The sequence below is a fragment of the Kribbella sp. NPDC003505 genome, from assembly GCF_040610875.1.
Lineage (GTDB): Bacteria > Actinomycetota > Actinomycetes > Propionibacteriales > Kribbellaceae > Kribbella.
In genome coordinates, this window is the sequence record NZ_JBEXNA010000003.1 from 57067 (window position 1) to 113872 (window position 56806).

The 56806-nt window shown below is 70.5% G+C and carries 51 protein-coding genes (2 of these 51 running past the window's edge); 24 read left to right on the forward strand and 27 right to left on the reverse strand.

Annotation, left to right across the window (positions count from 1 at the left end):
* Positions 1-434 carry the 3' portion of an alpha/beta hydrolase gene (locus ABZX12_RS09330; protein WP_355691424.1) on the forward strand. 325 nt of this gene lie to the left of the window's left edge, so only the last 434 of its 759 coding nucleotides appear in the window; the start codon falls outside the window, past its left edge; the stop codon is at positions 432-434.
* A gap of 65 nt (positions 435-499) precedes the next feature.
* Positions 500-1171 (forward strand): N-acetylmannosamine-6-phosphate 2-epimerase, encoded by a 672-nt coding sequence (locus tag ABZX12_RS09335; RefSeq protein ID WP_355691426.1) that lies wholly within the window; start codon positions 500-502, stop codon positions 1169-1171.
* Positions 1172-1233: 62 nt separating this feature from the next.
* Here the strand turns inward: ABZX12_RS09335 and ABZX12_RS09340 are convergent, their stop codons facing one another.
* The 5 genes from ABZX12_RS09340 to ABZX12_RS09360 form a co-directional block, all read right to left on the reverse strand.
* Entirely contained in the window at positions 1234-2499 is a 1266-nt protein-coding gene (locus ABZX12_RS09340) for an ABC transporter ATP-binding protein (protein ID WP_355691428.1), read from the reverse strand.
* 82 nt (positions 2500-2581) lie between these two features.
* Positions 2582-3766 (reverse strand): amidohydrolase family protein, encoded by a 1185-nt coding sequence (locus ABZX12_RS09345; protein ID WP_355691430.1) that lies wholly within the window; start codon positions 3764-3766, stop codon positions 2582-2584.
* A 117-nt stretch (positions 3767-3883) separates the two neighbouring features.
* Positions 3884-6616 carry an AAA family ATPase gene (locus ABZX12_RS09350; RefSeq protein ID WP_355692832.1) on the reverse strand — a complete coding sequence of 911 codons (2733 nt, stop codon included), beginning with the start codon at positions 6614-6616 and terminating at the stop codon, positions 3884-3886.
* Positions 6617-6659: 43 nt separating this feature from the next.
* The gene (locus ABZX12_RS09355; protein WP_355691431.1) at positions 6660-7403 is read right to left on the reverse strand and encodes a universal stress protein; all 744 of its coding nucleotides are present in this window, start codon (positions 7401-7403) and stop codon (positions 6660-6662) included.
* 115 nt (positions 7404-7518) lie between these two features.
* Complete coding sequence (locus ABZX12_RS09360; RefSeq protein WP_355691432.1) at positions 7519-8160, reverse strand: HAD hydrolase-like protein; 642 nt, start codon at positions 8158-8160, stop codon at positions 7519-7521.
* A 42-nt stretch (positions 8161-8202) separates the two neighbouring features.
* Here ABZX12_RS09360 and ABZX12_RS09365 point away from each other — a divergent pair, with 42 nt between their 5' ends.
* Positions 8203-9234, forward strand: coding sequence for a DUF4037 domain-containing protein (locus ABZX12_RS09365; protein WP_355691433.1), 1032 nt, complete (start codon positions 8203-8205; stop codon positions 9232-9234).
* Positions 9235-9237: 3 nt separating this feature from the next.
* Positions 9238-10272, forward strand: coding sequence for an enolase C-terminal domain-like protein (locus ABZX12_RS09370; RefSeq protein ID WP_355691434.1), 1035 nt, complete (start codon positions 9238-9240; stop codon positions 10270-10272).
* 11 nt (positions 10273-10283) lie between these two features.
* On the opposite strand, the gene ABZX12_RS09375 is transcribed toward ABZX12_RS09370, so the two are convergent.
* From ABZX12_RS09375 to ABZX12_RS09390, 4 genes are all read right to left on the reverse strand, one after another.
* Complete coding sequence (locus ABZX12_RS09375) at positions 10284-11924, reverse strand: MOSC and FAD-binding oxidoreductase domain-containing protein (protein WP_355691436.1); 1641 nt, start codon at positions 11922-11924, stop codon at positions 10284-10286.
* Positions 11925-12002: 78 nt separating this feature from the next.
* Positions 12003-12902, reverse strand: a complete 900-nt coding sequence (locus ABZX12_RS09380; RefSeq protein WP_355691438.1) for a hypothetical protein — start codon at positions 12900-12902, stop codon at positions 12003-12005.
* Between the two features lie 9 nt (positions 12903-12911).
* A complete protein-coding gene (locus tag ABZX12_RS09385; protein ID WP_355691440.1) occupies positions 12912-13799 on the reverse strand; it encodes a hypothetical protein in 888 nt (295 codons plus the stop codon).
* A gap of 81 nt (positions 13800-13880) precedes the next feature.
* The gene (locus ABZX12_RS09390) at positions 13881-15419 is read right to left on the reverse strand and encodes a sulfatase (protein WP_355691442.1); all 1539 of its coding nucleotides are present in this window, start codon (positions 15417-15419) and stop codon (positions 13881-13883) included.
* Between the two features lie 85 nt (positions 15420-15504).
* On the opposite strand from ABZX12_RS09390, the gene ABZX12_RS09395 reads away from it, so the two are divergent.
* The 5 genes from ABZX12_RS09395 to ABZX12_RS09415 all read left to right on the forward strand — a co-directional run bounded on the left by ABZX12_RS09395 (position 15505) and on the right by ABZX12_RS09415 (position 21145).
* Positions 15505-16509 carry an acetylxylan esterase gene (locus ABZX12_RS09395; RefSeq protein ID WP_355691444.1) on the forward strand — a complete coding sequence of 335 codons (1005 nt, stop codon included), beginning with the start codon at positions 15505-15507 and terminating at the stop codon, positions 16507-16509.
* 95 nt (positions 16510-16604) lie between these two features.
* Entirely contained in the window at positions 16605-17030 is a 426-nt protein-coding gene (locus ABZX12_RS09400; RefSeq protein ID WP_355691446.1) for a glyoxalase superfamily protein, read from the forward strand.
* A complete protein-coding gene (locus tag ABZX12_RS09405; protein ID WP_355691448.1) occupies positions 17027-18013 on the forward strand; it encodes an RNA polymerase subunit sigma-70 in 987 nt (328 codons plus the stop codon). Before ABZX12_RS09400 ends, ABZX12_RS09405 begins: the two co-directional genes overlap by 4 nt.
* Before the next feature lie 10 nt (positions 18014-18023).
* Positions 18024-18779, forward strand: coding sequence for a beta-phosphoglucomutase family hydrolase (locus ABZX12_RS09410; RefSeq protein ID WP_355691450.1), 756 nt, complete (start codon positions 18024-18026; stop codon positions 18777-18779).
* The gene (locus tag ABZX12_RS09415) at positions 18776-21145 is read left to right on the forward strand and encodes a glycoside hydrolase family 65 protein (protein ID WP_355691451.1); all 2370 of its coding nucleotides are present in this window, start codon (positions 18776-18778) and stop codon (positions 21143-21145) included. Before ABZX12_RS09410 ends, ABZX12_RS09415 begins: the two co-directional genes overlap by 4 nt.
* Positions 21146-21164: 19 nt before the next feature.
* On the opposite strand, the gene ABZX12_RS09420 is transcribed toward ABZX12_RS09415, so the two are convergent.
* Both ABZX12_RS09420 and ABZX12_RS09425 read right to left on the reverse strand, forming a co-directional pair.
* On the reverse strand, positions 21165-21434 hold the full coding sequence (locus ABZX12_RS09420) for a hypothetical protein (RefSeq protein WP_355691452.1): 270 nt from the start codon (positions 21432-21434) through the stop codon (positions 21165-21167).
* 117 nt (positions 21435-21551) lie between these two features.
* Complete coding sequence (locus ABZX12_RS09425) at positions 21552-22364, reverse strand: hypothetical protein (RefSeq protein ID WP_355691454.1); 813 nt, start codon at positions 22362-22364, stop codon at positions 21552-21554.
* Positions 22365-22512: 148 nt separating this feature from the next.
* Between ABZX12_RS09425 and ABZX12_RS09430 the strand changes: the two genes are divergently transcribed.
* Together ABZX12_RS09430 and ABZX12_RS09435 are read left to right on the forward strand one after the other, a co-directional pair.
* Positions 22513-23616 (forward strand): crosslink repair DNA glycosylase YcaQ family protein, encoded by a 1104-nt coding sequence (locus ABZX12_RS09430; protein WP_355691456.1) that lies wholly within the window; start codon positions 22513-22515, stop codon positions 23614-23616.
* 31 nt (positions 23617-23647) lie between these two features.
* Positions 23648-25030, forward strand: coding sequence for a ricin-type beta-trefoil lectin domain protein (locus ABZX12_RS09435; RefSeq protein ID WP_355691458.1), 1383 nt, complete (start codon positions 23648-23650; stop codon positions 25028-25030).
* Here the strand turns inward: ABZX12_RS09435 and ABZX12_RS09440 are convergent, their stop codons facing one another.
* Positions 25031-25900 carry a DMT family transporter gene (locus tag ABZX12_RS09440; RefSeq protein ID WP_355691460.1) on the reverse strand — a complete coding sequence of 290 codons (870 nt, stop codon included), beginning with the start codon at positions 25898-25900 and terminating at the stop codon, positions 25031-25033.
* An 81-nt stretch (positions 25901-25981) separates the two neighbouring features.
* Between ABZX12_RS09440 and ABZX12_RS09445 the strand changes: the two genes are divergently transcribed.
* The gene (locus ABZX12_RS09445) at positions 25982-26863 is read left to right on the forward strand and encodes a LysR family transcriptional regulator (RefSeq protein WP_355691462.1); all 882 of its coding nucleotides are present in this window, start codon (positions 25982-25984) and stop codon (positions 26861-26863) included.
* Positions 26864-26873: 10 nt separating this feature from the next.
* Here ABZX12_RS09445 and ABZX12_RS09450 read toward each other — a convergent pair whose 3' ends face one another.
* The 4 genes from ABZX12_RS09450 to ABZX12_RS09465 are packed head-to-tail and all read right to left on the reverse strand — an operon-like array spanning position 26874 to position 29919.
* Positions 26874-27065, reverse strand: a complete 192-nt coding sequence (locus ABZX12_RS09450; RefSeq protein WP_355691464.1) for a DUF1918 domain-containing protein — start codon at positions 27063-27065, stop codon at positions 26874-26876.
* Between the two features lie 38 nt (positions 27066-27103).
* Positions 27104-27748, reverse strand: coding sequence for a LysE family translocator (locus ABZX12_RS09455; protein WP_355691465.1), 645 nt, complete (start codon positions 27746-27748; stop codon positions 27104-27106).
* Between the two features lie 55 nt (positions 27749-27803).
* Positions 27804-29216 carry a HAMP domain-containing sensor histidine kinase gene (locus tag ABZX12_RS09460; RefSeq protein ID WP_355691467.1) on the reverse strand — a complete coding sequence of 471 codons (1413 nt, stop codon included), beginning with the start codon at positions 29214-29216 and terminating at the stop codon, positions 27804-27806.
* Between the two features lie 25 nt (positions 29217-29241).
* Positions 29242-29919: a response regulator transcription factor gene (locus ABZX12_RS09465; RefSeq protein WP_355691469.1), complete on the reverse strand. Its 678-nt coding sequence runs from the start codon at positions 29917-29919 to the stop codon at positions 29242-29244.
* 133 nt (positions 29920-30052) lie between these two features.
* On the opposite strand from ABZX12_RS09465, the gene yicI reads away from it, so the two are divergent.
* Positions 30053-32296 carry an alpha-xylosidase gene (yicI, locus tag ABZX12_RS09470; RefSeq protein ID WP_355691471.1) on the forward strand — a complete coding sequence of 748 codons (2244 nt, stop codon included), beginning with the start codon at positions 30053-30055 and terminating at the stop codon, positions 32294-32296.
* On the opposite strand, the gene ABZX12_RS09475 is transcribed toward yicI, so the two are convergent.
* Positions 32245-35118 (reverse strand): glycoside hydrolase family 3 C-terminal domain-containing protein, encoded by a 2874-nt coding sequence (locus ABZX12_RS09475; RefSeq protein ID WP_355691472.1) that lies wholly within the window; start codon positions 35116-35118, stop codon positions 32245-32247. The two genes, yicI and ABZX12_RS09475, sit on opposite strands and share 52 nt — an antisense overlap.
* A gap of 161 nt (positions 35119-35279) precedes the next feature.
* Complete coding sequence (locus tag ABZX12_RS09480; RefSeq protein ID WP_355691474.1) at positions 35280-36470, reverse strand: ROK family transcriptional regulator; 1191 nt, start codon at positions 36468-36470, stop codon at positions 35280-35282.
* 109 nt (positions 36471-36579) lie between these two features.
* On the opposite strand from ABZX12_RS09480, the gene ABZX12_RS09485 reads away from it, so the two are divergent.
* From ABZX12_RS09485 to ABZX12_RS09500, 4 genes are read left to right on the forward strand one after another with little or no spacing between them, the layout of a single operon-like run.
* Positions 36580-38241: an extracellular solute-binding protein gene (locus tag ABZX12_RS09485; protein ID WP_355691476.1), complete on the forward strand. Its 1662-nt coding sequence runs from the start codon at positions 36580-36582 to the stop codon at positions 38239-38241.
* Positions 38225-39196 (forward strand): ABC transporter permease subunit, encoded by a 972-nt coding sequence (locus ABZX12_RS09490; RefSeq protein WP_355691478.1) that lies wholly within the window; start codon positions 38225-38227, stop codon positions 39194-39196. Before ABZX12_RS09485 ends, ABZX12_RS09490 begins: the two co-directional genes overlap by 17 nt.
* A complete protein-coding gene (locus tag ABZX12_RS09495; RefSeq protein WP_355691479.1) occupies positions 39193-40095 on the forward strand; it encodes a carbohydrate ABC transporter permease in 903 nt (300 codons plus the stop codon). The genes ABZX12_RS09490 and ABZX12_RS09495 overlap by 4 nt, the downstream gene beginning before the upstream one ends.
* Positions 40096-40099: 4 nt before the next feature.
* Entirely contained in the window at positions 40100-42034 is a 1935-nt protein-coding gene (locus ABZX12_RS09500; protein ID WP_355691481.1) for a beta-galactosidase, read from the forward strand.
* On the opposite strand, the gene ABZX12_RS09505 is transcribed toward ABZX12_RS09500, so the two are convergent.
* Positions 42010-43029, reverse strand: a complete 1020-nt coding sequence (locus ABZX12_RS09505) for a LacI family DNA-binding transcriptional regulator (RefSeq protein WP_355691483.1) — start codon at positions 43027-43029, stop codon at positions 42010-42012. The genes ABZX12_RS09500 and ABZX12_RS09505 overlap by 25 nt on opposite strands.
* The gene (locus ABZX12_RS09510; RefSeq protein ID WP_355691484.1) at positions 42938-43939 is read right to left on the reverse strand and encodes an EamA family transporter; all 1002 of its coding nucleotides are present in this window, start codon (positions 43937-43939) and stop codon (positions 42938-42940) included. The genes ABZX12_RS09505 and ABZX12_RS09510 overlap by 92 nt, the downstream gene beginning before the upstream one ends.
* A 40-nt stretch (positions 43940-43979) precedes the next feature.
* On the opposite strand from ABZX12_RS09510, the gene ABZX12_RS09515 reads away from it, so the two are divergent.
* Both ABZX12_RS09515 and ABZX12_RS09520 read left to right on the forward strand, forming a co-directional pair.
* Positions 43980-44474 (forward strand): MarR family transcriptional regulator, encoded by a 495-nt coding sequence (locus ABZX12_RS09515; RefSeq protein WP_355691485.1) that lies wholly within the window; start codon positions 43980-43982, stop codon positions 44472-44474.
* Positions 44475-44555: 81 nt separating this feature from the next.
* Positions 44556-46001 carry a glycosyltransferase 87 family protein gene (locus ABZX12_RS09520; protein WP_355691487.1) on the forward strand — a complete coding sequence of 482 codons (1446 nt, stop codon included), beginning with the start codon at positions 44556-44558 and terminating at the stop codon, positions 45999-46001.
* 14 nt (positions 46002-46015) lie between these two features.
* Here ABZX12_RS09520 and ABZX12_RS09525 read toward each other — a convergent pair whose 3' ends face one another.
* The 5 genes from ABZX12_RS09525 to ABZX12_RS09545 all read right to left on the reverse strand — a co-directional run bounded on the left by ABZX12_RS09525 (position 46016) and on the right by ABZX12_RS09545 (position 51186).
* Complete coding sequence (locus tag ABZX12_RS09525) at positions 46016-46945, reverse strand: threonine/serine dehydratase (RefSeq protein ID WP_355691488.1); 930 nt, start codon at positions 46943-46945, stop codon at positions 46016-46018.
* Positions 46946-47044: 99 nt separating this feature from the next.
* Positions 47045-47893: a hypothetical protein gene (locus tag ABZX12_RS09530; RefSeq protein WP_355691490.1), complete on the reverse strand. Its 849-nt coding sequence runs from the start codon at positions 47891-47893 to the stop codon at positions 47045-47047.
* Complete coding sequence (locus tag ABZX12_RS09535) at positions 47850-49187, reverse strand: glycosyltransferase 87 family protein (protein WP_355691492.1); 1338 nt, start codon at positions 49185-49187, stop codon at positions 47850-47852. Before ABZX12_RS09535 ends, ABZX12_RS09530 begins: the two co-directional genes overlap by 44 nt.
* A 101-nt stretch (positions 49188-49288) precedes the next feature.
* Entirely contained in the window at positions 49289-50539 is a 1251-nt protein-coding gene (locus ABZX12_RS09540; protein ID WP_355691493.1) for a DUF2064 domain-containing protein, read from the reverse strand.
* The gene (locus tag ABZX12_RS09545; protein WP_355691495.1) at positions 50536-51186 is read right to left on the reverse strand and encodes a glycosyltransferase family 2 protein; all 651 of its coding nucleotides are present in this window, start codon (positions 51184-51186) and stop codon (positions 50536-50538) included. Before ABZX12_RS09545 ends, ABZX12_RS09540 begins: the two co-directional genes overlap by 4 nt.
* A 122-nt stretch (positions 51187-51308) precedes the next feature.
* Between ABZX12_RS09545 and ABZX12_RS09550 the strand changes: the two genes are divergently transcribed.
* Complete coding sequence (locus ABZX12_RS09550) at positions 51309-52007, forward strand: response regulator transcription factor (protein WP_355691496.1); 699 nt, start codon at positions 51309-51311, stop codon at positions 52005-52007.
* Positions 52004-53170 (forward strand): HAMP domain-containing sensor histidine kinase, encoded by a 1167-nt coding sequence (locus ABZX12_RS09555; RefSeq protein ID WP_355691498.1) that lies wholly within the window; start codon positions 52004-52006, stop codon positions 53168-53170. Before ABZX12_RS09550 ends, ABZX12_RS09555 begins: the two co-directional genes overlap by 4 nt.
* On the opposite strand, the gene ABZX12_RS09560 is transcribed toward ABZX12_RS09555, so the two are convergent.
* Both ABZX12_RS09560 and ABZX12_RS09565 read right to left on the reverse strand, forming a co-directional pair.
* On the reverse strand, positions 53150-54175 hold the full coding sequence (locus tag ABZX12_RS09560) for an NAD-dependent epimerase/dehydratase family protein (protein ID WP_355691500.1): 1026 nt from the start codon (positions 54173-54175) through the stop codon (positions 53150-53152). The genes ABZX12_RS09555 and ABZX12_RS09560 overlap by 21 nt on opposite strands.
* Positions 54172-54969 carry an S-methyl-5'-thioadenosine phosphorylase gene (locus ABZX12_RS09565; RefSeq protein ID WP_355691502.1) on the reverse strand — a complete coding sequence of 266 codons (798 nt, stop codon included), beginning with the start codon at positions 54967-54969 and terminating at the stop codon, positions 54172-54174. Before ABZX12_RS09565 ends, ABZX12_RS09560 begins: the two co-directional genes overlap by 4 nt.
* 184 nt (positions 54970-55153) lie before the next feature.
* Between ABZX12_RS09565 and ABZX12_RS09570 the strand changes: the two genes are divergently transcribed.
* The 3 genes in view from ABZX12_RS09570 to ABZX12_RS09580 are tightly spaced (each overlapping or abutting the next) and all read left to right on the forward strand, a layout consistent with a single transcriptional unit that may run on beyond the window.
* Positions 55154-55666 carry a hypothetical protein gene (locus tag ABZX12_RS09570; RefSeq protein ID WP_355691503.1) on the forward strand — a complete coding sequence of 171 codons (513 nt, stop codon included), beginning with the start codon at positions 55154-55156 and terminating at the stop codon, positions 55664-55666.
* Positions 55663-56598, forward strand: coding sequence for an RNA polymerase subunit sigma-70 (locus tag ABZX12_RS09575; protein ID WP_355691505.1), 936 nt, complete (start codon positions 55663-55665; stop codon positions 56596-56598). The genes ABZX12_RS09570 and ABZX12_RS09575 overlap by 4 nt, the downstream gene beginning before the upstream one ends.
* A protein-coding gene (locus tag ABZX12_RS09580; RefSeq protein WP_355691507.1) for a DUF4265 domain-containing protein crosses the window boundary here: on the forward strand, positions 56595-56806 show its start. Its footprint extends 265 nt past the window's final position; 212 of the gene's 477 nt are visible here — the first part of the coding sequence; the start codon lies at positions 56595-56597; the stop codon falls past the right edge of the window. The genes ABZX12_RS09575 and ABZX12_RS09580 overlap by 4 nt, the downstream gene beginning before the upstream one ends.

The window sequence follows — 56806 nt, forward strand, 5'->3', positions numbered from 1 at the left end:
GCCCTCGGGTGAGCGATGTCGTGATCGTGGACGGGATCGGCATCGAGGTCGACGGACATCCGCTGACCGACGTCAGCGGCCTGTCGCCGGCCGAGCTCCGGGCGCTCTCGTTCCACGATCCGGCCAAGCTGCCCGTGCCCCCGGCAACTGGCGGTCCCAGCCCCGACGTGCAGGCACTGATCGGCTACACCGGCCCGACCATGTCCGACCCCACGCTGCTCGATCGCCTCGGCGCCATCGACGGGCCGGTGCACGTCCTGTGGGGCGAGAGTGACCGCATTGCCGACCCGGAGTACGGCAAGGCCTACGCTGCCGCGATCCCAGGGGCGACCTACACAGTCCTGCCCGCAACTGGTCACCTGCCCCAACTGGAGACTCCCGAGGAGCTCCTCCGTGCGCTCCTTGCGCTCACCGAGAGAAGCTCTGTGAGGTAGGGGCGATCGCTGCAGTGAGGTGCTCTCTAGACTGGCGGCCAGGGTCGCAGAGGAGAGAGTGCTGGATGAGCGACGTGCTGGAGGCTGTCCGGGCGCGGCTGGTCGTCTCGTGTCAGGCATATCCGGGGGAACCGATGAACTCGCCGGCCACCATGCGGGCCGTGGCCGAGGCGGTGGTCGCGGGAGGGGCCGCCGGTGTGCGGGTGCAGGGCATTGCGGACATCGCCGCGATCCGTACGGCGGTCGAGGTGCCGCTGATCGGTTTGTGGAAGGACGGCCGCGACGACGTGTTCATCACCCCGACCCTGGATCATGCGCTCGCGGTCGCCGGGGCCGGGGCTGATGTCGTCGCACTCGACGGGACGCAGCGCCCGCGTCCGGATGGTCGCAGTCTCGCTGAGACCATCGAGGCGCTCCACGACCGCGCCGGCACGCTGGTGATGGCCGACTGCTCAACCTTCGAGGAGGGTGTCGCTGCCGCGCAGGCCGGTGCCGATGTCGTCGGTACGACGCTTTCGGGCTACACGCCGTACACCACGAAGACCGACGGGCCCGACCTCGACCTTGTGGCCCGGCTGGCCGCGGCGATCAGCACTCCGGTCGTCGCCGAAGGCCGCATTCATACCCCGGACCAAGCCGCCCAGGCCATCGCGGCGGGCGCCTGGGCCGTTGTCGTCGGCACGGCGATCACTCACCCCGCCACGATCACCAGCTGGTTCGTGAACGCTGTGGAGTGAGTCAGCCGCTGGAACCAGCGATCGCACTGCTGGTTGCTCAGGGCAAGCATCGCGGCGGCGGGTCAGCGGGTGACGCGGTCCACGCGGTGGCCGGTCCGATCGAAGATGTGGATGCGGGAGGTGTCGAGGGCGAGGTGGACGCGGCTGCCGCGGGCCAGCTCGGTGTCGACGGGGAGTTCGACGACCACGTCGGCGCGGCGGTGCGTGGCGCCGTGCGGCTCGGGTGCGGGTGGGGTGGGTGCGGCCAGCCCGGCGCGCGAGCGGAGTCTGCTCAGGAACGACGGCGTACGGTCGGCCGCGGGAGCGGCGTGGGCCGGAGCCGTGCGGCCGACGCGGTCGGGGTCGACGACCTCGATCCCGCAGTGCACGAAGGCGATCGACTGCTGGCCGTGGAACTCGAAGGCGCGGATCGTGCCGGTCAGCTGATTCGGGGCGTCGTCGGTCAGGCTGAACGCGTTCGAGCGGGCGCCGACGATCACGGCGGCGCCGTCGTGGTGCCGCAGGATCAGCGACCGGCGGTCGGTGGGGTCGAGGGAGATCGACTGGTGGCCGAGGTCGAGGGCGACCCGGTGGTGCGCGGTGACCCGGACGGTGGCGGCCAGCAGGTTGATCCGCGGCGTGCCGAGGAAGCCGGCCACGAACGCGGTCGCGGGATCGTTGTACACCTGCGTCGGCGTACCGACGTCCTCGATCCGGCCGTCGCGCATCACCGCGATCCGGTCGGCCAGGGTCAGCGCCTCGACCTGGTCATGCGTGACGTAGAGCGTGGTCACGTTCAGGTCGCGGGTCATCGCGCCGATCTCCTGCCGGAGCTCGGTGCGCATCGTGGCGTCGAGGTTCGACAACGGTTCGTCGAGCAGGAACACCTGCGGCCGGCGGACCAGCGCGCGGCCGATCGCGACCCGTTGCCGCTGACCGCCCGACAACGTGCGCGGCATCCGGTCGAGCACCGACTCGATGCTGAGGATCTGTGCGAGGCCCACCGCGGTGGATCCGGCCTGGACGTCGTTCTGCCCGGCGACCTGCAGCGGGAACATGATGTTCTCCTGGACCGTCCGGTTCGGGTACAGCGCGCCGGTCTGGAAGACCATCGCGACGCCGCGTTCGCGCGGCGCGAGCCGGGTGCCGTTGGTGCGCCCGAACCACACCTCGCCGGCTGTCACCCGCTCGAGACCGGCGATCATCCGCAGCAGGGTGGTCTTCCCGCAGCCGGAGGGACCGAGCAGCACCATGAACTCGCCGTCGGCGACGTCCAGCGACAGCTCGTCGACGGCCAGGTGTTCGCCCTCGAACACCTTGGACACCGCGTCGAGCCGGATCGCCGTCATGTAAGGCTTATACGGGAAGGTGCGGTTCACCGGCAAGCATCGGGCCGCCCGCCAAGTGATTGCGGGCGGCAAGATCCAATCCTTAACTGTTGCTACAAGCAATCAATCGGCCGTTGACAACGACGGCCGCCGGCTCGCCGACGGCGCCGTCCGAGGTGCTGGTCAGCTGGACCAGATCGGCACGGGCACCGACCTCCAGGCGGCCGCGGTCGTGCAGGCCGAGCAGGTCGGCCGGTGTCCGCGTGGCCATCGTCACCGCGATGTCGAGCGGGAGTCCGCCGGGACCGGTCGCCCACCGCAGGCAGTCGAGGAGCGAGGCGCCGCTACCGGCCAGGTACGGCGTGCCCTGGAGGCGGAGGCTTCCGTCATGCCCCACGGTGACCGCACCGCCGACCGCGGTCCGGTAGTCGCCCGGTGCGCATCCGGCCAGGGCGGCCGCGTCGCTGGTGAGAACGCATCGCTGCGGACCTTTGGCGCGCACGAGAGCGGCGAAGGTGTCGGCGGGCAGGTGATGGCCGTCGGCGATCAGTCCGGCGGTCAGGGCGTCCTCGGTGAGTTGGGCCCAGATGGGGTTGTGGTGGCGGTCGATCTGGGCCGGGAGCCCGTTGCCGAGATGGGTGGACAGCCGCCCGCCCGCCGCCGCGAAGGCGTGGATGTCGGTTGCGGTCGCGAGCGAATGCCCGACCGAGGCGAGGACAGGGCTCGTCCCTGACGCGCGCGTGCCTGCCCTGGCGGTGAGGCGGCGGGTGAAGTCGATGGCTCCCTTACGTTCGGGAGCCAGTGTCATGATCGCGATCGCGCCGTCGGCCGCGGCCTGCCAGCGGTCGAACTCGGCGGCGTCGGGGTCGCGGATGACCGCCGGGTCGTGCGCGCCGCGGGCACCTTCGGCGGACGAGATGTACGGCCCCTCCAGGTGCAGGCCGGGTACGCCGTACGCGACGTCGGGGTCGGCCGCGCGGGCGGCGGCGGCGCGCTTGACGAGGGTGGTCGTGGTCGCGTCTGCGGCGGAGATGATCGTCGGGTAGACCGTGGTCACGCCTTGTCCCCACAGGGCGCGGACGAGGTCGGACAGCTCGCTCGCCGGGCGGGACGGGTCGTTGACGTCCAGGCCGCCGTACCCGTTCAGCTGGATGTCGACCAGACCCGGGATCAGCAGCAGGTCCGGCGCCGACGGCTGGTCGGTGATCTCCTCGATGCCGTCGGCCGAGAACCGCACCCGTACACCGCGGCCGGTGGCGGTGCGTCCTTCCAGGACCTCGCTCGTCACAAGTTCTCCTCACCATCGGGTTGCGGACAACCCAACTGCATCCGGCGACCCGCAGCAAGGACACTGATCGCGACGCCGCGACCGGCGAGTTCGGTCGCGGGCCGTGAGACACCCGGGTCAGGCGTGGACGAGGGCGGTCCGGAGCTGGCGGCGTGAGGTGATGCCGAGCTTGGAGAACGTCTTGCGAAGGTGCCACTCGACGGTGCGCGGGCTGATGAAGAGCTGGGCGGCGATCTCCGGATTGGTCAGGCCGTCCCTGGCCAGGCCGGCGATCTGCGACTCCTGCGCGGTCAGGTCGTTCGTGGTTTCGGGCGTGCGCTTGCGGACGGTCTCGCCGGTGGCGAGCAGCTCGTGGCGGGCGCGTTCGGCGAACGCCTCGGCGCCGATCGCGGCCAGCTGCTCGTGGGCGGTCCGCAGGTGCTCGCGGGCGTCCTGACGGCGGCCTTCGCGGCGCAGCCATTCGCCGTACAGCAGCTCGGCGCGGGCCGATTCGATGCGCAGACCGGTCCGGCTCAGGTGGTCGATCGACGCGCGGTACGCGTCCTCGTCGTTGGTCAGCAGTGCTCGCGCGCGGGTCTGCATCCCGCGGCCCCAGTCCGTCGGCGCGGCGGCGACGCGCTCGTGGAGCCAGGCCAGCGCTGTCTCGACGAGCTTGGTGTCACCGCTCCGCGAGGCGGCCTCGGCCAGTTCGCCGATCACCAGCGCGCTGTACGCGACCACGTCCTGCTCGAAGACCTGCAGTGCCGCATCGCGGGCGGTCTCGTACCGTCCGAGGCCGTTGTTCAGCAGCGCGCTCGTGTACGTCGCGATCGCGGTCATCCGGCCCTGGCCCTGGGCGCGGGCCTCGCGGATCATCGCGTCGATCAGTCCGGTCGCCTCGGCCTCGTGCCCGCGCAGTGCGGCGAGCTGCATCCGGCCGATCCCGAGCACCCGGTTCCCGGTCGCGGCGCCGATCTGCTGCTCTTCCTCGACGTACGCCGTCGCGGCCGCGAGGTCACCGGTCATCGACACCACGTTGGCGCGGAAGTTCAGCGCCCACTGGAGCTGGACGAGGGCGCCGCTGTCGCGGGCGATCCGTTCGTGGCGGGCGGCCAGCTCGAGCGCCGCGTCGAGGTCCCAGACGTCGATCGCGACGATCCCGCTGGCCCGGCTGCCCGCGAGCCACAGCCAGCCGCGGACGTCCTCGGCCTCGCCGGCGCTCTGCCGGGCGTGGTCGACGGCTCTGACCAGCTGGGCCGCGGCGTCGGCGTACCCGCGGGTGAAGCGGAGCGCGAGCGCCTGCAGGAGCAGGTCTCCCGGCGGATCCGACGGCGCGGGCGCCGGCGCGGCGGCCGCGGCCTCACCGAGGATCCCGGGTGCGTCCGGGCCGCTCGCCCAGATCGCGGCCGACATCGCCTCCAGGTACGCGACCCGGGCCTGGTCGTGGTCGAGCGGCTCGAGCCGCCGCGCCGCGTCGACCAGCGTTTGCGCGGCCTCCGTCGCGTGCCCGCGGTCGAACGCGATCTCGCCGCGCAACCGCGTGATCTGCGCGTCCCGTACGGCGTCCGCGGGCCCGGCGGATGCCGCGCCGAGCAGCTCCAGCGCGGCGTCGAGCCTGCCGGCGCTCCGCTGGGCGGTCGCGGCGGCCAGCACCCGGGCGGCCCGGCGGTCCGGGTCGATCGTCAGCGCGGCGGCTCGCTCCAGGAACGTACCGGCCGCGAAGAACCCGCCGCGGGCCCGGGCGCGCTGCGCGGACCGCTCGAGCTCGGCGGCGACGTCCTCGTCGGGCGTCATGGTCGCCTGCGCCCGGTGCCACGCGCGGCGATCGGGGTCGGTCTCGGGATCGGTGACGTCGGCGAGGGCCCGATGAACGGCCAGCCGCTGCTGCGGTGTCGCCATCCGGTACGCCGCGGAGCGCACGAGCGGATGCCGGAACCGGATGTGCCGGCCGAAGGTGATCAGCCCGGACTCGATCGCGCCGGCCGCCGGGTCGGCGCCGAGTCCGAGCCGCTCGGCCGCCTGCCACAGCAGCGTCGGGTCGCCCAGCGGCTCCGCGGCCGCGGTGACCAGGAGCAGCCGGGTGTCAGGCTCGAGGACTTCGAGGCGCCGGACGAAGCTGTCCTCGATCCGGCTGGCCAGGCTGCCCGCGGTCGGACCGCCGGCGAGCTCCGCGGCGGTCCAGGCACGCGGGAGTTCGAGCAGGGCGAGTGGGTTGCCGTGGGTCTCGGCGACGATCCGGTCGCGGACCCGCGGGTCGATGGGTCCGGGGAGGACGGATTCGAGCAGCGCTCGCGCATCGGTCTCGTCGAGGCCGCGGATCGGCAGCTCGGTCAGGCCGGTGAACGCGTGGTCGATGCCGTCGCGGACCGCGAAGACCATCACCACGGATTCGGCCGCGAGCCTGCGGGAGACGAAGGCGAGGATGCGCGCGGACATCAGGTCCAGCCACTGCGCGTCGTCGACCACGCACAGCACGGGCCGGTCGCCGGCGGCGTCGGAGAGCAGGTTCAGGACCGCGAGACCGATCAGGAACTTGTCCGGCGCCGGGCCGCTCACCAGGCCGAACGCCGTACCGAGCGCCTCGCGCTGCGGTGCCGGCAGTCGCTCGAGATGTTCCAGGAACGGCTGGAGGAGCTGGTGCAGGCCCGCGTACGCGAGCTCCATCTCGGACTCGATCCCGGCGGTTCGGGTGATCCGGCAGCCGTCGGCGCCGGCGACCAGGGCGTCCAGCAAGGCCGATTTGCCGACACCGGCCTCGCCGGTCAGCAGCAGCACCTGGCTGCGGCCGGCCTTCGCCTCGCTGACGAGCCCCCTCAGCACTTCGGTCTCCCGCTGCCGGCCCCTGAGCTCTCGATGCTCGCGATCTGCCATCCCCACGCCGGTCAGCGTAGCCGGGCCGGCCCGGGTTCACTGGTCAGACCAGTACTACTGGACCGCGCGCAAGTCGGGCGACCGTCGCGTTGCCGGTCTGCTGGAGCCAGGTGCGGTCCGCTGTCAGGACGGTCAGGGCCGCGGCGGCGGACTCGGCCAGCACGGCGCTCGCGACGGCGCCGGTGACCGCGCTCCGCCGTACGTCGACCTCCGGGTACGCCGTCTGCCACGCGGTGACGTCGGCCGGACCGGTCTGCAGGATGGTCAGACCAGTGCCCCGCCGCCACGCCGCGCCGAACGCGAACCCCAGCGCATCGGATCGGTCGTGGCCGTCGACGGCGACGACCACACGCCCCGTGGACGGTCCGGCCGCGTGGTCCGAGGTCAGCCCGACGACTGCCAGGGAGCCCGTCGTACGGCGGACCAGCCGCCGGGCCAGGCTCCGTTCGAAGCTGCGGCCGTGCCCGATGACCACGAGCGCACCGGTGCTCTCACGGGTCTCGTTCAGCAGTGCGGTGGCCGGGCGGCCGGGGAAGACCGTGGTGGAGATCCGCAGGCTCGGGAAGATCTGCCGCACGTGGCCCGCCGCCTCGTCGACGACCTCCTCGGCTGCCTCCAGGTCCCGCTCGTCGACGGTCAGCTCACCGAGCGGGTCGAGCAGGTGGGGCCGGCGGAACGCGTGCACGATGCGCAGCTCGGCGCTCCGGGCGGCGGCTTCGGCCGCAGCCCACTCCAGCGTGTCCTGGGTGTCGAGTAGGACGACCACTGGGCCGTAGTACTGCTTCATCGGGGTGCCTCCCTGGATGCTCTTCGGTGTGACACCACCGTCTCGTCACAGGCAGGTGCATCACACCAGGGAGAACCACGGGCCTGTACCCCTGGGGATCAGGGCGGATCTCGTCTCAGGGGTCGAGCAGTTGGAGCGCCTCCGTGATCGAAGCGGCGACCGGGGCACCCGTCGTGTGCAGCGCTTGCGGGGTCATCGCGCCGGTGGTGACGAGCACGCAGCGGGCGCCGGCCGCCTGGGCCGCCTCGGCGTCGTCGACGACGTCGCCGATCAGGACGACCTCGGCCGGATCGAGCTGCTGCGCCTCCAGATGCCGGACCAGGCTGTCGGCCTTCGAGCCGCCGCCGACCTCGCCGGGCAGCCCGTCGATCCGGGTGAAGTAGGTCGTCAGCCCGTAGTGCTCGACCGTGGGCGTGAGCCGCGAGTGGAACCACATCGACAGCAACGACTGCGTCCGCCCGCTCGCCGTGCAGGACCGGAGCACCTCGTGCGTCCCGGCGGCCAGCTCACAGGTGTGCAGCAGCGCGTCGTACCGGTCGTGGTAGAGCTTGTCGACCTGCTCCCACTCGGCCTCGTCCAGGGTGCGCCGCAGGATCTGCTCGTACGACAGCCGCATCGGCCGCGCGTAGGCCGCCTGCCACTCGCCCCAGGTCAGCTCCACCCGTCCGAACCCGGCACAAACTTCGTTGACGGCAGCCAGGACGGCGTGATTGTCATTGAGCAGCGTCCCGTTCCAGTCCCACACCACATGTCGCACCGAGCAACTGTAAACGGCCAAACCGAACCGAAAGGCGGCCCAGTGGGTTCCAATGCTGAGTTCAGGCCGGCGGCTGAGGTCGCGGACAGGTTTCACGCCGAGGTGGTCGCGCCGCTGGTGGGGGACGTCGGCTATGCGGCCGGACTGCTCGGGTGGGGGTCGGACGTTCTCGGGTACGACACCGAGCGGTCGATGGACCACGGCTGGGGACCGCGGCTCGTCGTACTGGTGGACGCGGCCGACGTCGAGCGCGTGCGGAAGGCGGTCGACCACGGGCTGCCCGACGAGTACGACGGGTATCCGGTGCGCTTCGGTTGGGACAGCTACGCGCCGCGGCATCACGTGACCGTCGCGACGCTGGGGGACTGGTTGCGGGGACAGCTCGGCTTCGACGCGTCACAGGGCATCGGGATCGGCGACTGGCTGGTGACTCCGCAGCAGCAGCTTCTCGGTGTGGTGGCCGGCCGGGTGTACGCGGACGACGGACGGCTGGCCCGGATCCGTGAGGCACTGGCCTGGTACCCGGACCAGATCTGGCGGTGGACCCTGGCCTGCCAGTGGTCCCGTGTCGCGCAGGAGGAGGCGTTCGTCCAGCGCACGCACGAGGTTGGTGACGAGCTCGGGTCGCGGGTCGTGGCTGCCCGGCTGGTGCGGGACCTGATGCGCCTGGCCCTGTTGCAGGCCAGGACCTACGCGCCGTACAGCAAGTGGCTCGGTACGGCGTTCGCGCGGCTCGATCAGCCGGACGGGCTCGACGTCGCGCTGACCGACGCGGTCGCGGCGACGTCGTACGCCGAGCGCGAGCGGGCGCTTGTCACGGCGTACGAGCTGGTCGCCCGGCGGCACAACGCGCTCGGGATCACCGACCAGCTCGACCCGGCTCCGCGGCCGTACTTCGACCGGCCCGCGATGGTGCTCGGCGCGGACCGGTTCGCGCAGGCGTGTCTGGCGACAGTGACCGACGAAGCGGTGGCGCGGCACGGGCTGATCGGGTCGATCGACCAGTTCGCGGACAACACCGACGTGCTCGGCAATCCGGCGGCGTTCCGGAGGCTGGTCTCTGTCTATCGTTGACCGATGACCCTCGCCAGGCACGTCATCAACTCGGTCACGACCACCGAGATCCGCTACGACTACCTCCGCACGATCGGCCGCAACTCGTTCCTCGGCAGTCACGGGAGCGGCGGCCGCACCACGGCGTACGTCGTAGAGACCGACCGCGGCGCGACGGGCTGGGGGCTGCCGCTCCACGACGCAGACCCCAGCCGGCTCGTCGGACGGAACCTCGCAGAACTGATCGACCCGGACCGCGGGGTGATCGACCCGGCGGCCGAGTTCCTCGACTACCCGCTGCACGATCTCGCGGCGCGGATCCTCGACGTGCCGGTGTACGCGATGCTCGGCGGCGCCGGATCGCCCCGGGTGCGCTGCTACAGCGGCGGGATCTACCTCGACGACCTCGACGGCGGGCTGGATGCGATCCGGGCGAATCTCGCCCAGGACCACGAGTTCGGGTTCCGCGACTTCAAGCTGAAGATCGGCCGCGGGCATCGCTGGATGGATTCCCACGGCGGTCTGCAGCGAGACATCGAGGTGACCCGGCTGACCCGCGAGCTGTACCCCGACGCCGGGATCCTTGTCGACGGCAACGACGGCTTCAGCGTGAACACCCTGTTCGAGTACCTGGACGGTGTCGCGGACTGCGACCTGTACTGGATCGAGGAGCCGTTCGCAGAGCGCCGCCCCGACCTGGAGGCGCTCCACGAGTACCTGCAGCAGCTGCCGGTCCGCCCCAAGGTCGCCGACGGCGAGTACGACCCGAACGTGGAGCACGTCCTCCAGTTGGCACGCGACGGTCTCGTGGACGTGGCCCTGATGGACGTCACCGGCCACGGCCTCACCGCCTGGCGCCGCACCATGCCCGACCTGTCCGCCGAAGCCTCACCGCACGCTTGGGGCCAGCCGCTCAAGACCCTGTACGCCGCCCACCTGGCCGCCGGCCTCGGCAACATCCCGATCGTCGAAGGCGTCCCCGGCCCCGGCTTCTACACGCTGGAGAACGGCCACATCACCCTCACCGACCAGCCCGGCTTCGGCCTCAAGCAGCCGTAGCGCGGCGTCCGCTACATATCCAGGATGAGGTCTGTCGCCGGGCGGGAGCAGCAGAGAAGCGCCTGCCCGCTCGGAGGCGGTTCGAGTGGGGTGGGGGAGTACGTGAGGTCGCCGGACAGCACCGGGGTGATGCAGTTGTGGCAGACGCCGGTGCGGCAGCTCCACCGCGCCGGCACGTCACAGGCTTCGGCCAGCTCGAGCAGGGTGCCGTCGCGCATGGCTGTCGAGATCCCGCTGCGGGCAAATGTCACCAGCGGCCCGTTGCCGGCGGCACCGTCCGGCTGATGCGGCGGCCTGAGCGTCTGGCCGACGACACCGGGGTTCAGCGATGCCAACGCGCCGAACAGCTCCGTACGGACCCGAGTTACCCCTACTGCGGTCAGCGCTGCCTGCATATCCGCCATGAAGCTCTCAGGACCGCAGAGGTACGCCGTTGCATCTGGCGGCAGGTCCAGCTCGAGCAGCTTGTCCTTGGTCAGTCGGCCATCGACGGAGCTGTAGTAGATGTGCTCGTGAGCGTTCGGGAGCTGGGCGAGCAAGTCGTGTGCCTCCGCGGCGAACGCGTGCTCCGTCGGTCCGCGCGCGGCATGGATCCACCACACCTCGCGAGTACTCCCTGCCAGGCTGTGGAGCATCGCGAGGACAGGCGTCACTCCGATCCCCGCGGAGATCAGTAGCACCGGTCCGGTGCCGTCTTCGAGCAGAAACTCACCGCGTGCCGCCGCGACTTCCAGCAGACTGCCGGACGACAGCTGAGCCATGTAGGCGCTGCCGACCCCGTGCGGCTCCTGCTTGACGCTCACGCGGTAGCCGGGCGAGGTGGAGAGCGAGTAGCTGCGCACAGCCGCCGGCAGCCGGAACGTCAGGTACTGACCCGCCTGAGCCGCCGGCAGCTCACCGCCGTCGGGCGCAGCGAGCTTGATCGAGAACACGTCCCTGGCCTCGGCAACGACCTCCGTGACGCGCAGCTGCCGGAAGCCGTCCCAGGCAGGACCTGGCGCGTCCTCCTTGTCCAGAAGCTCGTGGAATGAGCCTTGCCACCCCGGGCTCATCGCCGGGATGCGCACGGCGATCCGTAGCTTCTCGATGTCGCGGTCGGGCAGGTACAGCAGGGCATCCGTGTCGGAGACGCTCAGGGCGCCCGGGCCGGTAGCCGTCTTGACGATCGGATCACCGGCCGCGATCTCGCCTTCGGTGATCACCCGGCAGTAGAACCCCGGCCGGTGGTGGCTGACCAGCAACGCCGGCAGCTCCGGCTCACCCATCCGCAGCCCGACCCGGTAACAGGTCACCCGCGGCTGGGTGACCTCCAGCTCGGCGCCGCCGATCCGGTACCGGTCGCCGATACAGACCTCGTCGTCGGGCAGCCCGTCGACGGTCAGGTTCTCGCCGAACTGTCCGTAGCCGAAATCGTCGCGTCCGAAGTGCTGCGCCCAGTAGCGGTAGGACTCCAGCTGGTACACCAGCACCGCGCGCTGCTCGCCACCGTGGCCGGCCAAGTCGCCCTGGCCGTCGCCGTCCAGGTTCAGCCGACGGACCATCACCGGCCCGTCGACCGGCCGCTTCCACACGCCGGTGTAGACGGTCTTCCCGTTCCACTCGACGTCCTTCGGCAGACCGACGTTCACCGACACCACAGTCGCTTCACTCATCCGGACAGCTCCTCCACCGAGAGGTCACCGCCGACATCATCTCGCGCCCCCGCAGCCCGGGCACTCCCCGGGCTGACTTCATTCGCCGAAGAGGCGGTCGATCGGGAGGAACCAGCGGAAGTCGACCGGGTCGCCGAAGGTGGCCGGGACCTTGCCGCGCGGCAGGATGATCGTGGCCAGGCCATTGGCGTGCCCAACGGCGTACAGGTAGCCCGTGCCGGTCGCCTTGTCGATTCCGAGCAGCAGTGTGCCGTAACTGCCGCAGTTGGTCGCGACCAGTGACTCGAAGCCCTGCCAGGTCGCGCGCCGGACGAGCTTCACGACCGGTTTCATCGGTGTGCCGGTCGGGATGTGGATCGTGTAGAGCGCACCGCCGCGAGTGGTGGCCAGGAAGGTGTCGTAGGTCCGCGTCTTGCTGATCAGCGCCATCGCCTTCACCGCCGCGAAGCCCGGGTACGACGTCTTGCCGCGCCAGACGCCGTTCGGGTCGACGGTCCACCGGAACAGGACACCGTCGGAGCGCAGCCCGTAGGTGTTCATCCGCCAGGGAGCGTCCTCGGAGGACACGGACTGCTCGACGGCGACGAAGTCCCGCCAGCCGCCGCCGATCCGGGTCAGCTCCGCGTGATGGACCTCGGCGGTCAAGCCGGCGTGGTATCGGGTGAGGTACAGCCCTGAGTCGATCACGACGTAGCCGGACACCCGGGAACCGCCTGGGTCCGGTTCGGCGCGCAGGGAGCTGCTGAGCCCGACCAGACCGGGCGCGAAGACCTCCAGCGCGACCTTCGAGTCTCTCGTCAGCGTAGGCGGCACAGTGCTTGTGACGACCTGGGCACGGTGGTCACCGTTGCTCGTGACCGAGCCGGCCGTGACCGAACAGGTCACCGTCGCGCGGTTCGGCGCCGCATCGGCCGGCCAGGCGAGCAGGCTGCCGGCCAGCCCGATCGCCGCCATCAGCGCAGTGGCGCGGATTCTCATCTCGGCCCCCTATTCACCGAACGGCGGTGGTTCGGGCTGCGAGATCCACCGGAAGTACACGCCGGAGCCGAACGATCCAGGGACCTTGCCACGCGGCTCGATGACGGTCGACGTTCCGCCGGCGTGCCCGACGGCGTACAGGTATCCGGCGTGGGTGTCGGTGTCGATCCCGATCACGAGCGTTCCGTAGATGCCGCACTTCTGCGCGAGCATCGCCTCGAAACCTTGCCAGCCCGACCGGCGGACCAGCTTGACGACCGGCTTCATGGGCGACGTCACCGGAATGTGGATCGTGTACAGCGCACCGCCCCGGGTGTTGGCCAGGAAGGTGTCGTACGTCGCGGTCGCACTGATCAGTGCCATCGACTTGACCGCGGAGAATCCCGGGTACGACGTCTTCTGACCCCAGTTGGCGGCGTTCCACCGGAACAGCACGCCGTCGCGACGCAGCCCGTAGACGGCGCCCCGTCGCACCGGCGGCGATGAGTAGGTGGAACGGTTGAGCGAGATGAAGCTGCTCCAGCCGCCGCCGATCCGCGGCAGCGCCTGAGCCAGAATCTCGCCGTCCGCGGTGACGATCGAATAGCTGTTGTACAGCGTGTCGCCCAGGACGACGAGCCCGCCGACGTCGTAGTTGCCCTCACCGTTCTTCGAGGACATTATCGGGCCGCTCAGCCGGGCAGTCCCCGGATACGGGTTGTTGATCCACAGTCCCAGCGAGCGGGTCGGCGGCACGGTCGAGAACACGGACCAGCCGTACTCGCCGCTACCACTGACCGCACCGACTCCCACCGAGCAGACGGCCGATGCCGTGGCCGACGCCGGCTGGATTGTCACGGCTCCGAATGCCAGACTCGCCGCGGCGAGCGCCCCGAGAAGTTGCACTTTTCTCGACATGTTCCTCCACCACCCCCCTGGTTGCCCCTGGGTCAACCGTCCTGGACCAGAACGGGGGTGTAGAGGGCCGAAGGTCCCGAGTCAGTGGGACCTGTTGGTCTCCGGGTCCTGTTCCACGCGTCGCCTGTGCTCGGCTGCATGCTCCAGTGATGTCTCGTCTGCCCACGACCACCTCGGTGCCGGTGTCGACGGGCCGTCGTACGGCAGGTCGGCGTAGTGCCTTTGGAGTTCCGCCAGTTCGGCGGTCAGCGCAGCGCGGGTCTCGGTGTAGGCCGGGTCCTCGGCGACGTTGACCAGCTCCTCCGGGTCCTTCTGCAGGTCGTACAGCTCCCACTCTGACTCGAACAGACGCTCCGACGAGCCCGGTACACCGAGGCCGGCGCCGTAGTAGTGGATGAGTTTGAAGTCCTTCGTGCGGATCCCGTAGTGCGCGGGGGCGTGGTGGTACGGGTCGTCGTGCTCCCAATACCGGTAGTAGATCGCCGTCGGCCAGTCCGGGACCTGCTCACCACGCAGGACCGGCAGGAAGCTCCGGCCTTGTGACGTGGGCAGGGCCGACGCCGCGTCCAGCCCTGCCATGTCGAGGAAGGTCGCCGCGAAGTCCACGTTGGTGACCATCGCGTCGCAGGTGCCACCGGCCGGGATCACGGACGGCCAGCGGATCATCATCGGCATCTGCAGCGACTCGTCGAACATCAGCCGCTTGTCGAACCAGCCGTGGTCGCCGAGGAAGAACCCCTGGTCGGACGTGTAGACGACGACCGTGTCGGCGCCGACGCCCTCCTCGTCGAGGACGTCGAGCAGCCGCCCGACGTTGTCGTCGACGGACTGGACGCACTGCAGGTAGTCGCGCAGGTAGCGCTGGTACTTCCACCGCATGCGCGCCTCCCGGTTGTCCGGGCCGCGCAGCTCGTCCGGCAGCTCCTCGCCGAGCTCGTCCGCGCCCAGGTCGTCCGCGACGGACATGCGGACGCCGCGGACCGCCTGGCTGCGGGTGCGGTGGTCGTCGAACAGCGTGCTCGGCTCCGGGATCGAACCGGCCGGGTAGAGGTGCTTGTGCCTCTCGTCCGGCACCCACGGCCGGTGCGGCGCCTTGTGGTGCACGAGCAGCAGGAACGGGCGGTCCGGGTCCCGCCGGCGGATCCAGTCGATGCTCTGGTCCGTGACGATGTCCGTCGCATACCCGGGCACGGTCGCCGCGCCGTCCGGCCCGATCATCAGCGGGTCGACGTAGTCGCCTTGACCGGGGAAGACGCGCCAGTCGTCGAAGTGCCGCGGCGCGGATTCCGGCCGCTCGCCGAGGTGCCACTTGCCGAACAGCGCCGTCTGGTAGCCGGCGCCCTGCAGCACCTCGGCGAACGTCGGCACCCGGTAGTCGATCTCGGTGAAGATCGAGGCGACGCCGTTCACGTGGCTGTACGTCCCGGTCAGGATCGAGGCCCGCGAGGGGGAGCAGATCGAGTTCGTGCAGTACGTCGCGTCCATCCGCACCCCGTCGCGGGCCAGCCGGTCCAGGTGCGGCGTGCTGTTGATCTTGCTCCGCGTGTCGTTGCCGTACGCCGAGATCGCGTGCGCGGCGTGGTCGTCGGACATCACGAAGACGATGTTCGGAGTCGGCATCACCTCACCCTAGGTCACCCGCGGCCGGATTTGGACATCGCTTACCGCCGGACCGCCGGTGGGCGTAGGTTTGCCGGTTATGGCCATGTTCGACCTTTCCCTCGACAAGCTCCGCGAGTACCGGCCCGAGGTGGCCGCGCCCGCCGACCTGGTCGACTTCTGGCGCCGCTCGATCGAGAAGGCGCGCACCGAAGACCTGTCCGCCACGTTCACCCTGATCGACAACAAGCTCGCGGTGATCGACACCTACGACGTCACCTATGCCGGTTTCGACGGCTCCCCGGTGAAGGGCTGGCTGCATGTCCCGGCCGGCGCGACCGGTCCGTTGCCGACCGTCGTGCAGTACCACGGGTACTCCGGAGGCCGGGGCTTCCCACACGCCACGACGCTGTGGGCGCAGGCCGGCTACGCCCACTTCGTGATGGACACCCGCGGCCAGGGGTACAGCGCCGGCGGCGTCGACGGGACGCCGGACGCCACGCCGTACGCCGGTCTGAACCACACGCCCGGGTTCATGACGCTGGGAATCACGGATCCGGAGACGTACTACTACCGCCGGGTCTTCATCGACGCGGTGCGGGCGCTCGACGCGGCCCGGACGTCGCCGCTGGTGGACCCGGACCGGATGGTCGTCACCGGCGGCAGCCAGGGCGGCGGCATCGCGATCGCGGCGGCCGGCCTGGCGCCGATCGCGGGGATCGAGCTGCTCGGCTGTGCCCCCGACGTACCGTTCCTGTGCCACTTCCAGCGGGCGCTGCAGATCACCGACAAGGACCCGTACGGCGAGATCACGCGGTACCTGAAGGGGTTCCGCCAGGACGTCGACGCGGCGCTCACCACGCTCGGCTACTTCGACGGCGTCAACCTCGGCCGGCTCGCCACGGCGCCGGCGCTGTTCTCGGTCGCGCTGATGGACCCGATCTGCCCGCCCTCGACGGTGTTCGCCGCCTTCAACCACTACGGCGCCACCGGCAGCGAGCAGAAGGACATCGAGGTGTACCACTACAACGAGCACGAGGGCGGCCAGACGTACCAGCAGCTCGCGCAGCTGGACTGGTTCGCGAAGGTCTTCGAGGCGTCCGGACAGTAGTCATCGATCGACCGATGAGTTTTCGGTCGGGGCGTCGTTACACGGTCATCTAACGTCGGTCAGACTGGGACCGACCTGACCGCGGAGGCCCCGAGATGACGCAGATGGACTGGAAACTCGAGCTCGTGATCGTGCCGGTGACGGACGTGGACCGGGCGAAGAAGTTCTACACCGAGCAGTTGGGGTTCGCCGAGGACGTCGACCATCGGGCGGGCGACTCGTTCCGGGTCGTGCAGCTGACACCGCCCGGGTCGGCGTGCTCGATCACGATCGGGACCGGCCTGACCACCGCGCCGCCGGGCAGCTACCAGGGCACCCACCTGGTGGTGAACGACATCGAGGCCGCGCACGCCGAGCTGGCCGGCCGCGGGGTCGAAGTGAGCGAGCCTTTCCACTTCACCCCCGAGGGGAAGCGTCCCGGTCTCGCGCCGGCGCGCGGTGACTACGAGACCTTCCTGTCTTTCGAGGACCCGGACGGCAACGGCTGGACGGTCCAGGAGGTGGGAAGGACCGCCTCGTGACGACTCTCGAGGAGGCGGCGTTCGCGGGTGACGAGACCGCGTTCGCCGACCTCGCGGGCCGGCATCGCCGCGAGCTGCACGTGCACTGTTACCGGATGCTGGCCTCGTTCGACGACGCCGAGGACGCCGTCCAGGAGACGTTGCTGCGGGCCTGGCGCGGCCGCGATCAGTACGACGGGCGCACCTTCTTCCGCGCCTGGCTGTACCGGATCGCCACCAACGTCTGTCTCGACCTCACCCGTCAGCGCAGCCGGCGCCCGCTGTCCGCAGCGACGGACTCGCCGGGAGAGTTGGTCTGGCTGCAGCCGTATCCTGATCGGCTGCTCGACGAGATCGCGCCGCCGGCCGATCAGCCGGACGCCGTCGTGGTGGACCGGGAGACGATCGAGCTCACCTTCCTGATCGCGCTGCAGGCGCTGCCGGCCCGGCAACGCGCCGCGCTGATCGCCCGCGACGTGCTCGGCTGGTCGGCGGCCGACACGGCCAAATTGCTGGAGACGAGCGTGGCGGCGGCCAACAGCGCGTTGCAGCGGGCGCGGGCGACGATGCAGCAGCGGCTGCCCGAGCACCGCGCCGACTGGTCCGCGCCGCGGCCGACCGCGGAGGAGCGAGCGGTGCTGGCGCGCTTCATCGACGCCCACGAGCGCTGTGACGCCGAGGCGGCGATCGCGATCGCCGGCGAGGACCTGCGGGTCTCGATGCCGCCCGACCGGCTGTCGTTCACCGGGCTGCGTGCCTGCCTGCCGCTGTTCCAGCGGGCCTTCGGGCCGGACCGCGACGGCGACTGGCGACTCGTGCCGACCTCGGCGAACCGGCTGCCCGCCGCGGCGACGTACCTGAAGCGACCGGGCGATTCGATCTGGCGGGCCTTCAAGCTCGACGTGCTATGGGTCGACCACGGCAAGATCGTGGAGATCACCACGTTCGGTGCGTCCCGCTTCCCGGGCTTCGGCCTCCCCGACCAGTGGTCCCCGGACCGCTAATGTGGTGAGCATGCTGGGACTACCTGCGGGGATCCGGGCCTGCCTGTTCGACCTGGATGGTGTGCTCACCGACACCGCCGCCGTTCATGCTGCCGCGTGGAAAGAGATGTTCGACGAGTTCCTCCGCGACTATGCGGCGCAGCACGGGATCGCCTTCGTGCCCTTCGACGCCCGCGCGGAGTACGACGCGTATGTCGACGGCAAGCCGCGGCCCGACGGCGTCCGCGACTTCCTGACCTCGCGCGGCATCACCTTGCCGGAAGGCACGGCCGGGGATCCGCCGTCCGCGATGACCGTCAACGGCCTCGGCAACCGGAAGAACGAGGCGGTGCAGCGACGGATCCGCACCGACGGCGTGCACGTGTTCGAAGGCTCCCGGAAGTATCTGGAGGCGGTCGAGCAGGCCGGGCTCCGCCGCGCCGTGGTGTCGTCGAGTGCGAACACCCGCCAGGTGCTGGAGGTCACCGGCCTGGCGCGGTTCGTCGAGCAGATCGTCGACGGTGTGACGATCCGGACCGAGGGCCTGAAGGGCAAGCCGGCGCCCGACACGTTCCTCGCCGCGGCCAAGGGCTTCGGCCTCGACCCGTCCGCGGCGGCGGTCTTCGAGGACGCGCTGGCGGGTGTGTCCGCCGGCCGTTCGGGCCACTTCGGGCGGGTGATCGGAGTGGATCGCGTCGGCCAGGCGGCCGAGCTGAAGTCGCACGGCGCCGACGTCGTGGTCCGCGACCTGGCCGACCTGCTGCGGCCGGAGGTGGAGGGCGAATGATCGACCGGGGCCACCATCCGATCGAGCCGTGGCGGCTGCGCGAGACGCGACTCGCGCTCGACAAGCTGGCGCAGGCGGAGTCCTTGTTCGCCCTGTCGAACGGGCACATCGGCCTGCGCGGCAACCTCGACGAGGGCGAGCCGTATGCGATCCCCGGCACGTACCTGAACTCGTTCTACGAGCAGCGCCCGCTGCCGTACGCCGAGGCCGGCTACGGGTACCCGGAGTCCGGGCAGACCCTCGTGGACGTCACCAACGGCAAGCTGATCCGGCTGCTCGTCGACGACTCGCCGTTCGACATCCGGTACGGCTACCTGTCCAAGCACGAGCGCTCGCTGGACTTCCGCACCGGCATCCTCGAGCGGGACGTGGACTGGACGTCACCGGGCGGCAAGCGGATCAAGGTCCGCAGCCGCCGGCTCGTGTCGCTCACCCAGCGCGCGGTGGCCGCGATCGAGTACGTCGTCGAGCCTGTCGACCAGCCGGCCCGGTTCGTGATCCAGTCCGAGCTCGTGGCGAACGAGGCGCAGCCGAAGCTGTCCGACGATCCGCGGGTGGCCGCCGTCCTGGACAACCCGCTGAAGCCGGTCAGCCACGACGGCGGCGAGCACGGGACCGTCCTGATCCACCGCACGACCCGCAGCCAGCAGCTGATGGCCGCGGCGATGGCGCACGAGGTGGACACCTCGGTCCGCTACGCGATGGACCAGGACGTGCGCGAGGACTGGGCGCGGACCACGGTGATCTGCCAGCTGCAGCCGGGCGAGAGCCTGCGCGTCGTGAAGTACTTGGCGTACGGCTGGTCCAGCCTGCGGTCCGAGACCGCCATCCGGGACCAGGTCGCGGCCGCGCTCGCGAGCGCCCGGTTCTCCGGCTGGGACGGCCTGACCGGGCAGCAGGCCGAGTTCCTGGACGACTTCTGGGACGGCGCCGACGTGGAGGTGCAAGGGCATCCGGAGTTGCAGCAGGCGGTCCGGTTCGCGCTGTTCCACATACTGCAGGCCGGCGCGCGCGCCGAGCGGCGGGCGATCCCGTCGAAGGGACTGACCGGCGCCGGGTACGACGGACACACGTTCTGGGACACCGAGGGCTTCGTGCTGCCGGTGCTGACCTACACGATGCCGGACGCCGCCGCGGACGCGCTGCGCTGGCGCCATTCCACGCTGGAGATGGCGAAGCAACGCGCCGCGGAGCTCGGGTTCCGCGGGGCCGCGTTCCCGTGGCGGACGATCCGCGGCCAGGAATGCTCCGGCTACTGGCCGGCGGGGACGGCGGCGTTCCATATCAACGCCGACATCGCCGAGGCCGTCATGCGGTACTACCGGGCCACCGGCGACGACGACTTCCTCGACGAGGTCGGGCTCGAGCTGCTGGTCGAGACCGCCCGGTTGTGGATGTCGCTCGGCCACCACGACCGCGAAGGGCGCTGGCACCTGCCCGGAGTGACCGGCCCCGACGAGTACAGCGCTGTTGCCGACGACAACGTCTTCACCAACCTGATGGCGGCCCGCAACCTGCGCTCCGCGGCCGAGATCGCCGCGAAGGTGCCGGCCAGGGCGCGTGAGTTCGGGGTCGACAGCGAGGAGGAGGCGACCTGGCGGGACGCCGCGGCCGCCGTCTACGTCCCGTACGACGAGGACCTCGGCGTGCATCCTCAGTCCGAAGGCTTCACCGGATATGCCGTCTGGGACTTCGAGGCCTACAAGGACAGGTATCCGCTGCTGCTGCACGCGCCGTACTTCCAGCTGTACCGCACCCAGGTGGTCAAACAGGCCGATCTGATGCTCGCGACGTACTGGTGCGGCGACGCCTTCACCGCCGAGGAGAAGGCGCGGAACTTCGACTACTACGAGCGGCTCACCGTGCGGGACTCGTCGTTGTCGGCGTGCGTGCAGGCCGTGATGGCCGCCGAGGTCGGGCACCTGGACCTGGCCTACGACTACGCGTACGAAGCTGCCCTGATCGACATGCGCAACCTGCACCACAACACCGGCGACGGCCTGCACATGGCGTCACTCGGCGGTGCCTGGAGTGCGCTGGTCGCCGGGTTCGGTGGATTGCGCGAGTGGGACGGCTGCTTGTGCTTCGATCCCGCGCTGCCGGTCGGCCTGGCCGGATTGAGTTTCGCCGTCCGCTGGCGCGGGGTGCGACTGCGGGTGGAGATCGAGCCGCTCTCGGTGAAGTACTCGGTGCACGACGGGCCGGACGCGTCGATGACGTTGCGGCACGCCGGTGAGCTGATCACGGTCACCGCGAAGCAGCCGGTGATCCGGACCCTGGAGAAGCGCCGGCCGTTGCTGCCCCGGCCGCCACAGCCGCCGGGCCGCGCTCCGCGGCCGGCGATGGCGATCAACGAGGAGAGCTGAAGCCGGCGCTCCGGGTCGGTCAGTGCTTGATGGCGCGGTTGTGGTGGCGGGCCGACAGCGTCTCGGCGGTGCCGACGAGCAGCACCGAGGAGATCACCGCGACGATGAAACCGAGCGCGTTCAGCTCGAAGATGCCGCCGGTGCCGAAAATGCTCGCGATGGTCCCGCCGATCACCGAACCGGCCAGCCCGAGCAGCAGCGTGGCGAGCAGGCCGAGCTTCTGCTTGCCGGGCGTGAACAGCCGGGCCAGCGCTCCGATGATGAGTCCGGCGATGATGAAGCCGATCATGGCAGATGTCCTCCGAGAGTCGAACGGTAGGACTCCAGTCTGCTGCCGCGGGGCGCCCCGCGGCAGGGGAGTTGTCCCTGACCGGACCCGGACCCGACCCTGGCCGGGCTCGGCGGTTCAGGGACGCGTCGTGACGCTGTACAGCCTGCTGTTCGCGAGCAGCCGGGGAGCGCCGCCGAGCCGTCCGATGACCGTGGCCTCGAGTTGCTCGGTCGCGTTCGCGTCACCGCGCAGCAGTGCCTTGTAGCCGGTCCGGCAGGCGGAGCGGGAGCTCAGGATCTCGACGTACAGCTCGATATCGGACATCTCCGGATGGGTCTTGAGCACGCCCAGGGTGCTCTTCGCGCACCGCACCAGAGTCGGCTGGGTCCGGGCCGAACTGTTGGTGGTGAGCAGTTGGTCGGCGAGTGCCTTCGTGACGAAGTACTCGGCGCTGGACTGCCGGTCCTGGAGGTAGCGGACGGACGCGGACTCCTTGACGTTGTCGGTGAGCGCACAGAGCGCCCACTTGGGCGGCAGTGTGACGACCTGCGTCTGCGGCACGTACGGCGGGATGTCCGCCACCTTCGCGCCGCTGTTGTTGACCGCGATCAGGGCGGCCCGCGAGGCCGGGTCCTTCGGGTTCGCGTGCGGCGCCGCGACCAGGCGGGTGGTGAAGTTCGGGTCGGGGATGACGACGACCGACAGGCTGCCGGTGTTCTTCATCAGCAACGAGGTGCGGCTCGGATCGGTGCGGACCGTCAGCTGCACGCCGTCGGTCTCTGACTCGGTCGGAAGCTTCTCGGTGGACCGGGTGCAGTCGGTCGCCGGCTTGAGCGCCGCCTGCGTGCGCGGCACGGCGACCGACGGGCTCGGCGACATCTCGGGCGGCACACTCGTCCCTCCGTCGGACGAGCAGCCGGCGACGAGCAGCAACGACATGATCGACACAAACGACACCGCACAGGGCAGGAATGCCCGCTCCAGTAACGCCACGATGACCCCCTGAAAACTCCGAGCACCAGGTCCCCACCCGCTCGGCTACTCCTCAGAATCTCCCTTCCACCATACTGTCCGTGCGGTGCCTTAGCCTCAGTTCGTGGTCGTTCACCAGTTGTCGAAGCGCGATGCACGGCGGCTGGCCGTGCGTGCCCAGCTGCTCACCAAGGAGCGGCCGGCCGACCTGTTCGAGGTCGTGCGCGGGCTGACCGTGGTGCAACTCGACCAGACCGCGTATGTCGCGCCGAACGCCGACCTCGTGGCCTGGAGCCGCCTCGGTTCGTCGTACGACCCGACCGAGCTGGCCGACGCGCTGGCGTCGCTGGAGCTCGTGCAGTTCCGCGGGTTCGCGCGGTTGCCGGAGACGATGGCGCTGTTCCGGGCCGAGATGGCGGCCTGGCCGAGCGACGGGGAGCCGCTCGACTGGCAGCAGTACCGGCAGGACTGGGTCCGGGCGAACGAAGGCTGCCGGGTCGACATCCTCGAGCGGCTCCGGCAGGACGGTCCACTGACCATGCGTGAGCTGCCGGACACCTGTGTGCGGCCGTGGCGATCGAGTGGGTGGACCAACAATCGCAACGTGTCGCAGATGCTGGAGTTCATGGTGCAGCGCGGCGAGGTGGCGATCGCGGGCCGGGACGGCCGGGACCGGCTGTGGGACCTCGCCTCCCGCGTCTACCCGGACGATCCGGTCGTGCCGCTCGCCGACGCGGTCACGATCCGGCATCAGCAGCGGCTGCGGTCGATGGGACTGCTGCGCTCGAAAGGACCTGCCTGCCCGGGGGAGCCGCTCGACGCCGGCCAGGTGGGGGAGCCGGCCGTGGTGGACGGCGTCCGCGGCGAGTGGCGGGTCGACCCGGAGCTGCTCGACCGGCCGTTCAGCGGGCGGACAGCGCTCCTGTCGCCGCTGGACCGCCTGGTGTACGACCGGAAGCGGCTGCTGGAGATCTTCGACTTCGACTACCAGCTGGAGATGTACAAGCCGGTCGCGAAGCGCCGGTGGGGGTACTTCGCGCTGCCGATCCTGCACAACGACCGGCTGGTCGGGAAGCTCGACGCGGCGTCCGACCGGAAGGCCGGGGTGTTCCGCGTGGACGCGATCCACGAGGACGAGCCGTTCTCGAAGACGGTGACCGCCGCGGTGCACCGGGAGATCCGCGACCTGGCCGCGTGGCTGCGCCTCGAACTCGTGACGAGCTCTTGACGACCCGCTCTGTTTACGTAAACATCGCGGCGTGAGATCAACCGTCCGCAGTCTCCTCGCCGTCCTGCTGTGCTGTTTCGCGCTCGCCGCAGCGGTTCCCGGAACCGTCGCCGCGAGCCCGCCGGGAACGAACGACTTCCGCGGCGTCAACTGGGCCGATCCGCGCGACAACTACGCCGACGACGAGGTCGTCCCGTCCGGCCTGAGCACGGCCGACGACTACCCGGCGACGTACCGCAAGGCGCTCGGGATCGTGGGGGAGTTCCGCAAGGAGCTGAAGGCGAACACGATCCGGCTGCCGATCAATCCCTCGAGTGTGGGCACCGACTGGTGGCGTGCCTACCGCGGGGCGATCGACGCGTCGGTGGCCAGTGGGTTCAAGGTGATCCTGAGCTACTGGGAGGCCGACAACGCCAAGGACGGACGGGTCGACGACCCGGCGGCCTACACGGCGATGTGGGACACGGTGGTGAAGGCGTACGGGAAGAACCCGCGCGTGTACTTCGAGCCGATGAACGAGCCGTTCGGGTACTCGCTGCCCGAGTGGGTGTCGCTGACGTCGGCCTGGATCGCGCGGCACAGCGACGTTCCGCGCGGGCGGATCGTGATCTCCGGCACCGGCTACAACGACAACGTGACCGGCGTCGGCGCGGCGCCGGAGCTGGACGGGACGCTGCTCTCGCTGCACTTCTACGGCTTCTGGGCCTCCGACACGACCGAGGCGGCGTGGCTGGCGAACCTGCGGCCGCGGATCGGTTCGTACGGCCGGCGGACGATCATCGACGAGGCCGGTTCGCCGATGACGATCGGCCTGAACTACGGCAACCACGAGGGAAACGTGTACACGTCGTACCTCGCCGCGCTGACGCAGGTCGCGCGTGAGAACGACATGGGCATCGTGTACTGGCCCGGTCTGCGCACCGGCGACTCGTACTCGATGACCACGCAGGTCGGGCCGGCCGACCTCCAGGTCAACAGCATCAGCGGACGCGACCAGCTGTGGTGGGGATGGGGTCTGCTCAAGAGCGAGCCGACGAACAGCGAGCCGCCGGCCCCGCCTGGTGAGCCGCTGCGCGGTGTCGCCAGCAACCGCTGCGTCGACGTGCCGGGCTTCTCGACCAGTCCCGGTACGGCGCTCGACCTGTGGGACTGCAACAACGGCGGCAACCAGTCGTGGAACCTCACCGCCTCGAACCAGCTGACGGTGTACGCCGACAAGTGCATGACCGCGGGCTCCGCCTCGGTGACCATCGAGAACTGCACCGGCGGCGACAACCAGGTCTGGCAGCTGAACGCCGACCAGACCGTCACGTCGACAACCGGCTGTCTGACCGCCAACGGCACCGGCAACGGAGCAGCCGTTGTCGTTGCCCCCTGCAACGGTTCGGCCGATCAGAAATGGACGCGCAGCTGATCAACCCTGGGTGACCGGCACCGGCTGGGGCCGCGACTCGCGGTGGGCCCGTTCGATGGATTGGCCCCAGGTGGTGCCGGTGAGCATCAGGACGGCGCCGAGAACGGCCGGGGCGGCGAGGTGTTCGTCGCCCAGGCCGATGCCGATGGCAACTGCCCAGATCGGTTCGGTGCCGAGCAGCAGACTGGCGCGGCTGGCCGAGGTGCGCTGGATCGCCCAGGTCTGGGCCAGGAAGGCGAACACGCTGCAGAACAAGGCGAGATAGATCATCTGCAGCCAGGTACTAGCACCGGCGTGCGTGGGCAGGTGCGGTACGGCGGGGATTGCGAACAAGGCCGTACCGACGAGGGTTTGGACCGTCGTCAATTGCAGCGGACGCAGCCCGGTGGACAGGCGGCCGACGAGCGCGACGTGGCCCGCGCGGACGACGGCGGCGGCGAGCATGAGCAGATCGCCGACGCCGGGCGCGTGCAGGCCGTGGGCGGACGTCAGCAGGCCGACAGCGACGACGCAGAGGCCGGCCGCGAGGTAGAAGCGCGGCGGTAGACCGCGACGATCGAGCAGCGGCGTGAGGACCAGCGTGAGGCTGATGATCAGCCCGGCGTTCGCCGCGCTGGTGTGCGTGACGCCGTACGTCTCCAGCACGAGGACCGCTGCCTGCGTCAGGCCGAGGACGAACCCGGCCTTCAGCTCCCGCCGGTTGATGCCGCGGGCCAGCGGCACGAGGGCGAGAGCAGAGATCCCGTACCGCAGGAAGAGCACGGTCAGCACCGGCGCGCTGCCGGTCGCGGTCTTGGCTGCGAGGTAGCTCGATCCCCAGACCACGGCGACGAGCAGCAGGACGAGATCGGTACGGCGGGTTCCGGGCACGAGATCAACCGTGCGGGCTCAGAACGTTGAAGCCAAGTACCAATGTCTTCAGCGACGATGTAGCCCAGCTACATTATGAGAATGGACGAACGGCAGCTCCGGGTGCTTCGGGAAGTCGGTGAGCTGGGGAGTGTGACCGCGGCGGCGGAGGCGTTGCTGGTGACACCGTCGGCGATCTCCCAGCAGCTGCGCCTGTTGCAGCGGTCGATGCCGGTGCCGTTGACCGAGCGCGACGGCCGCCGGGTCGTGCTGACCCCGGCCGGCCGTGCGTTGGCGGGAGCTGCGGCCGATGTGGAGTCGGCGCTCGCACGGGCCCGCCAAGTGGTGGACGACTTCGTGGAGCAGCCTGACGGCGAGGTCTCGGTGGCGGCGTTCCACAGTGCCGCCGCGGCGTTCTTCCCGCGGTTGCTGCGCGTCGCCCCGAAGGTCAGCCTGCACGACGAGGACGTGCCGCAGGACGAGTTCCCGGCGCTCACCCGGGAGTACGACGTGGTCCTGGCGCACCGTCTCGACCACGCGGCCCCGTGGCCGCGGACGGTCGCGGTCACGCCGCTGCTGCACGAGCCGCTCGACGTCGCCGTGCCGGTCGATCATCCGCTCGCGGCGAAGCGGTCCCTGACCCCGCGCGACGTCGCGCACGAACCGTGGATCACCGTCCACGACGGCTTCCCGCTGATGGCGACGATCGAGGCGATCGGAGCGGCCGCGAACCACCGCCTCGAGCTGGTCCATCGCGTCAACGAATTCACCGTCGTCGCCGAGCTGGTGGCGGCTGGCGCCGGCCTCGCCCTGATGCCGCGCTGGACCGCGCAGCGTCATCCGGCGGTGGCGCTCCGCCCGCTTCGCGACGTCCACACCCGTCGCCACATCGACGCCCTGTACCGTCCCGAACGGGCCGCGAGGCAAGCGGTCCGCACAGTCCTCGACGAACTCCGGCACGCCACCGAGGCCGTCCGGAACTGACCCCGACCAGCTATCGCTCGGCGTGCACGATGTGCGCGTCCGGACCCGGGAAGAACAGCGACTCGGAGTCGGTGTCGCTCCAGTGCACGAGGTACGGCGGTGCGCCGTCCGGATCGTGCACCTCGACGATCTGACCTTCCCGCCGGTGCGCCATCAGGTGGCTGCTCTCCACCACGACCTGATCGCCTGCTGCAGCTTTCACCACACCCACCTCCTTCTCCTTCCAGCTTGGTCCACCCCTCAGCGGATGTCGATGGCGAGCCGGGCGGCAAGCCCCGCGAAGATCGCCGCCGTCACCCGCTCGAGCCGCCGGCGGATCCTGCTGCCGGTGCGGAAGAAACGCTCGGTGAGGGTGCCGGCCAGCAGGGCCGCGCCGGCGTCGACCGGAAAGCCGATCAGGATGAACACCGCGCCGAGCACCAGGAACTGCACGGTCGCCGGCCAGCTGCCGTTGCCGGTCGTGATGAACTGCGGGACGAAGGCCAAGTAGAACAGGATCACCTTCGGATTCGCCAAGTTGGTCAGGGTCGCCATCAGGTAGGTCCGGCGCAGCGTCCGCCGAGGGAGCCGCGGGGCGTCCTCGGGAGTTCCGAGCTCCTGCCGACTCGCGCGCCATGTCAGGTATGCGAGGTAGAGCAGGAACGCCGCCCCCGCTACTCGTACGCCGTTCAGAACCTGCGGCGCTGCCTGGATCAACGCACCGAGGCCGAGCGCGGCCGCCACGCTGTGCACCGCCAGGCCGGTCGACATCCCGGCCGCGGCGACGACGCCGGTACGGCGCCCGCCGGCCGCGGCGTTCGCCACGATGAACAGCATGTCCGGTCCTGGTACGACGCTGACCAGGAAGACCGCTACCAGGAACCCGAGCACCACCGACACGTCCATGCGTTCCATCCTGACCCACGGGCGCCGCCCGGTCCCGGCGATTTCCGGTCCGTGGTCAGTTCGGGAGCGTGACGGTCGCCGTCGTACCGCCGGTGCTCGAGGACGTCAACGTGATGGTGCCGTGGTGCGCGTGGGTGATCTCGCGGGCGATCGACAGCCCGAGGCCGGAGCCCCCGCTCGAGCGGGACCGGCTGGTGTCCAGGCGGACGAACCGTTCGAAGACCCGCTGCCGGTCCTGCTCGGGAATCCCGTCCCCGTCGTCCGACACCGTGATGACCGCCGACCCGTTCACGTCCGCCGTCGTCAGGTGGACCGTGCTGTGGGCTGCGCGAGCCGCGTTGTCGACGAGGTTCCGCAGCACCTGACTCAGCCGCGCCGGATCACCGACGACCCGGACCGGATGTACGTCGCCGGTGACGGTCAGCTCGGGGGCCGAGCTCCGCAGCCGCTGGATCTCCGCCGTCACGAGGTCGTCGAGGTCCACCTCGACCTGGCGCATCCGCAGCCCGGTGTCGTCGGCCTTCGCGAGCAGCAACAGGTCCTCGACCAGTTGCCGCATCCGGTCGGTCTCGGTCTCCATCACCTGTCGCAGGTCGTGCCAGGCCTGACCCGTGCTGTCCGCCTCGATGACCTCCAGCGCCGCGGTCAGCGTGGCCAGCGGTGACCGGAGCTCGTGGCTCGCGTCCGCCACGAACGCCCGCTGGGTCGCGTGCCCGGTCTCCAGCCGGTCGAGCATCTCGTTCATCGTCACGGCGAGCCGCGCGATCTCGTCCCGGGTCTGCGGCACCGGGACCCGCTCGGTCAGGTCCCGCGTCCCGATCCGCTGCACCCGCGCCCGGATCCGTTCCACCGGCCGCAGCGCCTGGCCGACCATCAGCCAGCCGGCCACGCCGACCACGATCAGCAGCGCCGGGAACCCGATCGCGAGGTACTTCGCCACGGTCGTGACCGTCTGCCGCTGGGTCTCCACCGAGGACGCGACGACGACCGTGTACGTCGTCCCGCCGTACGCCGCCCCCTGCGCGACGATCAGGAACGAGTGATCGTCGTCGATGAGCGGCATCTCGCCGACCTCGGCCCGCAGCAGCGCGCCCGCCGGCGGCCGCAGATCGGTGAGCGGCGTGGCCTCGACCCGGGTCGACGACGCGGCGACGACCCGGCCGGACGGGTCGAGCACCTGGATCAGCTGACCGCTGCGGGTGGACTCGGCCAGGGCAGGCGTGAGCCCCGCCGTACCGTCCGCGGCGACCTGTTGGGCCACCTCCGCGACCCGGGCCTCGGCCGCGTCGGAGACCTCGGTGATCAGCGCCCGCTGCAGGAGCAGCAGCAGGGCGGCCGCGCCGAGCATCATCGCGACCGCCACCACGATCACCGCCGCCGCCGTCGACCGGCTCCGGACACTCGCCTGCCGCAGGCCGCCGGCGGTCCGGTACCACCCGTCGACGCGCCGTCGCACCACCGTGCTCACGCCCCCAGTCTGGCTCAGGTGCTTGCTAGCCGCCTTCGGGGTTCAGCCGGTAGCCCATTCCGCGGATGGTCTCGATCGCGTGCCGGGCGAACGGGGTGTCGATCTTCTTGCGCAGGTAGCGGACGTAGACCTCGACGACGTTCGGGTCGCCGTCGAAGGCGGGGTCCCAGACCCCGGCCAGGATCTCGCTCTTGCTGACCGTGTCGCCGCGGTGCCGCATCAGGAACTCGAGCAGCCCGTACTCGCGGGGCGTCAGGGTGATCTCGCGCCCGTTGCGCTCGACCCGCCGCCGGGTGACGTCGAGCGTCAGGTCGCCGGCCGTCAGCACGACCGGGCGCTCCGGTCCGCCGCGCCGGATCAGCGCCCGCAGCCGGGCGACCAGGACCAGGAAGCTGAACGGCTTGGTCAGGTAGTCGTCCGCGCCGAGGTCGAACGCGTCGGTCTGGTCGTACTCGCCGTCCTTGGCGGTCAGCATCAGCACCGGCGTCCAGACGCCGCGGGCCCGGAGCAGCTCGAGCACGCGGTACCCGTTCAGCTTCGGCAGCATGATGTCCAGCACGATCACGTCGTAGTTGTGCTCGGTCGCGGCCCAGACCGCGTTCTCGCCGTCGTGCACCAGCTCCACGACGAACCCGGCGTCGGTCAGCCCCCGGTGCACGGTGTCGGCCAGCCGCAGTTCGTCCTCGACCATCAGCACTCGCATCCCCCCAGTCTCACCGCTCGGCGCTGAGAATCCGCTGAGAGGTCCGCAACTTGACGTCGTGAAGTTGCGATCTCTACGGTTGTCGGAACGCTGTCGAAGCGCTTCGACAATCCGAACCGGAAGGCTGGCCGGCATGAAGTTCACCGACGGGTACTGGCAGCTGCGGGCGGGGCTGACGCGGTTGCGGCCGGCCGAGGTCGAGAGCGTGCAGGCGGGGGAGCGGGAGCTGACCGTGTTCGCGCCCGCCCGGCGGATCGAGCGGCGCGGAGACACGCTCAACCAGCCGATGTTCACCGTGACGTTCTCGTCGCCGGCCCGCGGGGTGATCGGCGTCCGGATCGCGCACCACCTCGGCGGACTGCCCGCGCACCCGTCGTACCGGCTGACCACCGACGACGAGCATCCGGTGAAGGTCGAGGTCGGTGCCGCCGAGGCGCGGCTGACGTCCGGCGAGCTGAGTGTGGTGATCGCGCTCGACGGCCCGTGGGACGTGCGCTTCGAGCAGGACGGGAAGCCGCTGACCAACTCGGGCGCGCGCAGCGTCGGCCTGGTCACCGATGCCGACGGCAGGCACTTCCTGCACGAGCAGCTGGCGCTCGGCGTCGGCGAGACCGTCTACGGACTCGGCGAGCGGTTCGGCGCGTTCGTGAAGAACGGGCAGGTCGTCGACAGCTGGAACGCCGACGGCGGCACGTCGAGCGAGCAGGCGTACAAGAACGTCCCGTTCTACCTGAGCAGCAAGGGGTACGGCGTCCTGGTCGACAGCCCTGCCCACGTGTCGTTCGAGGTCGGCTCGGAGGTGACGTCCCGCAACCAGTTCAGCGTCGAAGGCCAGGAGCTGGCGTACTACGTGTTCGCCGGCCCGGCGCCGAAAGACGTGCTGCGTCGCTACACCGCCCTCACCGGACGGCCCGCGCGCGTGCCCGCGTGGTCGATGGGACTGTGGTTGTCGACCTCGTTCACCACGGACTACACCGAGGAGACGACGACCGCGTTCATCGACGGGATGGCGGCGCGCGACCTGCCGCTGAGTGTCCTGCACTTCGACTGTTTCTGGATGCGGCAGTTCCACTGGTGCGACTTCGTCTGGGACCCGGTCGCGTTCCCGGACCCGGCCGGGATGGTGCGCCGGTTGAAGGACCGCGGGCTGCGGATCAGCCTGTGGATCAACCCGTACATCGCACAGCGCTCGGTGCTGTTCGAGGAGGGGCACCGGCTCGGGTACCTGCTGAAGCGCCCGGACGGCTCGGTCTGGCAGTGGGACCTGTGGCAGGCCGGGATGGCGATCGTCGACTTCACCAACCCGGACGCGACGGCGTGGTTCCGCTCGAAGCTGCAGGCGCTGGTCGACCTCGGCGTGGACTGCTTCAAGACCGACTTCGGCGAGCGCATCCCGACCGACGTCGTCTGGTTCGACGGCTCCGACCCGGAGCGGATGCACAACTATTATCCGCAGCTCTACAACGCGGCCGTGTTCGGGCTGCTGGAGGAGAATCGCGGGGCGGGCGAGGCCGTCGTGTTCGCCCGCTCGGCGACGGCCGGTGGCCAGCAGTTCCCGGTGCACTGGGGCGGCGACTGCGAGTCGACCTTCGAGGCGATGGCCGAATCGCTGCGCGGCGGGTTGTCGCTGGCGGCGTCGGGCTTCGGCTACTGGAGTCACGACATCGGCGGGTTCGAGGGCACGCCCGACCCCGCAATCTTCAAGCGGTGGGTGGCGTTCGGGCTGCTGTCGTCGCATTCGCGGCTGCACGGCTCGTCGTCGTACCGGGTGCCGTGGGCGTTCGACGAGGAGGCGGTCGACGTCCTGCGGAAGTTCACCAAGCTGAAGCTGTCGCTGATGCCGTACCTCGTCGCGGCGGCCGAGGAGGCCCATCGGGACGGGGTGCCGGTGATGCGGCCGATGGCGCTCGAGTTCCCCGGCGATCCGGCGGTCGCGTACCTGGACCGGCAGTACATGCTCGGCCCGGACCTCCTGGTCGCGCCGGTGATGAGCTTCGACGGCGAGGTCTCGTTCTACCTGCCCCGCGGGCGCTGGACGTCACTGCTGACCGGCGAGCTCGTGACCGGCCCGGCGTGGGTGGAACAGACGCACGGCTTCGACACGGTGCCGCTGTTCGTGCGCGAGGGGGCCGTCATCCCGATCGGCTCGGTGGACGACCGGCCGGAGTACGACTGGGCGGACGGAGTCGAGCTGTGCTGGTTCGAGCCGTCGGACGGTCAGGTCAGCACGATCACACTGCCGTCCCCGAACGGCGACGCCGTAATCGAACTGACGTTCACGGCCGGCCAGGTCGAGTCCCGCGTGCTCTCAGGCACCTGCGAGCGCTACACGGTCAAGCTCTCCAGCACGACCCCGGCGGCAGAGAAGACGGCATAAAGCGTGTGCGGCGGCTCGACAGTACGTATACGGCCACTGTCCATCGGCTGAGCCGGATCTGAGGCGTGCGCCGGCGAGCCGTCGCCGGCAGTGGGCCTATACGTACTGTCGAGCTGCAGCTCGCCGTCGAGCGAGATCAGGCTGTCGGTCGGGGGCACGTGGAGCGTGCCGAGCAGGTGCCCGTGCAGGGGGTCGTCCAGGCGGAAGTCGATGGTGGCGGGCTCGTTGCTGCGGTTGGCGACGCGGGCCACATAGCTCGTCGGATCGAGGTGCATGTCGTCGAACGCCAACCAGGCTTGGGCTTCGAGCGCGATCACGGCGTCGCCGCGGTCGCGGGTCGCGGTCGTCAGGGCGGTGGCGCTGTAGTCGTCGAAGCTGGTGGCGGCGAGGCGGGTGAGGGTGCGGGACGGGATCCGCTCGCCGTGAATGTCGAGCGTCGCGCTGAGGCGCAGGTCGGTGCTGGACCGGCCGACCATGATGCTGTGTCGCGCGGTCTCGACGCAGCGCCGGTCCCGGGTCACATCCCAGAAGCCCAGGTCGGCCGCGGCGACGGTCAGCTCGATCTCGGCGGTCTCACCCGGCTCCAGCGACACCCGCCGGAAGCCGCGCAGTTGCCGCAGCGGTTGCTTGACCCGCGAGCGCTGCTGGCGTGTGTACAGCTGGGCGATCTCGGTTCCGGCCCGATCGCCCGTGTTGGTGACGCTGAACGTGATCTGGACGTGGCCGTCCGCCGGCGTCGACGCTGCGCTCAGCCGCAGGTCGCCGTACGCGAAGGTCGTGTAGCTCAGGCCGTGGCCGAACGGGTAGAGCGGTGCGCCGCGGAAGTACAGGTACGTAGCGTCCGTCGCGATGATGTCGTAGTCGAGCAGATCGGGCAGATCCGCTGCGGAGTGGTACCACGTCTGCGTCAGCCGGCCGGCCGGGTCGTGGTCACCGAACAGAACGTCGGCCAGCGCGCGGCCGTACTCCTGACCGCCGTGGGCCGACCACAGGATCGCCGGGAGATGCTGCTGCGCCCAGCCGATCGCGTACGGGTAGCTGCTGCTCAGAACCAGGACCGTCCGCGGGTTCGCGGCATGCACCCGCCGGATCAGGCGGTCCTGCGCCGCTGGGAGCTCCAGAGTCGTCCGGTCCTCGGTCTCGCGGCCGTTCACCAGCGGGTGGTTGCCGGCGACCACGATCGTGACGTCGGCCCGGGCCGCCAGCTCGGCGGCCGCGGCCGCGCCGTCGATCACCACGTCGAGCTCGAACGCCGTACCGGCGTCTGCGAGGTCGACCGCACCGTGGGCGTCGACCTGGAGGTAGCGGCCGCTGTGCAGATGCTGGATCAGGAGCGCGTTCGACGACGGCACCAGGCGGAAGGTCTGCTTGACCTCCCAGCCGTTCGGGCCCGGCTGGTCCGCGACCAGCTCGCCCTCGTCGGTGGCGGTCAGGTGCCGGCCGTTCCGCATCGAGCGCAGCGCCCAGGCGTCTCCACCCCAGTCGAACAGATCGAACTCGCCCGGATCCGTGCCGGCCCGCAGCACCGCGTCACCGCCGACCGTGAGGTACGACGACGAGCCGGCGATCCGCAGCGTGACCCGGTCGACGCCCTCGCAGTACTCGACGCGCTCGGAGCCCAGTCGCTCGATCAGGCCGTCCAGCGCGGTGACCTGGTAGGGCAGCGTCCCGGCGTACCAGTCCACGGAGAGTGTGCCGGCCAGGGGCCCGACGACGGCGACACGCGTCGCCGGCGCGAGCGGGAGGACCTGGCACTCGTGCTTGAGCAGCACGATCGCCTGACGGGCCGCGTCCTGGGCGAGCCGGCGGTGGGTCGGGCAGTTGACCAGTTCGGGTTCGAGTGCGCGGTACGGGTCGAGCTCGGGCGGGTCGAACTCGCCCAGCCGGAAGCGGATCGCGAGCACCCGCCGTACCGCGGTGTCGAGGTCGGCGGTCCTGATGAGCCCACGGTCGAGGGCCGTGGTCAGCCGGTCGATCGTCGGGGCGGTGTCGGCGCCGTCCTGGGTGAAGCTGTCCACTCCGGCCGTCAGCGCGGCGGCGTACGCGGACACGGCGTCGGGCAGGTACTGCTGCAGGCCGGACAGGTTCCCGGGCGCGTAGGCGTCGCTCACGACCAGCAGTTCGTCGGTCGTCCACGTCCGGAGGACGTCGTTGATCAGCGGGCTGAGATGGGCGGGCCGTCCGTTCACCAGGTTGTACGACGGCATCACCGCGACGGCAGCGCCCGCTTCGATCGGCGCCCGGAAGGCCGGCAGTTCGTAGTCGTGCAGGACCCGTGGCGGCAGGTTGCTCGAGGTCGTGCAGCGGTCCGTCTCGTTGTTGTAGGCAAGGAAGTGCTTCAGCGTCGGAGCGGTCTTCAGGTACGTCGGGTCGTCGCCGGCCAGCCCGTGTCCGTACGCGGTCGCGATCACGCCGGTCAGCCACGGATCCTCGGCATACCCTTCCTCGTTGCGGCCCCAGCGCGGGTCGCGCAGCGGATTGACGACCGGCGCCCACACGTTGAGGCCGACATCGGCCGGGTCCTTCCGGTGGAACACCCGGACCTCGTCGCCGACGGCCGCTCCGACCTCGCGCACGAGCTCGGGGCTCCAGCTGCTGGCCAGGCCGATCGCCTGCGGGAACACGGTCGCCGGACCGTGCCAGGCGACACCGTGCAGGGCCTCGGTGCCGGTTCGGAACGCCTGCAGCCCGAGCCGGGCGACAGGCGGCTGGTACTGGTGCAGGAAGGCGATCTTCTCGGCCAGGGTGAGCCGGGCGAGCAGGTCGTCGATCCGCTCACCGGCCGGCCGGGCGGGGTCGCGGAACGGGGGAGGAGTACTCATCGGCGATCGACTCCACGGTCTGGTGTCGAAGCGCTTCGATCACGGTGGCAGGAACTGATCGAAGCGCTTCGACAGATCGGGCGTGAACAGAGGGTTGCATCCCGCACGCCCAGGGTCAAGACCTCGGGCGGGCGGAACGGGTAGGCGCTTTCCTGCGGAGGTCAGCGGCTCGGGAGGCGGCCGCGGGTGAGTGGGGTCAGGGCGTGGGCGGTGGCGCCCAGGGGAGTGGCGGTGTGCGGGAACGTGGAGGCGGCGACGGTGCAGCCTCCGGCATCGGGGGCGATGGTGGCCTCGCGGAGCGCCTTGTCGACGGCCGGCGCGAGGTGGTCGGCCAGCAGCGCGTACGCACCGCCGAGCAGCACGACCTCGGGGTTGAGGATGTTGACCAGGGCCGCGATGCCGTCGCCGAGGTGGGTCCCGGCCTCGGCGAGCACCTTCGTCACCGCGACCTCCTGGGCGTCGGCGCGGCGGATCAGCGATTCCAGTTGCTGTTGGGGATCGTCGTCGACGGCGCCGTCGACCCGTTCGAGGATCGCGGGCAGGCCGGCCAGCGCTTCGAGGCACCCGCGGCGGCCGCAGCCGCACACCGGTCCGTCCGGAACGAGGCGCAGGTGCCCGATCTCCCCGACGTACCCGAGATGCCCCGCGAGCGGACGGCCGTCGGCGATGATGCCCGCCCCGACGCCGGTGTCCCCGGTGACCTGGATGAGGTTCGGTGTGCCGGCGTACGCGCCGTAGAGGTGCTCGGCGAGCACGCCCAGCGACGCGTCGTTGTCGACCGTCACGGGGATGTCGGGGCGGCCGAGTGCTCCGGTGAGCTCGGCGCGCAGCGGAACGCCGGTCCACCCGAGGCCGGCGGCGAGGACGACCGCGCCGTCACGATTCACCAGCCCAGGGACGCCGACCGTGATGCCGAGCACCTGGCGCCCGGACGCCTGGACGGTCGTGATCGCCCGGCGGGCCAGGGTCGCGAGCGCGGTGACGGTCTTCGCCGGCCCCGCGTCGACGCCGGGGCCGGCCCGGTGCCAGCGCAGGACCTGTTCGCCGGCGGTGTCGCAGGCCAGGGCGGTCAGCCCGCGCGCGCTCACCTCGAGGCCGATCGTCGCGTACGCCGAGCCGTCGAGCACGAGCAGTGTCGCCGGGCGGCCGACGTGGTTCTGCGTCTGCTGCGTCTCGCGGACCAGCCGGCGCTCCAGCAGCTCGCCGACGATGCTCGTCACGGTGGCCTTGTTCAGCCCGGTGCCGGCCGCGATCGCGGCCCGCGAGCAGGGGGCCTCGCGGCGCAGGTGGCCGAGCACCGCCGCCAGGTTGGTGGCGCGGATGTCGGTGTGGTCCGCGGTCTGTGTGGTCAAGGTCCGTCCCGTCCAAAAGAAGTTCTGGGTCAGTTCTACACCTTGTCGCGCTGAGGGCTCTGCGTTAATTTGTTTGGCTACTAGCCCAACTAAGTCTAGGGGATGCGACGTGACCGGACCAGAGATCGGCGGAACCAGCCGCCGCACCTTCATCTCCCTGCTCGGCGCCGGCGCGGCGGCGGCCGCGGGCGGGGCCACGCTGACCGGGTGTTCGGACGGCGGTTCGGGGTCCAGTACGACGGGCCGCGCCGAGACCGAGGACAAGCTGTCCGGCCTGCTGCCGAAGTACATCGCGTACGAGTCGGTGAAGCCGGACCTGCCGGGGGAGAACGGCGCCTCGCCCGGCTTCTCGCACTATCCGAGGGAGCTGAAGCGGGCGGTGCCGGACAAGATGGTGCCGAGCGGCAGGGAAGTCACCGCGATGACGCCGCTGTGGAGCCCGATCCCGCCGCTCACCGGCAATTCGTATTTCGAGGCGAACAACGAGCGGATCGGCGCGCCGGTCAAGTTCAACATCCTGAACGGCAACGACTACGGGGACAAGCTCGGACCGATCCTTGCGGCCGGCAACATCCCGGAGCTGCTCTGCATCCCGGGCTGGAACATCTCCAGCCTGACGCGGTTCGGCCAGGCCGCGGACAAGCTGTTCGAGGACCTCACGCCGTACCTGGCCGGCGACAAGGTGTCGGCGTACCCGATGCTTGCCAACCTGCCGACCAGGGCATGGGCGTACGGCGTCTGGAACTCACAGCTGAAGGCCGTGCCGTTCCCGTCGGACGGGTTCCCGTGGGCCCTGTTCTACCGCAAGGACCTCTTCGACCAGATCGGCGCGGAGCCGCCGAAGACCGCCGACGACATGCTGGCGCTGGGCAAGCAACTGACCGACGCCAAGGCCGGTCGCTGGGCGTTCGGCTCGGTCGCCGACGAGATGGCCCGGGCGTTCGGTGCGCCGGCGGGTTGGCGCAAGGACTCCAGCGGCAAGCTGGTGCACAAGATCGAGACACCGGAGTACGCGGAGTCGGTGGCCTTCGTCCGCAGGCTGTTCCAGGCGGGCTACGTGCATCCGGAGGTGGTCGGCAACTCGGCGGACGAGAAGGCGCTGTTCGAGGGCGGCAAGATGCTGGTCCGGCAGGACGGGTTGGGTGGCTGGAACGAGTCGCTGCAGCGGCAGTTGTCGAGCAACCCGAAGTTCAACCCGCAGCCGGTGCTGCCGTTCGCCCACGACGGCGGTACGCCGATCACGTGGGGCGGCGACCCGGCCGGCATCTTCACCTTCGTCAAGAAGGGGGTCGGCGAGGAGCGCGTCAAGGAGTTGCTCGGCGTGCTGAACTACACCGCGGCGCCGTTCGGGACCGAGGAGTATCAGCTCTACAACTACGGGGTCGAGGGCAAGCACTACGTCAAGCAGCCCTCCGGCGCGCCGAAGCTCACCGCGCTGGGACAGAAGGAGGTCTCGCAGACCTACATCTTCCTGGGTGGCCGGCCGGTGGCCATCACCCAGAGCGAGTACCCGGGGTACGTCCAGTCGATGAGCGCGTGGCAGAACGCGGCCGCCAAGGTGCGGGAGAAGAACCTGTTCGACGGGATCCGGGTCGAGCAACCGGCCAAGATGGCGGCGCTGAACCAGCCGTTCGACGACGCGCTGCAGGACATCCTCCGCGGCCGCAAGCCGCTCAGCGAGCTGAAGACCGCCGTCAAGCAGTGGCAGGACAACGGCGGCAACGAAGGCCGCGACTTCTACGCCAAGGTTCTCAGTGACAACGGTCGGTAGGGTCCGCGTCCGGACGCCCGGGGCGCGGGCGGCGCGGGCCGGCGGAATGACGTTCCGGCATCGGTTGCGGCGGGACTGGCCGTTGCTGGTGATGGTGCTGCCGGTCGTGGTGCTGCTGGGGGTGTTCCACTACTTCCCGACGCTCGGCAACGTGATCGCCTTCCAGGACTACTCGCCGTACGCCGGGATCCGCGGCAGCGACTTCATCGGGTTCGCGAACTTCCAGCGGATGTTCGCCGAGCCCGCGTTCTGGCGGGCCGTGGCGAACACGCTGTCGATCACCGCCGTCCAGCTCGCGTTCTTCTTCCCGATCCCGATCGGCCTGGCACTGCTGCTGAACAGCGTCCTGTCGGCCAAGGTCCGCAACATCGTCCAGGGCATCGTGTACCTGCCGCACTTCTTCTCGTGGGTGCTCGTCGTCTCGCTGTTCCAGCAGATGATCGGCGGCGCCGGCCTGCTCGCCCAGACGCTGCGCGACAACGGCCACCAGGCGATCGACCTGATGACGAAGCCGGACACGTTCATCCTGCTGGTTACCGCGCAGGCGGTCTGGAAGGACGCCGGCTGGGGGATGATCGTGTTCCTCGCCGCGCTGTCGACGATCAACCCGGCGCTGTACGAGGCCGCCGCCGCCGACGGCGCGAACCGCTGGCGGCGGCTCTGGCACATCACACTGCCCGGGCTGCGTCCGGTGATCGTCCTGCTGCTGATCCTGCGCCTCGGCGACGCGCTGACGGTCGGGTTCGAGCAGTTCATCCTGCAGCGGAGCGCGGTCGGTGGCGGTGCTGCCGAGGTGCTCGACACATACGTCTACTACCAGGGCCTTCTCGTCGGTGACTTCGGCTACGGCGCCGCCGCGGGTCTGTTCAAGGGCGTTGTCGGTCTCGTCCTCGTCCTGGTGGCCAACCGCTTCGCGCACATGGTGGGCGAACAGGGGGTGTATTCGCGCTCATGAGTGAAAGAGCTGTCTGGGAAGAAGAACCGACGCTCGTCGATCGGCTCGGCAAGCCGGTGGTCCTGGTGCTGATCGCGTTGGCAGTCGCGTTCCCGTTGTATGTCGTGCTCGTCACGAGCTTGTCGTCGACGGAGGCGGTGACGCGGGCCGGTGGACTGGTCGTCATACCGCACGAGCTGACCGTGGCGGCGTACGTGCAGCTGCTCTCCGGCGGAGTGGTGACGAAGGCGCTGGTCATCAGCGTGGCGATCACCGCGATCGGTACGGCGTTCAGCCTCGGGATCACCGTGCTCGCGGCGTACGGGTTGTCGCGTCCGGGATCGTTGTTCCACCGGCCGCTGCTGTTCGTCGTGCTGCTGACGTTCCTGTTCGGGCCCGGCATCATCCCGAGTTATCTCGTGGTGAACGCGCTCGGCCTGATCGACCATTACGCCTCGCTGATCCTGCCCGCCGCGATCTCGGCGTTCAACCTGATCGTGATGCGGTCGTTCTTCATGGGGATCCCGAGTGAGCTGATCGACAGCGCCCGGATCGACGGTGCGGGGGAGTTCGCCATCCTCCGCCGGATCGTGCTGCCGTTGTCGAAGGCCGTGGTCGCGGTCGTCGGGCTCTTCTACGCCGTGGGCTACTGGAACGCGTTCTTCAACGCGCTGCTCTACATCAACGACAACAGCAAGTGGCCGCTGCAAATGGTGCTGCGGACCTACATCGTGCAGCAGGCACCGCTCCCGACCGGCGCGGGCGGGGTGGCGAACGTCGGGCTGGGCCTGGCGCCGGCGCCGGGGCTGGCGATCAAGATGGCGATCGTGGTGATTGCGATCGTGCCGGTTCTGCTGGTCTACCCGTTCATCCAGCGGCACTTCCAGAAGGGTGTCATCATCGGCGCGGTGAAAGGCTAGGCCCATGAGTCTTTGGTACGGCGGCGACTACAACCCCGAGCAGTGGGATCCCGCGGTCTGGAAAGAGGACGTCGACCTGATGCGTCAGGCCGGTGTGAACCTCGTGACAGTGGGTGTCTTCTCGTGGTCGAGCCTGGAGCCCGCGCCCGGTGAGTACGACTTCGCGTGGCTCGATCAGGTGCTGGATCTTCTCCACGACGGCGGGGTGCAGGTCGACCTGGCCACGCCGACCGCCTCACCGCCGCCGTGGTTCAGCCGGCTGCACCCCGAGGCGTTGCCGGTGACCGCTGACGGCGTACGGCTGACGCACGGCAGTCGCGACACGTACTGCGTCTGCGCGCCCGGGTACCGTGACGCGGCCCGCGGGATCGCTCGGGCGCTGGCCGAGAGGTACCACGATCATCCGGCGCTCGCGATGTGGCATGTGCACAACGAATACGGGACCGCCTGCTACTGCACGTTCGCGGCGGAGCGGTTCCGCGGGTGGCTGCGGGACCGGTACGGATCGCTCGATCGGCTGAACGAGGCGTGGACGACCGCGTTCTGGAGCCAGCGGTACGCCGAGTGGGCAGACATCGAGCCGCCGCGCGCGACGCAGTATCTGGTGAATCCGACGCAGTACCTGGACCACCGCCGGTTCTGGTCCGACGAGTTGCTGGCCGCCTACCTGGACCAGAAGGCGGTGCTTCGGGAACACTCGGCGGCACCGATCACGACCAACTTCGTCTTCGGCGGTTGGGTTCCGGTGAACCATGCGCGGTGGGCGGCCGAGGTCGATGTCGTTGCCATCGACCACTATCCGGACCAGGCCGGCATCGGAGCGGAGGAGCAGACCGCGTTCGGCGCGGACCTGGCCAGGACCTGGGCCGGCGGGAAACCGTGGCTGTTGATGGAACAGGCGGCAGGCGGTCTGAACACCGGCGGGCGGTGGCATACCAAGGAGCCCGGCCGGATGGCGCGGCACAGTCTGTCGCATGTCGCCCGCGGGTCACGCGGTGCGCTGTTCTTCCAATGGCGCGCGTCCCGGGGAGGTGCGGAGATGTACCACTCGGCGATGGTTCCGCACGCGGGTCCGGACAGCGCGAGATTCCGGGAGATCACGCAGCTCGGAGCCGTGCTGCCGCGGCTGGCCGAGGTGGCCGGGAGCACCGTGGTCGCGGAGGTCGCGATCCTGTGGGACGCCGAGTGCTGGTGGGCGATGCAGGGCACGCACCTGCCGTCGTCGACGCTGGACTACCTCGCCGCCGTACGCTCCGCGCATCGGCATTTCTGGCACGCGGACGTGCCTGTGGACTTCGCGGCTCCGGACGCCGACCTGTCGTCGTACCGGGTTGTGGTCGTGCCGTCGTTGTATCTCGTCTCCGACGAGGCGACCGCGAACCTGGCCGCGTATGTCGACAGCGGCGGACAGCTGCTGGTCGGGTACTTCAGCGGGATCGTGGATCCGGATGCCCGGGTGCGGTTGGGTGGTTATCCCGGTGCGTTCGCGGAGCTGCTCGGGGTGCGGGTCGAGGAGTTCCATCCCCTCTCGGACGAGGTCGCTTTGACGTCCGGTGGGCGCGGGCGGGTGTGGAGCGAGGACGTGGAGGCGGTCTCGGCCGAGGTCGTCGACCGGTACGCCGGGGGAGTGCTCGACGGGAAGCCCGCCGTCACCCGCCGCCAGGTCGGCGCCGGGACGGCGTGGTACGTCTCGACAGAACTCGACGACGACACCGCCGCGGATCTCGTCGCCCGCTTGGTGGGCGCGGGCCGGTCTGCGGGTGGGCTGTTGGAGACGGTGCGGCGGCGGGATGGTGGGATGACGTGGGTGTTCTTGATCAACCACGGCGATACCGAGGCCGTCGTACCGGCCGTGGGCACCGAGTTGGTCGCCGGGGTGGCTGTGAACGGTGAGCTGGTGGTGCCCGCCGGCGGCTACGCCGTGGTGCGCGAGGCGTGAGGTCCGCTGCTGCCGCGCGGCGTGAGGGTGGGCGGCAGCAGCGTGAGCTCCGGAACGCTGCCGCCCTCGAGCTTGGCGATCAGGGCCTCGACGGCCTGCTCGCCGATCTGTTCGGCGGGGATGGTGACCGAGGACAGCTGCGGGACCTGCCGTTCGGCGACGTCGTCCGCGCAGATCGCGACCAGGGACATGTCCTCGGGCACCCGGCGGCCGAGCCGGCGCAGGACGTCGAGGAGCGGCCCGATGATCGGCTCGTTCTGCACGACCAGTCCGGTGATGTCCGGCTGCTGGGCCAGCAACTGCTCGACCGTGTGCAGGATCGCGTCGAACGTGTGCTCACAGGGCGTTTCGACACCGAGCACCCCGCGGCGCCCGGCAGCCTCGGCGAACCCGGTCAGCGTGTGTTGCGCGAACCCGGTCTGCCGCTCGTACACGGCCGACGGCGTACCGAGCAGGGCGAGCGAGCGGTGGCCGAGATCAGCCAGGTGATCCACGCATCGAGCGCCCGCGGCAACGAAGTCGAGGTCGATACAGGTCAGCCCGGCGGCGTCGTCCGGGTATCCGATCAGGACCGACGGCATCGGCAGCTCACGCAGCATCGGGACCCGCTCGTCGTGCAGCTCGACGTCCATCACCACCAGCGCGTCGACCAGCGAGCTCTGCGCAACCCGCTCGAGTCCCTCCGGACCCTCGTCCGCGGTCAGCAACAGGACGTCGTGGTCGAACCGGCGGGCCGTGGTCACGACCGCGGTCGCGAACTGCATCATCACCGGAACGTGCATGCCGGTGCGCAGCGGGATCACCAGCGCCAGCACGTTGGACCGCTGGCTGGCCAGCGCCCGGGCGCTCGCGTTCGGCCGGTAGCCGAGCGCGCGGACGCTGCGCTGCACCCGCTCGCGGGTGTCAAGCGAGATCGTCCGCTTGCCGCTGAGCACATAGGACACCGTGCTGGTCGCCACCCCGGCATGCCGGGCGACGTCCGCGATCGTGACCATGGTGCTTCCCCTCTTCCGTCGGCACCCCAGTTCTACCCCAGTCGAAGCGCTTCGACACGCCAATTGATCGTACTTGGCTCAGCGTGATCCCGGCGAACACCAGCGCCAGGCCCAGGAGTTGCCGAGCGGTCAGGACGTCGCCGGACCAGAGCACGCCGAGGAGGACGCCGGTGACCGGGTTCAGCAGCCCGATGAGGCCGACGGTCGCGGCGGGCAGCCGGCGCAGCCCGGCGAACCAGGCCGTGAACGCGAGCGCGGTCGCGACGAGTCCGACGTACCCGAAGCCGGCGACCGCGGGTCCGTCGAGGTGTGGCGGACTGCCTTCGACGACCACGGCGAACGGGACCAGGACGATGCCGCCCGCGACCAACTGCCACGCGGTCGTGGCGAGCGGACCCTCGTCGGCGCGGCCCCACTTCTTGGCCAGGACGTAGCCGCACGACGACATCGTCAGCGCGGCGGCCGACGCCGCGACGCCACGGAGATCGACGGCGGCCGATCCCGCGCCGAGGAGCAGGACGACGCCTGCGAGCCCGGCGGTCGCGCCGGTGAGGACCTGGACGGTCGGCCGTTCCGCGAGCAGGCCCCAGGCGAACAGCGCCATGGTGAACGGCGCCGCGGACATGATGGTCGAGGCCAGGCTGACGGGGAGCAGTTGGGATGCGAGGTAGATCAGCGCGAAGAAGGCACCCATGTTGCAGATCCCGAGCACGACCGATCGCCACCACCAGGCGCCGCGGGGGAGGCGGCGGGCCAGGGCGAGCAGGAGCAGCCCCGCGGGCAGTGCGCGCAGCACCGCGCCGTACAGAGGATGCCCGGCCGGCAGGTACTCGTGGGTGACGAAGTAGTTCGTGCCCCACGCGATCGGGGCGACCGCGGTCACCAGGGTCCAGCGGAAAGTGTCTTCCATGGAAAATACTATATCTTCCCGGGAAGATATAGTGGAAGCCGTGGACCACGTGGCAAGGATCCAGGCGGAGTGGCGGACCGAGCGGCCGGACGTCGACACCGCTCCGCAAGGGGTGATCGGTCGGCTGCACCGGATCGCGAACCAGCTGACCGGTGAGTTGACGCTGCTCTACGCGCAGTACGGGCTGACCGAGGGGGAGTTCGACGTCCTGGCGGCCCTGCGGCGCGCGGGATCGCCGTACGAGCGCGCACCGGGGGAGATCGCGCTGCACACGATGGTCACCACGGGCGCGGTCACCAAGCGGGTCGACCGCCTGGAGGAGGCCGGGCTGGTCGATCGCCGCCGCAGCGACGAGGACGGGCGCGGCCGGGTGGTCCGCCTGACGCCGGCCGGGCAGCGGCTGATCGACAAGGCCTTCACCGCCCACATGGCGAATGAGAAACGTCTCCTCGAGGCCCTCTCGCCGGCCGAGACGAAGCAGCTCGAGAAGCTGCTCACCACCTGGCTCGCGCGTCTCGAGCACCCGACCGGATAGCGGCGCGCGGGAACCACCTGCGCCCCGCGTAAGGCACAGGTGGGTAACCTCTCCTGGTCGCCGGGTGGCCGATAGGAGATGATGCCCACCGTGACCGGACCAGAGCGCGAGCCAGCGCAGACGCCGTCGGATGCTGATCCGGCGCTCGCCGGCCTGACCGTCGGGCTCGGTGGGCCGTCGGGGCGGTTCGCCCGGCTCAGCTCGTCGTGGTGGACGCCGCTGCGGATCGCGCTCGCGGTCTGCACGATCACCTTCGGGCTCGGCGTCCTGCAGAAGGCGCCCTGTATGGAGGCCGGCTGGGACCGGCAGAGCTGGCGGCCGTTCAAGGCGCTGTGCTACTCCGACATCGGGTTCCTGTATCAGGAGCGCGGCTTCGCGGAGGGCAACCGGCCGTTCCTGGACACCGGCAACTACCCGGTGCTCGAGTACCCGGTGCTGACCGGCGGTTTCATGGAGGTCGCGGCGCAGATCACCTGGCTGATCACCGGCGACCCGAAGAAGGACCTGACCGTCGAGCAGAAGCGCGACACCGCCGGCGTGTTCTTCCTGGTGAACACCGTGCTGCTGTTCCTCTGCGCCCTGCTGATCGTCGGCCTGACCGTGGCGACGGCTCGGGGCGTCGAGTCCAGACCCGGCGCGGCCCGCGGGCAGCCGCTGGACGCCCTGTACGTCGCCGCGGCGCCGGTGCTCGCGCTGACGTCCACGATCAACTGGGACCTGTTCGCGGTGGCGCTGACGGCCGGGGCGATGTTCGCGTGGTCACGCGGGAAACCCATCTGGTTCGGCGTACTGCTCGGGCTCGGGACAGCGGCGAAGTTCTACCCGTTCCTGCTGCTCGGTCCGTTGCTGATCGTCTGCATCCGCGGGCGAAAGCTGTGGCCGTGGTTCCAGGCGACGATCGCGGCCGCGGTCGCGTGGGGCCTGGTGAACGCGCCGATCTACCTGCTCGCGAAGAACGAGTGGTTGTCGTTCTGGCAGTTCAACGACGAGCGGGAGAGCGACTACGGCTCGATCTGGTACGTCCTGAAGCTCGCCAAGCACGAGGTCGCGGACGTCAACCAGCTGAACATCGTGATCTTCGCCGGGCTGTGCCTGTCGATCGCGATCCTCGGGCTGATGGCGCCCCGACCGCCGCGGTTCGCGCAGCTCGCGTTCCTGGTGGTGGCCGCGTTCCTGCTGATCAACAAGGTCTACTCACCGCAGTACGTGCTGTGGCTGCTGCCGCTGGTGGCGCTGGCCCGCCCGCGGCTGCGCGACTGGCTGATCTGGCAGGCCTGCGAATGCTTCTACTGGATGCTGGTCTGGATGCATCTGGCGCAGTTCCTGGCGCCCGGTGATCCGCAGATCCCGGACCGGATCTACTGGTTGTCGGTGATCCTGCGGATGGCGGGCACGCTGTGGCTGATGCTGGTGGTCGCGCGCGACATCCTGCTCCCGGAGAACGATCCCGTCCGCCGGGGCGACGCGGTGGACGACCCGTCCGACGGCGTCCACTCCCGCGGGCAGACGCGGCTCGCGACCGCCTAGAGCACCTAGAGCACCTAGAGCACCAGCTTCGACACGTCGAGGTTGCCGCCGCTCACCACGGCGGCGGTGACACCGGTGGGTTGCACGCTGCCTTCGAGCAGCGCGGCGAAGGGAGCCGCCGCCGCGGGCTCGAGGGCGAGCTTCGTGCGCGACATGACCAGGCGCGTCGCCTCCAGGAGTGCGTCCTCGCCGACCCGGACGACCGCGTCGACGTACTGCTGGATCAGCGGGAGGTTGCGGGTGCCGCAGACGGGCGCGGCGAGACCGTCGGCGATCGAGCGGGCGGTGGGGAGGCGCTGCGGTTCGCCGGCTTCCAGGCTGCGGCTGACCACGTCGGCTCGCTGCGGCTCGATCCCGATCACGCGGATGTCCGGCTTCAGCAGCTTGACCGCGGTGGCGACTCCCGAGATCAGCCCGCCGCCGCCCACCGGAACCAGCACCGCGGCGAGATCGGGGCGATCCGCCAGCAGTTCGAGGCCGAGGCTGGCGTGGCCGGTGATCACGTCCTCGTCGTCGAACGGGTGCACCCCGGTCAGTCCGCGCTCGTCCCGGATCCGCTCGTAAGCGGCCATCAGGTCACCCTCGACGAGCTCGACGGTGGCGCCGTACCCGCGGGCCGCGGCGATCTTCGCCGGGACGGCCGTCGTGGCCATCACCACGGTCGCCGGGACGCCGGCGTCCCGGGCGGCCCAGGCGAGCGCTCCGGCGGCGTTCCCGGCCGAGACTGTCACCACCCCACGCTCCCGCTCGGCGGCACTCAGCCGGAGCAGCTTGGTCAGCAGGCCGCGGACCTTGAAGCTGCCGGTCTTCTGGAACAGCTCCGCCTTCAGCACCAGATCGGCGGCGAAGTGGTCGTTCAGTGCGGACGAGGTCAGCATCGGTGTGCGGTGGATGCGTCCGTCGAGGTCGCGGGCGGCCTGGCGGATGGCGTCGAGCGTCGGCATACCCAGACTCTAAAGTCCACCAGGTCGGTCAACCGGGACGGCCGCCGGCGAGACCCTGCTGTACGGGCGTCGCCGGGGCCACCCGGAGTCGGCTGCGAGCTAGATCCGGCCCGCGACCGCGGCGGCGAGTTTGCCGGCCGCGTCCGGGGACTGCGGGAGGAACAGGTACGGCTCGATGAGCTCGATCTCCATCAGCAGGAAGCGGTCGTTGACCACGACGCCGTCGACCCGGGCGTACGTCGGCGTCGGGCCGGAGGCTGCCAGCGCGGCGCGGGCGGCCTCGAGGACCGCCGCGGGCGGATCGGCCGGCGTCGTCCGGCCGCCGTGCGACTCCTGGACCCGGTAGTCGCCGGCCGCGGGCTGCTTGACCACCGCGTGGCTGAACTCGCCGTCGAAGAACAGCAGCGACCACTCACCGTCGGACTGGATCTCCGGCACGAACGGCTGCACGAGGTACACCACGTCAGGCAGCTCGTCGAGCGCCCGCTCGAGCTCGGGGGATCCCGCGATGCCGCGGACGGTGTGCAGGGCGTTGCCGCTCACGGTCGGCTTGATCACGATCTGCTCACCGGCCAGCCCGGCGACGACCTCGCGCAGGCAGGGGCCTGCCGCGACCTGGGACGGGACGATCGCCACGCCGCGTTCGCGTAGTTCGAGCAGGTACTGCTTGTCGCTGTTCCAGCGGACCTGGTCCGTGGAGTTCAGCACCGGTACGCCGGCCTTGTCGAGCTGGGCTAGCCACTCGGTGAACACGTCGTACAGCCGGAAGTAGTCCCAGACCGTGCGCAGCAGGACCGCGTCGTACGCGGACCAGTCGACCGACGGGTCGGTCCAGACCTCGACCACCGGGTCGAGGCCCGCGGCGCGGAGCGCGTCCAGAAGCGGGCGTTCGTGCGGGTGCAACTCAGCGTAGTCGGCCGAAGTCGCGAGGGCGATGCGTTTCGTCACGCCCGCCAGTGTTGGCGGCGAGAGGCGCTGCGGTCAAACCTGATTCCGCAGCGACCCGGCCACGGAGCGTGAGTGCGATGACAACGATGACGGCGGCGGCCAGCTGGATCAGGCCCTGCCGCGTGTCGTGTCCGAAGCTCCCGTAGGCGAGGTACGACGCGACCGGTACGGCGATCCACTCGGGACGACCGGCCAGCGCGGCGAGGGCGATCAGCGGGAGGCCGTACCACGGGTACGTCGGCGTGGCGACCAGCAGCGCCGCGCCGTACAGCCAGCAACAGGTGAGCGCGAGCGGGTCGCGTCGGGCACGGCGGAAGGCGAGGACCGCGAGGCCGAGGGCGAGGGCCGCCGCGGCGACCTGCCGGGCCTCAGGAGGCAGCAGGAGCGCGAGAATCGCCGACCGCGAGCTGCCGTCCTCGAAGCCTTCCTGGTGGAGGTAGCCGGGCAGGAAACCCAGCACCAGGATGCCGACGGCAAGGACATGCGGGACGTAGGACGCGACGAAGGTGCCCAGGGCAACGTGGGGCTTCCGGCGGCGGAACGCGGGGAGCAGCAGCAGCGGCAGGAGCTTCACGCTGCCGGCCGCGCCGAGGAGGATCGCGGCCAGTCGTGGCCGGCGGGCGGCCGTGACCACGGCGGCCGTGACGAGGAGAGCGGCGAGGACGTCGACGTGGGCGGCGTTGCTCGCTTCGAGGGCGACGATCGGTGACCAACCCCACAAGGCCGCCCATCGTGGGTTCTGTACGGCGAGTAGCCAGGTGAGTGCGATCGCGAGCAAAGCGGCTGCCAACTGCAGGCCTGAGGTGCCGACGGACCACGGCGTGAGGAGCGCGACCAGGGTGAAGTACGCCTCGGCGACGGGCGGGTAGATGGTCGGCACGCCCGGTCGATTGATCCGCGTCCGGGCGTCGTCCACGGGCAGGCTCGCCGGGTCCTTCGGGATGCTCGTCACGCCCGACCGCTGATCCGGCGACAACCCCGGGAACAGCACCGGGTCCCGCAGGTGCGCCAACCGATCGTCCAGCGGCACGTAGCCGTACGGCGAATGTCCCGACAACTGCACACGCCCGTCCCACACGTACCGGTAGGCGTCCGTGCTCGTGATCGGTGCGTGCAGCACCCCCGGCACCTGGCACAGCCCCGCCACGACCACCACCGCGCCGACAGTCAACCCGCGCCCGAACCGCCACACCAGCAGCCCGACCAATCCGCTCCCGACCGCCAGCACCACATTCGGCCACCACTGCCGCTCCGCGGCCCACACAGCCACCACCCCGACCCCGACCGCCACCACACCGGCCAACCCTCCCCAAACCCGACTTTGTGCATGGTTGCCGTGTTTCCGCGGCCATTTTGTGCGGATCCCGTGCACAAAGTGGGGGATCGAGGGGCGCATCAGGCGGTCCGGCGGAGGGTGAGGAAGGCTCGGTGCGGGGTGCGCCAGTCCTCGGTGGGGTGCAGGCGGGTGGCGCGGGCGTGCCGGATCAGGGCGCGCGTGCCGATTCTTGCCCAGGGCAGCGGGGTGGAACGGCGTCCGGTGGAGCTGCGCAGCACGATCGGCGTGGTGTCGTCGAGCTCGTCGTCCGGGTCGACCTCGACGAGCACGAGACCGTCGGGCCGGACGAGCTCGGCGCAGCGCCGCAGCAGGTCCGCCGGATCGCCGCCGATCCCGATGTTGCCGTCCATCAGCACCACGCTGCCCCAGCGGCCCTCGCCGGGCAGCCGATCCTGCACCGGGCGATGCAGCGCGGCCGCACCGCGCGACGTGGTGAGCGACACCGCGCGCGGCGACACGTCGACCCCGAGTGCGGGGATCCCGCGTTCCGCCAGCGCGGTGACGATCCGCCCCGGCCCGCACCCGATGTCCAGCACCGGCCCTTCGCAGCGGCTCAGCGCCAGTCGATCCACCTCGTCCGCCGGCGCCGTCCAGCGGTCCAGCTCGGACAGTGACGGCACGGTCCGCCCGTCGGGGCCGGTGGCAACGACCTGCGTCGTACCGCCGAGTGCCTGGTCGAACAGCAGCCCTGGATGCGCTGCGTGCTGCAGCCGCCGATGCAGGCGCGACACCCGCAGCGACGGGTACTCGGCCGCGAGGTACGCCGCGTCCCGTGGCGTGTCCATGTCCCGCAACGTCGGCAGCATCCGCACCCGCAATCCCAGCGACAGCAGCCGCCGGAGCTGGTCCCGTCCGGTGTGGTCGGTCGACATCGGTACGCCGACCAGCGCGCGCCGATCCGGCTGCCGGAGCCCGAGGCACCAGTACCCGCCGTCCTCGGTCAGCCCGAGCACCGCGTCGTACCTGGACCAATGGAATCCGAGGAGCTCGGGCCGTAGCTGCGGCGTGTCCATCCCGACAAGCAGCATCGGCGTGCCGTCGTACGCGTCCTCGAACGCCGCCGCGAGCCGCTCGTCCAGTCCGCCGCCGCGCTGCTCCACGATCTCGAACCCGGGCGGCAACCACGGCCCCGGATCACCCTCGAGTACGACCACCCGCCGCGTCGCGGGCGCGGCCTGGACAGCGGTCAGCGTGTCGACGAGCGACGCCCGCGCGAGCGCCGCGGCCTCCCGCGGGGTGAACTCGGTCTGCAGCCGCGTCTTCACCCGCCCGGGTACGGGTGCCTTCGCGATCACGATCAGGGTGTTCACCGGGCGAGCACCTTGGACATGTCGCGGACCGCTCGGGCGGCGCCCAGCGGCGTACCGGTGACCTTCGAGCGGCCCGAGCGCGGGAGATAGTCGACGTCGACCTCCGCGATCCGCCACCCGGCGTCGGCGGCGCGGACGACCGTCTCCAGCGGGTATCCGGAGCGCCGGTCCGTCAGCCCGAGACCGAGCAGCGCCGTACGCCGGGCCGCGCGCATCGGGCCGAGGTCGTGCAAGGCCACGCCCGTACGCCGCCGGATCCGCCGGGAGAGCTCCGCGTTGGCCAGCCGGAGGTGCCACGGCCAGACCTCCCGCGACACCGGGCGTCGTCGGCCGACGATCAGGTCCGCGCGGCCGGCGACGACCGGCGCGACGACCCGGACCAGCTGCCGCGGATCGAGTGAGGCGTCGGCGTCCATCACGGCGACGACGTCCGCGTCGGCCGCCTCCAGGCCGGCGTGACACGCGGCGCCGTAGCCCTTGAGCTCGCACTCCACGACGGTCGCGCCCAATCCGGCGGCGATCGCGGCCGAGTCGTCCGTGGAGCCGTTGTCGACGACGATCGCGCGGACATCGGGTGGGAGCCGCTCGAGGACCCAGGGCAGCGCGGCCGCCTCGTTGAGGCACGGCAGGACGAGATCGACCGACATGCTTCGACGGTAGGGACGGATCGGCGCCCGCGGGGGCGGAACACGACTACGGGTTGCTTACGGCGTACTGCGTTGCGGTGCTGGTGCGGCGGCTGGACGAGCGGAGGATCTACGCTCGGAGCGTGGCTACTCGTGTGCTTGTGGTGGACGACGACCCGACCGTGTCGAACGTCGTCTCGGCCTATCTGACGAAGGCCGGGTACGACGCCCGCGTGGTCGCGGACGGCGCGTCCGCGGTCGAGGTCTGGCAGCAGTGGAAGCCGTCCGTCGTCGTCCTGGACGTGATGCTTCCCGGGCTGTCCGGGCTCGACGTGCTGCGCCGGATGCGCGCGGCCGACGACGGCGCGGCGGTGATCATGCTGTCCGCGCGCGGCGAGGAGGAGGACCGGCTGGTCGGGCTCGAGGTCGGCGCCGACGACTACGTGGTCAAGCCGTTCAGCCCGCGGGAGCTCACGCTGCGGGTGCAGGCGATGGTACGGCGCGAGGAGCGGCTGGCCGGGCTCGATCTGACGCCGACGAAGTTGAGCGCTGGGCCGGTGCTCGTCGACACCGCGGCGCGGAGGGCGTATCTCGACGGGACCGAGCTGTCGCTGACGCATCGCGAGTTCGACCTGCTGGCGTATCTCGTGTCTCATGCCGGCAAGGCGTACACGAAGGCCGAGCTGCTGCGCCGCGTCTGGGGGTGGGACTTCGGCGACTCGTCCACCGTCACCGTGCACGTCCGGCGGTTGCGGGAGAAGATCGAGACCGACCCGTCCGACCCGAAGCTCGTGCTCACCGTCCCGCGCACCGGCTACCTCTTCGCGGGGGATGCCGAGTGAACAGGGACATGGCGACCATCCTGGCGCTGACCACTTTGTGGACTCTGGTGGTGGCTGCGGTCGGGGCGGCCGTGTTGTGGCGTTTCCGGCGGCGGTCGTTGCGGATCACGATGATCGTGGCGGCGCTGGCCCCGATGGCCGGCGCGCTGGCCGCGGTGCTGCAGAGCGTGCGCGCGATGTTCATCTCCGAGCACGACTCGTGGGTGGTGTTGTGGACGCTCGCGTTCGCGGCGCTGCTCGGGCTGGCGATGTCGGTGCTGCTCGGGCACTGGATCAGCGTCGGGTCGCGGGACGTCGGGCGGCGGTTGCGGCATCTCGGTACGTCGTACGAGCCGACCGAAGCCGCCGGCGGGGCGGTGCCGGCCGAGCTGTCCGCGTTGACCGACGAGCTGGAGATGACCAGGAAGAAGCTGGCGGCGTCGCATCAGCGGGAGCGGGCGCTGGAGACCAGCCGGCGGGAACTGGTCGCGTTCATGTCGCACGATCTGCGAACGCCGCTGGCCGGGTTGCGGGCGGTGTCCGAAGGTCTCGAGGACGGCGTCATCGACGACGTACCAGGGGCGCTGCGGCAGATGCGGGCGACGGTCGACCGGATGACCGGGCTGGTGGACGACCTGTTCGAGCTGTCCCGGTTGTCGGCCGCTCCGCCGCCGCGCCGGCGGTCCGCGGTCAGCCTGCGGGAGCTGGCGGAGGATGTCGCGGGCGAGAACAACGAGCATGCCCGGGCCGAAGGCGTCCAGCTGACGGTGGCGACGCCGGCCGACGACGATCGGCTCGCTGTGCAAGGCGATCCCGACGAGTTGACGCGCGCGGTCACCAACCTGGTCGGCAACGCGATCCGGCACACCGCGCCGGGCGGGACCGTGACGCTGACGGTGGACCGGGAGACCGATGGACGGGTCCGGCTCGCGGTGACCGACGGCTGCGGCGGGATCCCGGACGACGACCTGGACCGGGTCTTCGACGTCGGCTGGCGCGGCGACGAGCAGCGCACGCCCGAGTCCGTCGACGGCCGGTCGGGCGGCGGCGGACTCGGACTGGCGATCGCGCGTGGCGTGGTCGAGTCCCACGACGGAAAGATTGCCGTCAGCAATGTCGACGGCGGCTGCGCGTTCCGGATCGACCTGCCGCCGGTGCCGGTGCTAACCGGCCGAGCGGAGTAGGTCCTCCAGACCGGTCTGCAGGTCGTACGCCGGCTTCCAGCCCAGCTCGTCCTTCAGCCGGTCGGACGAGGCGGTGATGTGCCGGACGTCGCCGAGGCGGTACTCGCCGGTGACGATCGGCGCCGGCCCGCCGTACGCGCGCGCCAGCTCGGTCGCGACCTCACCGATGGTGGTGACGGTGCCGGTGCCGACGTTGTACGCGCGGAACGCGGGCTGCTGGGGGAGTGCGGCGGCCGACCGTGTCACCGCGGCCGCGACGTCGCGAACGTGGACGAAGTCGCGGCGCTGACCGCCGTCCTCGAAGACGCGCGGCGTCTCGCCCCGTTCGAGCATCGACCGGAAGATCGCGGCGACCCCGGCGTACGGCGTGTTCCGCGGCATGCCGGGTCCGTACACGTTGTGGAAGCGCAGTGCGGTGACCCGGCCGCCGGTCTCGCGGGCCCAGGTGGCGGCGAGATGTTCGCCGTTGAGCTTGCTGGCCGCGTAGGCGTTCCGCGGATCCGGTACGGCGTCCTCGGTGACGAGCCCCGGGCGGAGCGGCGCTCCGCACAGCGGGCAGGGCGGTTCGAAGCGGCCGGCGTCCAGGTCTTCGGTACGCCGATGGCCCGGGGCGACCTGTCCGTGCTCGTCGCAGTCGTAGCGGCCCTCGCCGTACACGACCATCGAGCTCGCGTAGACGAAGTTGCGGACGGTGCCGAGGGACTTCAGCAGTACCGCCGTACCGAGGCTGTTGGAGGAGACGTAGTCGTCGATGTCGTCGAGGTGTACGCCGAGCCCGACCTTCGCGGCCAGGTGGATGACGGTGTCGATGCCGTGCACTGCCTCGGCCACGGTGTCCGCGTCGCGGATGTCGCCGACGATCAGGCCGGGCCGCGGCTCCGGGCGATGGGCATGGACATCCGGACGGAACGAGTCGAGGACGGTGACCTCGTGGCCCTCGGCGAGAAGCTGGTCGTGGACGTGCTGCCCGATGAATCCGGCGCCGCCGGTCAGGAGGACCTTCATCGCCCCACCTCGTCGGCGGCCGGTGCTGCCGCGGTACCGTCGAGGGAGTGGCGGCAGACGCAGTCCGCGTCCGGCTTCGGGAGTTCGCGGATCACGTCTCTGAGCAGTGCCTGCAGGCGCTCGATGCTGAGCTTGAACGCCTCGAAGACCTCCGCCTGGGTCACGCCCGTGCCGGTCTCCACGCCGGCGTCGTGGTCGGTGACGACGGCGATCGAGGTGTAGCAGAGGGCGAGTTCGCGGGCGATCGCTGCCTCCGGGGCACCCGTCATGCCGACGACGGACCAGCCCTGTGCGGCGTGCCACCGCGACTCGGCGCGGGTCGAGAACCGCGGCCCGTTGATGACGACCATCGTGCCGTCGGGCACGACGTTGCCAGCGGCAATGACCGCGGCGCGGCCGACCGGGCAGTACGGGTCGGCGGCCGAGGTGTGCACCACCGGCGCCTCGTCGAACACGGTGTGCTCCCGGCCCCACGTCCGGTCGACGTACTGGTCGGGGACCACGAACGTGCCGGGCGTCAGCTCAGGTCTGAGCGAGCCGACCGCGCACGGGCCGAGGACCTGGCGGACGCCGAGTTCGCGCAGCGCCCACAGGTTCGCGCGGTAGTTGACGCGGTGCGGCGGGAACCGGTGATCGGCTCCGTGCCGCGGGATGAACGCGACCTCCCGCCCGTCGAGGTCGCCGACCACCGGCGGCTCGCTCGGAGCGCCGTACGGGGTGTCGATCTCGACCGTCTCCGCACCCGAAAGGAACGAGTAGAACCCCGACCCACCGATCACACCAACATCAGCCATGCCGCCGACGCTAACGCCACCACCGGCCCCAGCTACCCAACCGAGCCCGACCGTCAGCACCCCGTAATCCCCACTTTGTGCACCAGTTCCGCACTCCGGCGAGCCGTCGGCGCGGATGCGGTGCACAAAGTGGCCACGCGCCTGGTTGCTCGCGGGGCGGGGTGGGTTGGTGAGGAGCCTGGCTGTGGGGTTGGCTGGGCTTGTGGAGTTCTCGTGGCTGATGCTCGCGGTGGGGGTGGTGCTGTTGTTGTTGGGTGCCTACGCGAGCTGGACCGCGGGGCGGCTCGACCGGCTGCACCGGCGGGTGGAGCTGGCCCGTGCCGCACTGGAGACCGAGCTGGCGCGACGGTCCGCCCTGGTCGCGGAGCTGGCCGGCAGCGACATCCTCGACCCGGCCTCCGCGCTGCTCCTCCTCGACGCCGCGCACCGCGCCCGCGCCGCCTCGCTGGAGTCACTCGAGGTCCGCGAACAGGCCGAGTCCGCCCTCACCCGCGCGATCCATGCCACCGGCACCGAGGTCGAACCGTGGGCGGGCGAGCTGGCGCTGGCCGTGCGCCGCGTCCAACTGGCCCGCCGCTTCCACAACGACGTCGTCGTGTCGGCCCGCGAACTGCGTCGCCGCCGCCTCGTCACCTGGTTCCGGCTCGCGGGCCGCGCCCCGATGCCGACCACGATCGAACTCGAGGACGGGCGATGAGCAGCTTCGAAGAGGACCTCGAGCGCTACCGGCACGAGTTGCGGGTGCACTGTTACCGGATGCTCGGGTCGTACGACGAGGCCGAGGATCTGGTGCAGGAGACGTTCTTGCGGGCGTGGCGGGCGCGCGAGGAGTTCGAGGGGCGGTCGTCGGTGCGGGCCTGGCTGTACCGGATCGCGACGAACGCGTGCATCGACGTACGGCGTCCGCGGCGGGTGTTGCCGTACCAGTTGGAGCCGGCCTCGTTCCCCGCGACGGCGTTGCCGGCGCGGGACGACCTGCCGTGGCTGCAGCCGTTCCCCGACGTACTGCTCGACCGGTCCGAGGAGCCGGACGCGGTCGCGATCCGCCGGGAGACGATCGAGCTGGCGTTCCTGATCGCGATCCAGCACCTGCCCGCGCGGCAGCGCGCCGTACTGATCTTCCGCGACGTCCTCGGCTGGACCGCACGCGAAACCGCCGCCGCGGTCTCGCTGTCCGTGGCAGCGGTCAATTCAGCCCTCCAACGCGCGCGCCCGGTACTGCGCGAACACCTCCCGTCGCACCGCTCGGAGTGGTCGGCCCACGACTCGTCCGAGGATGAACGCAAACTCCTGCAGCGTTACCTGACCGCCTGGGACAACGCCGACCCTGCCGCGCTCGCCGCCCTGATGCACGAGGACATCCGCATCACCATGCCGCCGTACCCGTTCTGGTTCTCAGGCATCGACGACGCGATCCGCTCCCTGACCCCCAACCTCACTCCGGCGTACCGCGGCCACTGGCGCTTCGTCCCCACCACCATCAACCACCAACCCAGCCTCGCCGCCTACCTGGAGAACCACCTCTTCGCCCTGGACGTCTTCCGCATAGAATCCGCCCGAATCGCCGAAATCACCGCCTTCGAAACCACGAACCACGCCCGCTTCGGCCTCCCGGAGAAACTGCGATGAAGGTCATCGTCCACGACGAGCCGGCGCTACGTGCCGACAGCAACTACATTGCCTGGATCGCACTGGCACCGTTCGGCTTCGAGGACCAGGTCGAGCAGGTGTGGCTCCGGCGAACAGCCGACAACACAGCCGCCCTGTGCTGCATTCCTTTTCGCGCGTACGGCGTCGCGCTCGGCGACACCGTACGTCTCACACCGCACGACTCCAT

Excerpts from the sequence above, each read along its gene's own strand:
- ABZX12_RS09370 (WP_355691434.1), top strand. The coding sequence starts at position 9,238 with ATGACCCTCGCCAGGCACGTCATCAACTCGGTCACGACCACCGAGATC.
- yicI (WP_355691471.1), top strand. The coding sequence starts at position 30,053 with ATGAAGTTCACCGACGGGTACTGGCAGCTGCGGGCGGGGCTGACGCGG.
- ABZX12_RS09465 (WP_355691469.1), bottom strand. The coding sequence starts at position 29,919 with ATGCGAGTGCTGATGGTCGAGGACGAACTGCGGCTGGCCGACACCGTG.
- ABZX12_RS09375 (WP_355691436.1), bottom strand. The coding sequence starts at position 11,924 with ATGAGTGAAGCGACTGTGGTGTCGGTGAACGTCGGTCTGCCGAAGGAC.
- ABZX12_RS09410 (WP_355691450.1), top strand. The coding sequence starts at position 18,024 with ATGCTGGGACTACCTGCGGGGATCCGGGCCTGCCTGTTCGACCTGGAT.
- ABZX12_RS09520 (WP_355691487.1), top strand. The coding sequence starts at position 44,556 with ATGCCCACCGTGACCGGACCAGAGCGCGAGCCAGCGCAGACGCCGTCG.
- ABZX12_RS09340 (WP_355691428.1), bottom strand. The coding sequence starts at position 2,499 with ATGACGGCGATCCGGCTCGACGCGGTGTCCAAGGTGTTCGAGGGCGAA.
- ABZX12_RS09545 (WP_355691495.1), bottom strand. The coding sequence starts at position 51,186 with ATGTCGGTCGATCTCGTCCTGCCGTGCCTCAACGAGGCGGCCGCGCTG.
- ABZX12_RS09420 (WP_355691452.1), bottom strand. The coding sequence starts at position 21,434 with ATGATCGGCTTCATCATCGCCGGACTCATCATCGGAGCGCTGGCCCGG.
- ABZX12_RS09505 (WP_355691483.1), bottom strand. The coding sequence starts at position 43,029 with ATGGTCACGATCGCGGACGTCGCCCGGCATGCCGGGGTGGCGACCAGC.
- ABZX12_RS09510 (WP_355691484.1), bottom strand. The coding sequence starts at position 43,939 with ATGGAAGACACTTTCCGCTGGACCCTGGTGACCGCGGTCGCCCCGATC.
- ABZX12_RS09380 (WP_355691438.1), bottom strand. The coding sequence starts at position 12,902 with ATGAGAATCCGCGCCACTGCGCTGATGGCGGCGATCGGGCTGGCCGGC.
- ABZX12_RS09385 (WP_355691440.1), bottom strand. The coding sequence starts at position 13,799 with ATGTCGAGAAAAGTGCAACTTCTCGGGGCGCTCGCCGCGGCGAGTCTG.
- ABZX12_RS09445 (WP_355691462.1), top strand. The coding sequence starts at position 25,982 with ATGGACGAACGGCAGCTCCGGGTGCTTCGGGAAGTCGGTGAGCTGGGG.
- ABZX12_RS09400 (WP_355691446.1), top strand. The coding sequence starts at position 16,605 with ATGACGCAGATGGACTGGAAACTCGAGCTCGTGATCGTGCCGGTGACG.
- ABZX12_RS09350 (WP_355692832.1), bottom strand. The coding sequence starts at position 6,616 with ATGGCAGATCGCGAGCATCGAGAGCTCAGGGGCCGGCAGCGGGAGACC.
- ABZX12_RS09355 (WP_355691431.1), bottom strand. The coding sequence starts at position 7,403 with ATGAAGCAGTACTACGGCCCAGTGGTCGTCCTACTCGACACCCAGGAC.
- ABZX12_RS09455 (WP_355691465.1), bottom strand. The coding sequence starts at position 27,748 with ATGGACGTGTCGGTGGTGCTCGGGTTCCTGGTAGCGGTCTTCCTGGTC.
- ABZX12_RS09390 (WP_355691442.1), bottom strand. The coding sequence starts at position 15,419 with ATGCCGACTCCGAACATCGTCTTCGTGATGTCCGACGACCACGCCGCG.
- ABZX12_RS09475 (WP_355691472.1), bottom strand. The coding sequence starts at position 35,118 with ATGAGTACTCCTCCCCCGTTCCGCGACCCCGCCCGGCCGGCCGGTGAG.
- ABZX12_RS09335 (WP_355691426.1), top strand. The coding sequence starts at position 500 with ATGAGCGACGTGCTGGAGGCTGTCCGGGCGCGGCTGGTCGTCTCGTGT.
- ABZX12_RS09560 (WP_355691500.1), bottom strand. The coding sequence starts at position 54,175 with ATGAAGGTCCTCCTGACCGGCGGCGCCGGATTCATCGGGCAGCACGTC.
- ABZX12_RS09525 (WP_355691488.1), bottom strand. The coding sequence starts at position 46,945 with ATGCCGACGCTCGACGCCATCCGCCAGGCCGCCCGCGACCTCGACGGA.
- ABZX12_RS09565 (WP_355691502.1), bottom strand. The coding sequence starts at position 54,969 with ATGGCTGATGTTGGTGTGATCGGTGGGTCGGGGTTCTACTCGTTCCTT.
- ABZX12_RS09395 (WP_355691444.1), top strand. The coding sequence starts at position 15,505 with ATGTTCGACCTTTCCCTCGACAAGCTCCGCGAGTACCGGCCCGAGGTG.
- ABZX12_RS09415 (WP_355691451.1), top strand. The coding sequence starts at position 18,776 with ATGATCGACCGGGGCCACCATCCGATCGAGCCGTGGCGGCTGCGCGAG.
- ABZX12_RS09575 (WP_355691505.1), top strand. The coding sequence starts at position 55,663 with ATGAGCAGCTTCGAAGAGGACCTCGAGCGCTACCGGCACGAGTTGCGG.
- ABZX12_RS09495 (WP_355691479.1), top strand. The coding sequence starts at position 39,193 with ATGAGTGAAAGAGCTGTCTGGGAAGAAGAACCGACGCTCGTCGATCGG.
- ABZX12_RS09500 (WP_355691481.1), top strand. The coding sequence starts at position 40,100 with ATGAGTCTTTGGTACGGCGGCGACTACAACCCCGAGCAGTGGGATCCC.